Below are 57671 nucleotides of genomic sequence, written 5' to 3' on the forward strand. Positions count from 1 at the left end.
GTCGGAAGTCGGAAGTCGGAAGTCGGAAGTCGGAAGTCGGAAGTCGGAAGTCGGAAGTCGGAAGTCGGAAGTCGGAAAAAACACTCAAGCCTCAAATCAGGTGTCAAGGAAAAAAATCGTTTTGGGGCGCGCTTGGGTGGCAATAGGGGAGCGGTTTTCTACCGTGACAATAATAAGGCATCCCGCAATACCCACCGGCTTAACGGCTAAACAGCTTAGCAGCCCAAATAACGGAGGGAACCATGACGGCTAATAATGACCCGCAAATCCTGGCCTTCTGCTGTAAATACTGCTCTTATGCGGCCGCCGACCTGGCCGGCTCCATGCGGCTGAACTACCCGGCCAGTGTCAAGGTGGTCCAGGTCCCATGCACGGGCCGGGTGGATGTGATCCACCTGCTCAAGGGCCTCGAGGCCGGGGCCGACGGCATCTACGTGGCCGGGTGAATGGACGGAGAATGCCATTTCCTGGAAGGAAATCGAAGAACGCGCAAAAAAGTTGATTTTGTGAGAAAAACCCTGGAAGATATCGGTATCGACGGTTCACGGGTACAGATGTTCAACCTCTCATCGGCCATGGCCCCTGAATTCGCACGCATCGCCTGCGAGATGACCGAGACGGTGAAATCACTGGGGCCGATGAACGCCGAACGTTAAACCGTCTTTCCTCGACTGACCCGTAAAAAGTCGAAATGTCCTCTTTATTGTCATCCCCGCATGGGCGGGGATCCAGATATACTTACAGATAGCGCTGAAGCTTCGCTACGTACCCCGCCTGCGCGGGAATGACATGATTGAGGACTTTTTAGGGATCCATCTTCCTCAACCGTTTACCCTTATAGGAAGTCCAAGAGAACTTAAATGGATGTCAATCAAGCCCACGGACTGACCGCTGTTCTGGATGCCATGGCCGACGGCATCTACATCGTCAACGACAACTATGTGGTCGAATTCATGAACAAGGCCATGATCCGGGTGTTCGGCGACGGCGTCGGCAAAAAATGCCACGAGGTGATCAACCACACCGCCGCGCCCTGCCCCTGGTGCCGGGCCGAGGAAGTCTTCGACAACCAGCGGAACACCCACGAAGAGGTCTACGTGCCCATGGTGGACAAGACCTACGACCTGCTGGAAATCCCCCTGCACAATACCGACGGCAGCATATCCAAGCTGAGCCTCTACCGGGACATCACCCACCGCAAGGATCAGGAATACCGGCTCAAGACCTCCCGCGAGAGCTTTCGCAGCCTTTTCGAGCACATGGCTGCCGGCGTCTACATCAGCAGCAAGGAGGGCAAGTTTCTGGATGCCAACCCGGCCCTGCTGGATATGATGGGGTATGAAGACAAAAACGAGTTCCTTGACCAGGACCTGGCGCGTGACATCTACCTCAGGGCCGACGATCGCGCCCGATTCCAGCAGATGATCGAGAAGAACGGCCGGGTCATCGATTACGAGGTGGATTTTCGCAAAAAAGACGGCACCCCCATTACCGTCCTGCTCACCGCCCACGTTCGCTACGACCCCAAAGGCAAGGTGCTGGGCTACGAGGGCATCTGCGTGGACCAGTCCCAGCGCAAAAAAATGGAACAGGAGCTGAAAAAGGCGCACGATTTCCTGAACAACATCATCCAGAGTTCTCCCAACGCGATCATGGGAACGGACATGAAGGGCAACATCATCATCTGGAACCAGGGTGCCGAAGAGACGTTGGGGTATGAAGCCTCGGAGACGATCGGGGGAATGAACGTGCGCGACCTGTATCCCGGGGATATGGCGCGCCAGGTGATGCGCATGATGCGCAGCGATGACTATGGCGGCAAGGGCAAACTGCGCTCCTACCCCATGACGTTCAAGGGCAAAGACGGGCGTCCCGTAGAGGGCAACCTGTCGGCCAACATCATCTATGATGACTCAGGCCGGGAAATTGCTTCGGTGGGCATATTCGTAGATCTGGAAGAGCAGTTGAAGATGGAACGCAAGCTCCACAATACTCAGGAACAGCTCCTGCAATCGGAAAAACTGGCCGCCATGGGCCGGCTCACCTCCCAGATCGCCCATGAGCTCAACAACCCGCTCTACGGAATCATGAACACCCTGGAATTGATGAAGACCGAAATCCCGGTGGGCAACAAACGCCGCAAACTGCTGGAGATGTCCCTGTCCGAAACCGTACGCGTGACGGACATGCTGAGAAAAATGCTGTCCTTTTCCAAGCCGGACCAGGAGGAGCGGGCGCCGGTGGACATCAACACGATACTTGACGAAATCCTCCTCTTATATGAAAAGCAGCTCTGGGAGCACTCCATCAAGGTGGTGCACAGTTTCGCAAGCCATCTCGGCAAGGTCCTTGCCTCCAAGAACCAGCTTCGCCAGGTTTTCATCAACCTGATTTCCAACGCCCGTGATGCCATGCCCGAAGGCGGCCGCCTCACGGTGGCGACCGAAGGGGACGACTATTTCGTGCACATCACCATTTCGGACAATGGCATCGGCATCAAGGATGAACACCTGGACCTGATTTTCGAGACCTTCTTCACCACCAAGACCGACAGCGTCAAGGGTGTCGGGTTGGGCCTGTCGGTCTGCTACGGCTTCATCAAGGACCATGGCGGGGACATCAAGGTGGAGAGCCAGATAGGAGAGGGCACCGCCTTCACCATCTCTCTGCCGGTCTGTCGAGACGAGACGTAAAGCGAATTAATACGTGTGCGTTGCGCTTGATCGTTTCTGGAAGCGCACCCGTTAGATTGACCACCCAACGGTTCCAGAAGGTAAAATGGGCTTGATTATGTCAAGGCCGTGGCGATGCAATTCCGTCAGCCACATGCTTGATATTTTGCACGCCAAATGCGTGGGTAGTACCGACAAGCCTCGGTTCTACCAGGCGTCCGCCGCGTTGCTTCAATTCATTACGGTGCGCCCTTGCAGGCCCGGGCCAGGATTTCCAGCGGGTGAAAAACCGCATAGGACGTCAGATGCTGCAACTGGAGCCGACAGCTCAGGCAGTCGGTGATTACTGCCTGCGGGTCGCAGGCAGTGATCTTGGCTACGAGACGGGTGCCAAGAGCTACGGAAGATGCATGAAAGGCCTTTTTAAAGCCCAAACTGCCGCCCATACCGCAACAGTCCATGGTGCCGCCCACCTGCTCGACGATCAGCCCGGGGATCAAGGCGAGCAATCGCGCATAAGGATTGCCAACCTTCTGCTCTCGCTGATGGCAGGGAGTAAAATAGGCCATTCGGCTTTCAAGCGGATCGAAGCGAACATTCAGGCGTTGCTTGTCGAGCAGGTTCAGAAGATATTCACCGACGTCGAGAAGTCCACCAGACAGACTGATGCGATCAAGCGGATCGAGGTCATGAAACAATCCATCGTCCTGGAGCATCTTCCCGTAAAGTGCTTTATTGAGGTGCAGGAACTGTCCCTCAGCGCCACCTTCCGGAATCTTGATCTCATTCGCCCCGGCACCCACTGATTGCTGATAGGCGTCCGAATGATAGGCGCCCTCCTTGAGCAGCACCTTCATCAAAAATCCGCAGGTAGGACAGGAGCAAACCAGGTCATGCCCCATGCGCCGGACCGCCAGCAGGTCGTCGAGGTTGGCCTGCACTCGCCGGCGGGTGGCCGGCCAATCGCCTTCCACCAGGGTGGGCATGCCGCAGCACTGCTGGTTCGGAACATAAACGGGAGTGCGGTTGCACTGCAGAACCGTCACCGCCGCCCGGGCCACTTCAGGAAAAAGATATCCCGCCGTGCAGCCGGCAAAGTAGGCCACACCGTGGTGCTGGCCGGGGATGCGGCACAGGCCTTTCCTACGGGCCCAGGCGAAAAAGCTCACTTTTGGTACCCGCGGGAATCGGCGCTCGGGGTGAATGCCGGCCAGACGTTTGACAATCCGCCCCAGCGGGCCTGTCAACATGGCCTCATTGAAAAGCATTGGGGCCACGGCACCCATCTGCCCGAAGCGCTGAACATCCGCCAGCAGGCGATGACCAAAGGGCATGCCGCGCTGGTGGACATAGGCGGATTTGGCCCGAATCACCTCGTTACGGATCTTGGGGCAAGGGCACAGCCCGCAAAGGGTGCACCATTGCGTCAATTGCCTGAGTTCACGATCATTGGCAGCCCGGCCGGTAGCGGCCTCCCGATCAACCAGCCGGTAAAGCGCCGGGAAGAACAAACAGTCTTCGTTCATCAGGAACCGGCAGGTATCGCAATCGGCACAGGCATCGATCACCCTGTGGACAATGGTTTCGGGGCGTGCCGGCACTGTCGCGGTTGGTAAAGATGGTTTCAATGCGATGGAACCCTATTGTTACCCACAACGCCCTCATCCGTAAATTTACCAATTGCATAGCGAATATGCGCCTTCGCAGTTGCCAACTCCCCTGTCCGATGCAGAAAACACCCGGACCACGGATAGCCGGCAGTCTTTCCGGCCAGCGCCGCGCAACGAAGCGTTAGCCCATGGTGGATAGAGGACGCCAGACGCTCGGGTGACTGTAATATATTGATCAGACGCCTTTGTTTCCCGGCACAAACCAGGATTGAGTGTTGAGGCAGACCTTGACCAGCATGAGCATTACCGGCACTTCGATGAGCACCCCCACCACCGTGGCCAGGGCCGCACCCGAGGAGAGTCCGAAGAGCATGGTCGACGTGGCGATGGCCACCTCGAAATGGTTTGACGCCCCGATCATGGCCGCCGGCGCGGCATCCGCATAGCGCAGTTTCAGCAGTCGCGCCAGCCCGTACCCCAGGCAGAAGATCAGCACCGTCTGGATAAACAGGGGAACGGCGATCCAGACGATGGTCAGGGGGTTGCCCAGGATCACCTCCCCCTTGAAAGAGAAGAGCAGCACCAGGGTCAGCAGCAGGGCGATGATGGTGATGGGCGTGAGCACATGCAGGAATTTATCCTTGAACCACGCCACGCCCCTGGCGGCGATGATCCAGCGTCGGGAATAATAGCCGGCCACCAGGGGCAGGGCCACGTAGATGCCGATGGAAAGCAATAGGGCCTGCCAGGGCACGGGCAACCGCCCCACACCGAGCAAAAAGCCCCCCAGCACACCGTAGAGCAGCAGCATGGTCAGCGAGTTGATGGCCACCATCACCAGGGTCAGGCCGTCGTTGCCCCGGGAAAGGAACCCCCAGACCAGCACCATGGCCGTGCACGGCGCGATGCCAAGCAGGATGCAGCCGGCCAGGTAACTGCGCCACAGGGGCACTTCCAGCATCTTGATGCCGTCGGCCATGATCACGGTGCCGGCGCCATGCTCGGCGCCTACGGGCAGGTCCAGGCCGAAGGGCATCTTCACCAGGTCCGTCGCATCGGGCCCGATGAAGCCGTAGAAGAGCGTACCGAGAAAAAACAGGGCGATGGCATACATGGTGAACGGTTTGACGGCCCAGTTGATGAAAAGGGTCAGAAAAACCGGTTTGCCGCTCTTTCCGGCTTTGATCACTTCGCCGAAGTCGATCTTGACCATGATGGGGTACATCATGAAAAACAGGCAGATGGCGATGGGGATGGAGACCACCGGCGCCCCGTTCACCGTAATGGCCATACCGTCCAGGGTCCGGGCCACGTCGGGAGCGATTTTTCCCAGCAGGATGCCGGCAATGATGCACAAGAGCACCCACAGGGAGAGGTAGCGTTCGAAAATACTGGTCATTTTACGTTCGTTGGTATTGACAGTATCTGTGCTCATTGTTCGATTCTCTCCATTTCTGTCTATTTTTACAGCGATTCAGGCATGGATTCGACGAATTCACGGATTTCGTCCCGAACCCGGCGGTAATGAGCCATGGCTCCCTCTTCAGTGGATTCTCCCTTGGCAAGAGCCGGGGGATCATCATACCCACCATGAACGACTTTGGCTTTTGTTGGAAATATCGGACAGGTTTCATGGGCATGGCCGCCAACGGTGATAACAAAATCCCATGCCTCGTCCAGATAATCATCGACGAGTTGCGATTGGTGATGGGAGATATCCACACCAACTTCGGCCCTTGCTTTAACGGCCATCGGATTGAGCCCATGGGTTTCAATGCCTGCCGACCGACAATTGATAACGTCACCTTTCAAAGAATTCGTCCACCCTTCGGCCATCTGGTTGCGGCATGAGTTGCCGGTGTATAAAAACAAAATGTTCAATCTCTTGTTCATAGTTTACTGATGTTTATTTTGGGTGTTCGAAAGTATGATCAGCTACCGGTTTCACAAGAACCCGATCGATTTTGCTGACTGCACAAGATTTCCGGATCGATTTTGAGGATTTCTTCGATGCGCTGGCTGTCCTGTAAAAATCTGTCGGTTTCGCTGACCGATCGAAGGAGCCAGGCAGTCACCTCGGCATTGGCTCTGGAAACACGCTGACCAGCCAGTCGATAGTACATCCAACGGCCCTGTTTGCGGCTGTCGATCAGGCGTGCATTTTTTAGTATCGATAAATGCTTGGATACGGTTGAAGGCGCAAGACATAAGAGTGCAATCAGCTGGCATACGCAGAGTTCACGCCCGCTGAGGACACCTAATATCCGAATTCGGTTCTCGTCAGCCAGCGCCTTAGTCGTTCGGACAATCTGCCTCATTCTAAAACCTATATTTCGCTAATTAACGAATTAATTAACGCTCTTTTTACAGCATTGTCAACGACGAATTCTGAACACCCGGCATTTTTACTTGCTAAATAAGCTCATTAACGTATACATACCACTATGTGGCATTGAAAGCCATCGAACGATCCGGCCTTTCTTTGGGGCGCAGTGGTTATTGCAGCGGTTTACTAAAAAGAGAATTAATACCATGAAGGATTCTCATTTATCATCCATTCTTAGGTCTGCGGCCTGTTGTTTTAGGATCGCGCTGCCTTGTTTTCTATTGATATCCTGTAGCGGCGATACCGAATACAAACCGATCAATTTTTCTGAAAAGATGAATGTAACCCAACCCATCGTGCAAAAAAACGATCGGCCCGTCCTTCGAGTCGCCGTTGCCGCAATGATATCACCAAAGGAAACCACCATCTATTACCAGGAACTCATCGAATATCTGGCCTCGAAAATTGGACACGACGCCGAACTGACCCAGCGCAAGACCTATGGCGAAGTCAACGAACTGCTGGCTAAACGGCAGATTGATCTGGCTTTTATCTGTACCGGTCCATTCGCCACTGGGGCCGACCGCTACAGGATCGAAGCCATCGCCACCCCCATCGTACGCGGCCAACCGTTTTATCATTCCTATTTGATCGTAAATAAGGACAGCGATCTGCAATCACTTACCGATCTTGAAGGAAAAGACTTCGCTTTTACCGACCCGGAATCCAATACTGGATCCTTGGTCCCGCGCTACTGGCTCAGGCAGCTCGGTGCCACACCGGAAACCTTTTTTCGCAGCTTCACCTATACGTACAGCCATGACAATGCGATCATGGCGGTTGCTAAAAACCTGGTTGACGGCGCTGCCGTCGACGGTCACATGTGGGAATACTATCAGCAGCGAAACCCGTTTTATTCCTCCAAAACGCGCGTAATCAAAAAATCAGAACCCTTTGGGAGCCCACCGCTCGTTGTTTCCAAGACATTGGATCCAGAAATGAAAGTAGCCCTCAAAAAGATGATTTTATCCATGCATGAGGATCAGCAGGGAAAGCGCATTCTCGATGAATTGATGATCGATTATTTCGCACCTCCCCAATCAGAGTGGTATACCCCGGTCAAAGCGATGCTCGAACAGGTAACGATTGAAGGAAATAAGGACAATGCTGCCCAAGAGTCTTAAAAACTTATTACTCTTGTCCGTGGCGATTCTTGTCATCGCCACCGGGGTCGTCATATCGCAGCTGGTTGCCCACAGGTATAGTGTCAGCCTCCTTGACGGCGCGGCGGCCCATGCCGAAAATATCGCCCATCAACTCTCCCTCGAAGCCGCCGATAAGATACTGATCAACGATCTTGTCGCTCTCCAAAAAATGCTGGATGACCAAATAGCCAGCGACCCGATGGTGGCCTATCTTTTTGTGCTACGTGGGGACCAATTGCTGACGCATACTTTCAATGATGGCATCCCGGCCCACCTGATTCACGCCAATAAGGTCGAAAGCGCAGAAAACGCCAGGCTTGAAAAGATTATTTCCGAAAACGGTAGCCGATATATTGATGTAGCTTATCCGATCTTCGGAGGAAAGGCCGGAACACTGCGAATCGGGCTTTCCGAAGCCCCATATCGGAGACAGGTCCGGCAACTGTGGATGCAGATGAGTGTGATCACGTTGGGCATCCTGGTGTTCGCTCTGTTGATAAGTCACTGGATGATCAGTCGCCTGACCCGTCCGTTGCGGCAGTTGGCAAACTATGCCGAACAAATCGATGAAGGTAATCTGGACACTAAGTTCACCATAAGGGGAAGGCAGGAGATCACCAAGCTGACGGCCGCCTTCAACTCAATGCTCATCAGGTTGCAGGATTATACCCAGCGCCTCCGGGAATCGAATCGCCAGTTGGAAATGAAAAACCAGGAATTGGATCGGGCTCATAAACAGCTCGAGACTTCCTTTTCGATCTCACAGGAGATTGCCGCCTTTCCAAAACTCGATCAGATTTGTAGATTCCTGATCAAAACCCTCAGACAAGTGGTGGTATGCCGTAACCTGAATATGATGATTTTCAACAATGCCATGCGATCCGTCACCCTCGCCAGCCAGCAGCAGACGCTGCAACTGGGGCAGGATGTTTACGACAGAATGGTTGACAGTTTCAGTAGCAAAGAACAGTTGACATTTTTTCGGCAACCGGACATCGACCAGTTGAACTTACCGGATTTTCTGAATTCGGCCGAGCAACTTGCCCTTTTTCCCATACGGCATCACGACCTGCTAATCGGAGCCATGGTGGTTGCCTGCACCGGAGAATGTAATTGTATACGGCATGAGTTGGATGTCGTCACCATGATCCTGCATCAGACAGCCGGCGCCATCCATCGGGCAAATTTTTACGAAGAAGAATTAAGGGAGTTGAGGCAGCGTATCGATGTCGAATCTGGATTCAGCGGCCTGATCGGCCGAGACCCCAAAATGCAGGTGGTTTTTAAATTGATCGAGGACGTCGCCCCAACAGATACGACGGTGCTGATCCTGGGAGAGAGCGGCACTGGCAAGGAATTGGTTGCCCGGGCCATCCATGAAAGAAGCCATCGCGCCGGCAAGCCGTTTGTCGTCATCAACTGCACGGCCTACCCCAGTACCCTGCTGGAAAGCGAGCTCTTCGGCTACGAAAAAGGGGCGTTTACCGGAGCGCTCCGTCGAAAAATCGGTCGATTTGAACAGGCTGACGGCGGCACGGTATTTTTGGATGAAATCGGCGAGATCGATGCCGTGGCCCAGACTAAATTGTTGCGTGTTCTGCAGCAGCAGACCATCGACCGATTGGGCGGTAACCAGTCCATACGTGTGGACGTACGTATTATTGCCGCGACCAATAGGAACCTGTCGGAGGAGGTCAAACGAGGTCGATTCAGGGAAGATCTGTTTTACCGCCTGAACGTTATTCCTATCCAACTGCCGCCGCTCCGGGAGCGCCCCAAAGACATCCATATCCTGGCACAGCATTTCTTGGAGCGGTTCTCCAAAGAGCAGGACAAACCGGTTGTGGGCTTCAGAAGCGAGGCCATGCGCAAACTGATCGACAATACCTGGGCGGGTAACGTCCGTGAACTGGAAAATAGTATCGAGCATGCCGTGGTGCTGGCCAAGGATTCCCTCATTGAATTGAAGGACCTTCCCGCCGCTATCGTTGAAACAATCGATTCCGGGTCTTCCATTACCCCGCCCAGCCTTGTCAAATCCGAAGAACGGCTGATCCGGGAAGTGCTCGATGCCTGCGACTGGAACAAAGCCGAGGCCGCCCGGCAGTTGGGCATTAGCCGCAGCACCCTTTATGAAAAGCTCAAACGCCTCCAGATCGTGAATCCCACCCTTCACTAAAACCCCATCCATGCCTATCCCCCGACCTATCTTCCCTGATGTGAGTCGTGTTTTGTATCTTCAGTCACTTCTGGGCAATCGTGACCTCCACGCACTAAAGAAATAAAGGTATCTCCACAAATAAGCGCTGAGGCAAGGATTTGCTGACTTGTCCGGACGACTGTCGTTTTGATGAAAAGGCGTCCGAAAACAGGACGGTATAATAAATTGTTTTTATATGTAATCCAATTTTTAACTCTTAATGCGTCCGATTTTCGGACGATTGATTGTTGGCGGTAACGCTTTTCAAAAAAAGGGTCGATTCCTGCAGGGCGCCCCCTTGTAATAAGGGCCAACCTTTTCTTTCTATAGAAATATCATCCGTTTCAAGGTGTTGGAACTTATCCAGCATTAGTTATCAAGCTGCGACAGAATATTTTTATTAAATTACCACATTGTGGCATTTGGTTTGCGATACCAAAGGTCGCAATAATTGAACAAGCAGACCGGATATCGACGATATACCAAGAGACCCGATGAAAACGAGCCCCGAACCGAAAAATCTGGTGGCCGTCATGGGAGACGATTCAAAAGATGTTGCTGCGATCCGCCGCATCATCGAAGAGGGAGATTATCGAACCGCCACCTGCAGGGATCTGGAAGAGTTGAAAACGTTGTTGGCCGATCCTTGCATGGCGGCGATATTAGATCTCGACAGCGTGCCGTTGGACAATCGAACGATCCGCTTCCTCACGCATTCCTATCCTTCCACCTGCTTTCTGTGCACCTCCAGAGAACGCTACCATCCGGATTTAAAAGATGCCATCCGCCATCATCTGTTCGCCTGCCTGCATAAACCCGTCGATCCGGATGAACTGCATTATTTCTTGAAATGTATCCTAAACGAATTAACCGGATCCAGAGGGCCCCCAAATTTAACGGGTTAAAATTGGAGTGCCCATCAGGTTGGTTGCTGGTAACTCGGTAACAATCGATTAACGACGAAGGAGTGAACATGGACAGAGAAAAAAAGGAACGCAAATCGTTGATGAAGGATTTTCTCGGCAATATCAATTTGTCGCGTCGATCGTTCATCAAAGCGTCGGCAGCCACCGGAGCGGCAGTCGCAGCGGGTTCAGGGCTTTCGTTCGAACTGAAAGCCCTGGCCGCATCGATCGGAGCCCAGGGCCAGGGAATGGGCCAGTGGCTGCCGGCGACCTGCCAGGGGTGCACCTCATGGTGTTCCAAGCAGGTGTATGTCATCGACGGCAGGGCAGTTAAGGTCAGGGGCAACCCCCATTCAAAGGTCAATGTTGGCGCCAGTTGCCCACGGCCTCATTTGGCGATTCAGCAGGTCTATGATCCGGATCGCATTCGAACCCCCCTGAAGCGGACTAATCCTAAAAAAGGGCGCAATGAAGATCCGCAGTTCGTTCCCATTACATGGGATGAAGCGCTCAACACCATCGCCGACAAGATTATGGAACTGCGCAACAACAATGAAACCCACAAGTACATGCTTATGCGCGGCCGCTACACCTACATGCGCGACGTCATTTATGACCGGATGACCAAAATCATCGGTTCTCCAAACAATATCTCCCATAGTGCCATCTGTGCCGAGGCCGAAAAGTTCGGACCCTACTTTACCGAAGGGTTGTGGGACTACCGCCAGTACGACGTTGAAAACGCCCGCTACATCCTGATTTGGGGAGCCGATCCCCTGGCCGCCAATCGCCAGGTTTCCTATTATTCCAGCGCATGGGGCACCGTCATCGACCGTGCCCATATAGCCGTCGTCGAACCCCGGTTGTCAGCCACAGGCGCAAAGGCCGATGTTTGGCTGCCTGTCAAACCGGGCCATGACGGCGCCCTGGCCGCGGCCATTGCCCATGTGATCCTCACCGAAGGGCTCTGGTACCGTGAATTCGTTGGTGATTTCAAAGATGGTGAAAATCGCTTCAAGACCGGTCAGGAGGTGTTGGAAGAGGATTTCGAGCAGAAGTACACCCACGGTCTGGTAAAATGGTGGAACCTTGAGCTCAAGGACAAAACCCCCGAGTGGGCCGCTACCCGGACCGGCCTTCCCGCCGAGCAGATCCGCCAGGTGGCCTTCGATTACGGGCGCGCAGCACCCCATGCCATTTCCTGGGTCGGCGGCGGCCCGGTGATGCAAGTGCGCGGCGGCTATGCCAGCATGATCTGTCATGCCCTGAACGGCTTGGTTGGATCCGTAGACAACGTCGGCGGCACCATGAAAGCCAACAAGGAATATACCTCCTCGTTCCCCAAACCGGACGACTTCTTGGACGACATCGCCAAGGCCGGCAAGAAACACGGCAAGATCGATCATCGCGGCCGTCTCGAATTTCCTGCGCTCAACAAAGGTAAATCCGGCGGCGGAGTCGTCACCAACAATGCCGCCGACGGCATTCTCAATGAAGACCCCAATGACATCAAGGTGGCCGTCGGCTATATGAACAACTTCTCCTTTTCGTGTGGTCAACCGGAACGCTGGGAGCGTGCGCTTTCAAAGATTCCCTTCGTTGTCCACATTACCACCAACGCCTCGGAGTTTTCGTGGTTCTCAGACATCCTGCTCCCCAACACCCATCATCTCTTCGAGAAATGGGGCTACGTAAAGGTGCATGGAAACGGCCACCGCCATGTCACCCTGATGCAACCGATCATCAAGAGGGTCGGTGATTACAAGACCGACGAAACCGAAATTCCCTGGCTGATCGCCGAAAAATTGGCGGAGCGTGGTTTCGACAACCTTCTCCGGCACTACAAGACCTACAAGGATCCCGAAACCGGAAAGGAGCCTACCAATGCCGGCGAGTTCTCCCTCTACGCCTTGAAATACGCCACCCACAAGCTTTGGGATCCGGCAGTTCATGAAGGGGGTGACAAGTTCAGCGGCTGGGAGGAGTTCAGAAAGGTCGGCGTCTGGAATTCCGATCCTTATCCCTTCCGCAAACGCTGGGGCAAGATGGACACCAAAACCGGCATGTTCGAATTCTACAGCGAGACCTTGAAGGAAGCACTCGAAAAGCATGCCGAAAAACACAATACCACCGTCGATCATGTGATGGAGGTGTGCGATTACCAGGCACGGGGAGAGCAGGCGTTTATTCCCCACTACGAAGAACCCTGGACATCCGGCGATCCCAAGGAATACCCGCTGCTGTTCGTGGATCACAAATCCCGTCTCAACCGTGAAGGCCGTTCGGCCAACTGCCCCTGGTACTATGATTTCAAGGACCTGGATCCTGGCGACGAAGCCTGGGAGGATGTGGCGAAGATCAACCCGGTGGATGGGAAGAAGTTTGGCATCGGCAATGGTGACCGTATTCGTCTTATATCTCCCACCGGCAGGATCGAATGTACGGCTAAGTTGTGGGAAGGGGTGCAGCCGGGAACCTTGGCCAAGTGCTACGGCCAAGGTCACTGGGCCTATGGTCGGTTGGCCGCCAAAGTATTCGGCAAAGTCCCTCGGGGTGGCAACAACAACGACCTGATCCCCGCGGTCTATGATCGGCTGAGCGGCAGCACCGTCCGCCACGCCGGAACCCGCGTGAAAATCGAAAAGATCTAGGAGGAAATCAAATGCCCAGATATGCCATGGTCATCGACCTGCAACGTTGCGTCGGATGCGGCGCCTGCAGCCTCGCCTGCCGCAGCGAAAACAACGTCCCGGATGGGATCTATTGGTCCAACAAAATTACCGAAACCTCGGGAACGTTCCCCAATGTCCGCTACCATTATATCCCCACGTTGTGCAACCACTGCGAAAATGCACCCTGTGTTCGAGGCTGTCCGACCCAGGCGATGCATAAGCTGGACAACGGCATCACCATGCACAACTCGAAGAAATGCATCGGCTGCAAGTATTGCGAATTCAACTGCCCTTACGGCGTGATTTATTTCAACTGGCGCCAACCGCATCCTTTCTGGCGGCAGGAAAACGCGTTGATCAAAGGGGGAACCTATTCACCAGCCGAAATGACCCGCGAGGCCGGCGGCAAGGTGATTCCCAATTACAACCCGGAGCGCGATGAAACCCTTGCTGGTATCCGACACAAGGGCGTGGTGGAAAAATGCACCTTCTGCGATCATCGCGTCAAGAGGGGGTTGCTGCCCGCCTGCGTGGAGGCTTGCCCGGCTGATGCGCGGGTCTTTGGCGACGTATCGGATCCCAGCAGTGAAGTCAGTAGACTGCTCGGAAAATTCCGGCCGTTCAGGTTGCGCGAGCAGCTGGGAACCAACCCGCATGTCTTTTATATTCGGGATTTCAACCCGGCCCACTACCAGCCGACCAAAGGAGGTGTGTGATGAAACAAAACACAGGAGCCTATACTGCCTGGTTGGGTTTGATCGGCGTGGCCATCGTTGCCGGGCTATACGCCGCTTTCCGGTTATTTACTGAAGGTCATTACCTGTTCAACGCCAACGACGTGCTGATGTGGTCGCTTCCGCTTGGTGTTTACATCTACCTGGCCCTGACCAGCACGGGATTGACGCTGCTGGCTTCACTGCCGCTGGTTTTCGGCGTCAAGAAGTTCGAACCGTTGGCCAAGCGGTTGGTATTTCTGGCGATTGCGACGCTGGTCGGCGGATTTGTTTCCATCGGCCTGGAACTGGGGGACGTGTTCAACATGTATTACATCATGCTTTCCCCCAATCTGAGTTCTCCCATCTGGTGGATGGGTTTTATCTACAGCGTCGAATTAGTGGTGCTGATCCTCAAGTTTTGGAGACTCCATGCAGGCGACTGGCACAGTCCGTTCAGCAAGGCGTTAGGCCATATCTCTTTTGTCGCCGCCATCGTGGCACCCCTGATGATCGGTTCGGTGTTCGGCCTGACCGAATCACGGGTCACCTATTTCGGTCCGGTGATGTCCATCTATTGCCTCATGATGGCAATTTTAAGCGGCTCTGCCCTGTGCCTGTTCTACAACTTGGCACTTTCGAAAATCGGCAGTAACGAACTTTCTGTAACAAAGGCTTCGATCTGCGACGACATTACCCGCATCTTTACTTACACGCTGGGCACCGTCATCGTGTTCACCTTCGTTAAAGTGGCCATCGAATCGGCAACCGTGATTCCGGATTTCCTGAACTACCGGCAGTACGCCCAGGCGTTCGGCGGAATCGGCAAGCTCAACACCGAGGTGCTCATCGGCCTGCTGCTACCCTTTGTCCTGATGGCAATTCCCTCGATCCGTGCCGCCCATGCCAGCCGTATTCTGGCATCCGGTCTGGTTCTGTTGGGAACCCTGGCCATGCACATGGAGATCCTGCTGGCCGGCCAGAGCCGCCCCATTGGCCCCAAGGCCGAGCAATATCCGGAGTATATCAGCTATTTCCCCAGCGTCTACGAATGGCTGGTGATGCTACTGGCTGTTGCCGTGGCCCTGCTCCTTTACACGTTGGGTGAACGTTACCTCAAACTCGAGGCAGCCCCTGAAAATTTTGAGGCGGCTCACGAACACTGATCTGCTGACTGCCCGATCGCCGGATGCTTGCCTGATGGCGATCGGGAACCCATTCAGCAAGCCAGTTTGAACAGGACTATCAAGGAGATGTGTTTACCATGCAAACCAAAGAAAAGCTGATCAACCAAGAACGTGCCCGGTCCTCTGCCTATGCGCGCCTGGCTGATGCCTTCCGGCAGCCGGGCCCGGATCTGCCCAAGGTACTCGATGAACTTGAGGCGGCCCTTGGCCGCATAGGCTCCGATGCGGTCGAAACTGCCAACAGCCTCAAAGGGAGTTATTTCGACCATTCGGCTCCGTGCTCGCTGGAAGTCGATTATGCCGGACTGTTCGTGGGACCGTTTATCGTCGCCGCCCCGCCATACGGATCCGTTTACCTGGAAGACAAACGCCAGCTGATGGGCGATTCCACCATCGATGTGCGACGGCATTACCTCGGCCTCGGTCTGGATTTGTCGCCGGACTTCAAGGAGGCACCGGATCACATCTGTGCCGAACTGGAATTCATGCATGTGCTCATCAGCCAAGGAGTGGAAGCCATCGATGCCGACGATTACGACCAGCTGGCGGAAATTGTTGGGCATCAGCAGGTATTTCTGGAAAAACACCTCGCGGCGTGGATACCGGCCTTCACGGCTAAACTCATCGACCATGCGCGCACCGACTATTACCGGTGCCTGGGGGAGCTAACCCGCCAGTTCATTGCTGAGGAAATGGATGCCATTAGCGATCTGGATGTGCCTCAACTGGAAGTGGCCGCAACCCGGTAAAGAATCCCTCACCCGCTCGGCCAAAGATCGACGAGCCGTCGTCTCATCGAATGGAGGAACATCAGGTGCAATCCTTTGAAACATTGTTGACTGAATCGGTCCACGCCCACGGCCACCTCTGCCCGGGTCAGGTGGTCGGTGTACGCATGGCCATGCTCGGCTGCCGCCTGATCGGACTGGACGAACCCACCCGCAGAGACCAGATCAAGAAGCTGATCGTCTACGTGGAAATGGACCGCTGCACGGCCGATGCAGTGGCCCATGTCACCGGCGTCAAGCTGGGGAGACGCAGTCTGAAATTTGTCGACTACGGCATCATGGCAGCAACATTTTTTAATTTGGAAACCGGCAAGGCGTTTCGGATTATTTCGACCGAAGAGGCCCGCGATCTGGCCGCCGTATACGCACCCGAGATTGCCGAAAAAGGACCGCGGCAGTTGGCTGCCTACAAGCGTATGCCTGACAGTGTCCTCTTCAGAGTCCAGAAGGTGCGCGTGACTATCGACGAATGCGACCTTCCTGGACCAACGCGCCGCAAGATCGTTTGCAGCATCTGCGGACAGGTGATCAGGGATAAGCGGGAATCCATGATTAAGGACCGCCCGTTGTGTCGTCCCTGTTCCGGTGCCTGCTATTTCACCCATGCCAGGGAGGTATCCTGGCCCGATATGAACTGGTCTCCCGGTGAGCCCGCCCAGGCGAAAAGAATAAATAGCGATGGCGATGCCGGAAACCGAAGTCTCACCATCCACTGAAAGCCTTACCGTTTTTCTTGGGAACCCTTTAGAGAGGTCGTTATGTTAAAAAAAATCAAGGTCGAAGACGCCGTCGGCACCAGGCTGGCTCACGACATCACCGAGATCAGACCTGGCGAATTCAAGGGGGCGGCCTTCCGCCAAGGACACGAGGTGTGCAACGAGGACATCTGCCACTTGCAAAAGCTGGGCAAAAACCACCTCTACCTGATCGATCTGGCGGACGATGAAATCCACGAAAATCAGGCCGCAGCGATTCTTGCCCAGGGGCTGGCCGGCGAAGGTATTCGTTGGGAGGACAACCCCAAGGAAGGCAAAATCGGGCTGCACGCCGCCATGGACGGTCTGCTGAGCATTGATGCGGCTGCCCTGGCGGCCTTCAACATGGTGGACGAGGTCATGTGTGCCACCCTGCACAGCCACACTCTGGTCAAAAAAGGGCAACTGGTAGCTGCCACCCGGGCGATTCCTTTAGTCATGAAGCGGGCGCCGGTAGAACGCGCCGCTGCCATTGCCGCCCAACACGGTGGCGTAGTCAGCGTCAAGGCGCTCAAAAAAGCGAAAGTCGGATTGGTCGTGACTGGAAGTGAAGTATTCCATGGGCTGATCGAGGATAAATTCGCACCGATTCTCAGCGGCAAAGTCACCGATCTGGGCTCGGAAGTGGCGGGGGTTTCTTTTGCTCCGGACGATGAAACCCTGATCACCGCGGCGATCCGAAACCATATTGACAGTGGATGCGACCTGCTGCTTCTCAGCGGCGGTATGAGCGTGGACCCGGACGATGTAACCCGCAAGGCCATCCGCATGGCCGGCGCCCAGGAGGTGTACTACGGCGCGGCAGCGCTGCCGGGGGCCATGTTCCTGGTCGCGACCATCGACGGCATATCCCTGCTGGGGGTACCGGCCTGCGGGCTTCACCATCGGGTGACGGTGCTCGACCTGGTGCTGCCCCGAATTCTGGCCGGAGAAAAGATTACCAAAAAAGAACTGGCATTCATCGGTCACGGGGGCCTTTGCATGGATTGTCCCGAATGCATCTACCCCCACTGCCCCTTCGGGAAGGGAATGTAGATAGGGGGATCTATGAATTTACCGTCAAATGCAGCCGGTCGGGTCCTGGCCGTATCGATCAGCGACCGCAAAGGCATCAAGAAACGCAACGTGAACGCAGCCGAATTGCTGGTTGAACACGGTCTGGCCGATGACGCCCACGCCGGCCAATGGCATCGTCAGGTCAGTCTGCTGGGTGCCGAAAGCATCGCCAAGATCCAGGCCAAAGGGCTGAAGGTCAGTGCCGGTGATTTTGCCGAGAACATCACCACCGAAGGCATCTGTCTGTGGCAGCTGCCAGTGGGCACACGCTTTAAAATCGGTCCATGCGCCGTGGTGGAGGTGACCCAGATCGGAAAAACCTGCCACCACCGCTGTGAAATTTTCCATCAGGTGGGCGACTGCGTCATGCCGCGTGAGGGTATTTTCGCGCGTGTCTTAGAAGCCGGCACCATCCGCCCAGGGGATCTCATCTCTGCTGCCTGAACAACCAATGCATGGAGCGACACCGATGGCACTGATTGACAGTTTCCGCAGGCGCATCGACTACCTGAGAATTTCCATTACCGACCATTGCAACCTGAATTGCGGCTACTGCATGCCGGTCTTTTCAGACCGGCCGCATCTGGATCACAGCGAAATCCTCAGTTACGAAGAGCTGCTCCGATTGGCCGAGGCTGCTGTAGGCACCGGCATCTCCAAAATCCGCATCACCGGGGGTGAACCGTTGGTGAGAAAAGGGATGGTCGAATTCTGCCACATGCTCGGAAGCCTGCCGGGGCTGGAAAACCTGGCCCTGACCACCAACGGCGTCCATTTGGCGAAAATGGCCCATTCCCTTAAAACTGCCGGGGTCAAGCGCGTCAATGTCAGCCTCGACACCCTGAAACGCGATCGCTTCGAAGCGATTGCCGGCCGCGACAAGCTGGATGATGTGCTGCATGGCATCCGGGAGGCGGACGCGGTGGGATTCCATCCCGTCAAAATCAACGTCGTCGTAATGCGAGACGTCAACGACGATGAAATCGCCCAACTCGCCGCATTGACCTACCAGCATGCCTGGCATGTGCGATTCATCGAACTGATGCCTTTTCAACACGCACGTTTCGGCGACTATCGGGATCTGTATATGCCGATCGGGACCATTATCAAACGAATCCCCCATATCAACAAGGCCCATGTGGGACCGGCACTGGCGACCAACGGTCCGGCACGCATGTGCACCCTGCCCGGAGCCAAAGGGAAAATCGGCTTCATCGCCCCCATGAGCTGGCACTTTTGCGGCAGCTGCAACCGTCTGCGGCTAACGGCGGACGGCAAGATCAGGACCTGCCTCTTTTCGGAAACGGAGATCGATGTCAAAAGGCCGCTGCGGACCGGCGCGACCAAACACGAATTGGTGGAACTGTTGAGAGATGCGGTCAAGGCCAAGCCGCGCCGTCATCATCTCAGCCGCGGTCTGAGACCGGATCTTGTGCAGCGAGCCATGCATGCCATAGGAGGGTGAGCAGTAATGTGGACCGACCTGCTTCAAATCACCTTTCCCGTCGCCGGCATCGAAACCTGGATTTTCGTCGCGCCAGCCGTGGCTTTCGGCATCTCGTTTTTTACCTCCATAGCCGGCATTTCGGGTGCATTTCTTCTGATGCCCTTTGAGGTCAGCGTCCTGGGGTTCGTGTCCCCGTCGGTGACGGCCACCAATCTGCTCTACAATGTGGTCGGCACTCCCGGTAGGGTGATTCAATACGCCCGGCAAAAGCGGGTCTTCTGGGAACTGGCGGTTAACATCGTCGGCGGCGGGGTCCCGGGGGTCCTGGTTGGTTACTGGCTGCGGGTGACATGGCTGCCGGACCCGCGGATTTTCAAACTGTTCGTGGGAATCGTTTTGTTGGCCGTCGCCTGGCGGTTGGCCAAGGATATCGTTTCCCGTCCTGCCGCCATCACGACGCGATCCAAGGATTCCTCCTTTCGGCATGGCCAACGATACGACCGCCTGCTGCCGATCATTCGCGACCGGCAGGTCCGATTCAGCATCCCGGCCTTACTCCTGCCGGCCTTCGCTGTGGGCGTCATTGGCGGGGCTTACGGCATTGGCGGTGGCGCCATTATGGCGCCGTTTCTCGTCACTGTCCTGCATCTGCCCGTGCACGCCGTGGCCGGGGCTGTGCTGCTGGCCAACTTTGCCACATCACTTGCCGGCATGGGCTTTTACAGCCTGCTTCCGATGGGCGAGGGAACAACTGCACCGCCGGATTGGCTTTTAGGGCTTTTGTTCGGTGTCGGCGGCATGATCGGCATGGCCTGCGGCGCCCGGTTGCAAGGCCGTCTCCATGAGCGATTCATCAAGCTGATTTTGGCCATGGTCGTCTGCAGCGCAGCGGTTAAATATATCCTCCATTATTTTTGAGTGCCCGCAACGGGCCTCTCACGATTAGAATCCTGGAAAGACAAGCGCCAGGATAGCAAACACATCCCAACTTCCACAGGAGGACGCAACCATGCGAAAAATATTGATTCTCGGCGCGGGTGCCGGTGGCACCATCGTGGCCAACATGCTCAGGCAGCAACTTACCGAAGCGGAGTGGCAGATCGTCATCATCGACCGCGACGATCGCCACCATTATCAGGCCGGCTACCTGTTCATCCCCTTCGGCATTTACGGGGAAGCCGACGTGTTGAAGCCGAAGAAGGAATTCATTCCCTCGGGGGTCAATTTCGTGGTCGATCATGTCGTCAATATCGACAAGGACGAACGCCGTGTGGAAACCGCGACCGGCCAACGATTCGACTATGACTGGCTGGTGATCGCCACCGGCTGCGATATCCATCCCGAGGAGATCGACGGCATGCTGGATGGATGGCGCAAGGAGATCTTCGACTACTACACTCTGGAGGGATCCCTGGCCCTGGCCAAGCAACTCAGGTATTTCAATTCCGGCAGGATCGTTCTCAACATCGCCGAGTTCCCCTACAAATGCCCCATCGCTCCGCTGGAGTTCGTCTTCATGGCCGACTGGTTCTTTACGGTCAACGGCTGCCGGGACAAGGTGGAAATCGAGTTCGTCACCCCGCTGGACAACGTCTTTACCAAACCGGTGGCCGCCAAGACCCTGGCCGAAGTGGCCGCCAAAAAGAACATCAAGGTGACCCCCTACTTCGACCTGGCGCAGGTCAATGCCTCGGAAAAGACGATCGAATCGCACAAAGGACAGAAGGTCGGCTACGATCTGCTGATCTCCATCCCACCCAACATGGGTGACAAGGCGCTGATCGACTCGGCGGTCAGCGATCCGGTGGGCTTCGTTCCCACCGACAACCGTACCCTCAAGATGGAGAACGACGATCGGATCTACGTCATCGGCGACACCACCAACGTGCCGACGTCGAAGGCCGGTTCCGTCGCCCATTACATGGCCTACACACTGGTTGAGAACCTGATCCGGGAGATCGACGGATACGCCCCGCTTCCCAAATTCGACGGCCACGCAACCTGTTTTCTGGCATCCGGCTTCGAAAAAGCCATCTTGCTGGATTTCAATTACAAGGTCGAACCGCTGCCCGGCAAGTTTCCCTTCCCCGGCATGGGCCCTTTCACGCTGCTCAAGGAGAGCCTGAGCAATCACTGGGGCAAAATGATGTTCCGCTGGGTCTACTGGAATTTGATGATGAAGGGACTGGACCTGCCGCTGGAGCCGCAAATGAACCTGGCCGGCAAGATCCGACAGGCTGCTTGATGGAGGTGGTTCATGACACACGGAGAAGAAATTCTGGCACGTCTCGAGCGCCTCGAAAACCGAATCGCGCCCATGACCGAAACGGCCCGCGCCGTCAGCGAACTGCGCGACGAGCTGGCACCGCGGGTCAACGAGGCGGTTCACGCACTCATCCGCGAACTGGCCGATGTGGAAGCAGACTTTCAGCTGGAAGACCTGCTGCATCTGGTCAAGAAAGCCCTGCGCAATACGAAAAATCTCAGCTTCACCCTCGACCAACTCAAGAATCTCATTGATTTTGCAGTTACAGTGGAACCGCTGCTCAAATCGAGCGTTCCCCAGATGATTCTATACCTGGACGGGTTGGAACGCAGTGGCGTTTTTCGCTTGTTGCAGACGGGAATCGAAACCCTGAAAGCGGTCGGCGAGTCATTCACTGAAGACGATCTGGGCCAGATGCGCACAGGGCTTGTACGGCTGGCCGGAACGCTAAAAACGTTATGCCGTCCCGAAGCCATAGAACTCATCGAGCGAGCCGCTCAGCTTCCCAGTCAAGTGGATCTTACTGCCGCCAAAACGGTCGGCCCGTGGGGCTTGCTCTGGGCTTTGCGTGATGACGAAATTAAACAAGGATTCGGAGTTGTGCTGGAATTGACCCGCGGCCTGGCCACATTGAAACTGCCGCAACAGGCATGACCGCCGGTAACCCGCAACCAACCAAACACGCCGGCATCCGCGTTTTGATCACCGGCGGAAATCGAGGTGACCCCATGAACGACGATGCCCAATTTTCATGCACCGCATGTCATATCGAGGCAGACGAAGCGGCCAAGGAAACCATGACCGCCTGCCGGCTGTGCGGGCGCATTCACTGCCACAGCTGTGTGGACGAACACGGCCGCTGCGTCGAGTGCCGTGAAGCAGTGCCTAAGGAGACCACCTAATAAAGCATTCGAATTTGATCTACACGGCGGTTCGCGAAGCTGTTATCGCGATGACGCATATCTCGGCGATCCGATCGGAACCCAAAAGATGAAACGTGGCGAAGGCAAAGCGGCATGATGCAATCAAGCAGCATGCGGAATCATACGGGAACGGATAGCCCAAGACAAAACCAATGGATTGTTGAAGGTGGGTCTTCGACAACCAACCGAATTATGGAAACCCGATGATTGGATTTCAACAAGCGTTTGAACGAACCCAGTCTCCGTTGCTCCCCCTCGGTGCAGAGGCCGTCAACATCGAGCAGTGCATCGATCGAATATTGGATAGGGACGCTTTCGCACGGGTTAATGCCCCCTCGGTAGACGCATCGATGAAAGATGGCTACGCGCTGCGTGCTTTGGATGCCGCCGAAGCCAGTGCGACGAACCCGGTTTTCCTAAAAATGAAAGGCACGCTGGGCGCTGGAGCTTTGCTCGATGGCGCTATTGAGCCCGGTGAAACCATGCGCATCCTCACTGGCGCGTGCCTGCCCAAAGGCGCCGATGCCGTCGTGGCCGAGGAATATGCGCGCACAGCAGGAAACGCAATCGGCATCGATACGCCGGTTGATAAAGGGTTCAACGTGCTGAAGCAGGGTTCGGATGTGGCTCTCGGAAAACTGGTGCTGGAAAAAAATACCCGATTGACACCCGCATTGATCGGACTTGCTGCCGCCGCCGGCTTCAGCCGCATCGACGTGTTCCGACGTCCAAAGGTATGGCTGGCCGCGACCGGTGACGAAGTGGTGTTGCCCGGGATGCCCATCCGTTCGGGCCAGCTATTCGCCAGCAACATCGCTACCATTGATGCCTGGTGTCGTCGATATGCCATGAGGACCACAGTGGTATTGGTTCGGGACGACCGCCGCGCGTTACGTGAAGCGGTGGCTAACGCGTTGCCGGAGCATGATGCCATCATCACCAGTGGCGGTGCCTGGAAAGGTGATCGTGACTTCATGTCCCGCGTGCTCGATGAGCTCGGTTGGGAAAAGGTATTTCACCGCATCCGGTTGGGACCCGGCAAGGCTGTGGGGTTCGGAATCTTAAAGGGAAAACCGGTATTCATTTTGCCTGGCGGACCGGCGTCCAACCTGGCGGCCTTCCTGACCCTTGTACTGCCGGCGCTGTTGAGGCTGGCGGGATGGTCGGATCCGGCGCTGCCATCGGCACAGGCGGTCCTGACCCGTTCCGTGAATGGTCAGGCAAACTGGACCCAAGCGATTTTCGGCAACCTGGCGGTAACCGATGGAGGCGTGCATTTCGATCCCTTCACCAACGGCAACCGCCTGTATGCCTTGTATCGGGCGACAGCCCTGATGCTGATCCCCGAGGGCGTCTCGCATTTACCTAAAGGCGCGGTGGTTGCCGTTTCGCGGCTGGATTGAAGGCCATCAAGGCCACGCTGACGGGCGACAACCCAACGGAGCATAGCGCAATGGCAGTCAGGTGTGCGGGAATCATACTTGCCGGCGGCCGTAACACCCGCATGGAGGGACTCCCCAAGGGGCCACTAGGGATCGCCGGAAAATCCTTTCTGGACCGCATCGCCGCTGCTGTCGGGACCTGTGCTGGTGAACTGATCCTGGTGCCCCGGGAACCAGCCGTTTATCATGACTGGCCTTACCGGATCGTCGAAGATGTCTTCCAGGTTCACTCCCCCCTGTCAGGTATCAACGCAGGGCTGTTACATATGGATGCCGAGATCGCTTTCGTCAGCAGTTGTGACACCCCGTTTCTGCATCCTGCGGTTGTCCGCATGCTGATGGATCAGGCAGATGACACGTCGGAAATCGTCGTGCCGACATCCGGCACCTATTTCCAACCTCTGTGCGCCGTCTATACCAAAGCTTGCATGCGTTTGATCGAGCGCCAGCTTTCCCGCGGTGATCCGAAGGTGGATCATCTGTTTGACGCGGCACGTGTGAAATCGATTGCTTACGAACAGCTGCAATCGGTCGATCCCCAATTGAATTCGTTTTTTAACGTTAATACGCCGTCGGACATGGCTACCGTGATGGAGATGATAGGCGATCTCGTAACCGGTTGAAACGACTCAATCTACAAATAGGCAACGGCAGTCGTATGCGAAAAAGGGGGGATTTTATGCAACGAAAAACGATCTGTGGCGTCGATGTGGCGTCCTATGTGATCCGCATGGAGGAGTTCCATGGCTACCGTTCTCCCGGTATGCTGATCGGCGGCGTGATGATCGAAAACGGGACAACACGATTGGGACCAACGCCCTATCTGAACGTGGTTTGTGAAACCGTGGTTTGCCTGCCGGATGCGGTTCAGTTGCTTACCCCGTGCACCTTCGGCAACGGTTTTATGCAAGTTCTGGACTGGGGAAAATTCGCCCTCACCGTCTATGACCGCGATCGTCTGGATGGTGTGCGGGTCTGGCTGAATCCGGATGGGTTGAACGGCTATCCATTGATCAGCGACTGGTTTCGACGCACCGGGGCCATCCGCGAGAAGCCGCCTTTCGAGGACCTGGCGGCGGAGGTACTGGCGGCCGGGTCAAATCTGATCAGCAGCCGCCGGGTGCGATTGCCGCGATCGCTGAAGGATAAAAACCCCGTCCCCACCGGTTTCTGCCCGGAGTGCAGCGAGTCCTATCCGTTGCGCCAGGGGCCTTCCTGCCTGGCCTGTCAGGGACATGTCTACTACGAAATGCAGGAGGGATCATTGTGAGTGAAGTACCTATATTGAATCAAGTACACATGCTGCCGGAGGCTCGGCTCTCAAAAAGAACGTTCATGGGCCCCATCGAACCCAATTGGGATGCATGGCGGGCCATCGCAGATGCTGCCGGTGCGGACATCGACCGCTGCTGGACCTGCGGTACCTGCGACAATGGGTGCCCCGTCAGTCTGGCCACCGGACGGCTGCGCCCGCAGCGCAACGTGCGCATGGCCGTTTACGGCATGCTGGACAAACTGTTGACCCTGCCGGACATCTGGTATTGCCTCTCCTGCCGGCGCTGTCTGCAGGGGTGTCCCAATCAGGTCAAACCCTACGAGCTGCATCGCTATCTTCAACACGAAGCACTGCAAAAAAAAATCTACGACTATGATTTTCTATCACGCTATCGAAGATTGTTCGCCGAATTCCAGCGCGTTCGCTGGCGCGCTGCGGCGCACTGCTTCAAAGCGGAACTGACCGCTCTGCCTGATGCAACCTGGTACCAATGGCTGAAACGACCGCTACCTCAGGCGCTCTTTCGACCCGTCGATTTGAAACATACCCACATCCATAAAACTGGTAAGCCGGCGGAGTTGTTGGCCGGCCAGGCCTGTTTCACCTGCAGTGAGTGCAGCAGCTGCTGCCCGATCGTCTGCGACGGGGACGTCTTCGATCCCCAGCGCATCATTCGCATGGCCAACCTCGGGCTCGCTGACGAACTGCTCCGGTCGCCCGCCATCTGGCTGTGTTTAGGGTGCCAGCGCTGCGCGGACGCTTGCTCCCAGACCGTCAGCGGCTACGCCATCATCCGGCGGCTTCAGTTACAGGCGGTCGAAAAGGGGTTGGTGGACCCCCTGCTTCCGGTCCGGCTGCTGGACGCGGACCGCATCATTTACCCCAAATTCCTGGACGAGATCGACACCCTGATCGGTCTTTATCGAATGAAGTGACAATGAAAAAGCGCCACAAATTGCTACATGAGGATAACATGAACCTCGAAATACGCACCACGCTGGGCCAACCTATCCCGGTCCTTCACTTTTCGGAACTGCTCGCGCTGGCGATCGGGGGTTTCCCTAAAAATGGGTGGTTCGAACGCCACCTGATCGACCCGCGGCCGATGCTATCGACAAAACAGCTGATGTAGCATTATCCCCGCACTACTGCATGATGACCGCTACCCCCCAAAATTTATTTGGCTATGGTCATGAGGCCTCTTCCAGCAAGTTTGCAAGCAGCTGCTTCAACTCGGTAACCGAGAAAGAAATCCCCTGAAAGCGTTTGACGTCCACGATGTCCGAACTGATGATCAGGGGAAGCCGGTAATCCTCTGGATGGTCGCTCCCATGAATCTTTCCATGCCCGGCATGATCGCTGGTGACAATTAGCAGATAGTTTCTTTTGCCGATCACTGTATCAACCAGCGTGGAGAGATAGTCATCGATAAAGAACAGCTCTTCCAGGTATTCCGGCGACAGCCATCCATATTCAGGCCCCACCTGATCCAAGCCGCTGACATGCAGGAAAGTGAAATGTCGGCCAGGCGTTATTAGGAAGGATCGGGCTGAATCAATGGCACCATCCCGCGACCACTCATGGACATCGACCGCAGGATTAACAAGATACCCCAGTTTTTCTTTGGAGTAGAAATAACTGGTCTTGAAGCCATGGCGCGACGCAGTGTCGAAAATGGTCTCCTTTTTAACGGTGGTTTTACCCGGCGCCCAATGGTTACCCACCTTACCGTTTTCCCCCGGTGACAGACCCGTGAACATCGCCGTATGGGCAATCAATGTTTTGGGCGGTTCGGTGCTATGGCCATTGAGGGTGTAGGACCCGGATTTCATTAACTTGCCAAGGGTCGGTATCTTGGATTTTTTCAGCGCGTCGGGATGAAGCGCATCGATGGAAATGATTAGCACATTGTTGAACTGCTTTGCGCAAACATCGTTGTTCGATCCAATCAATGCGCAAAGCATCACTGCAATGAGGAACGCTCTAACTATCATATAATCTCTGTTTGACCCTTCATCGACTATTAATTTTCAAGGTTGCTTGCCGGAAAAAAAAGACACGCACGGTCAGATAGGCAGATGTAAGAAGAAAAAAGACATCCCTAATAAGGGTTGAAAGGCCAAAGGAGCCTTCGGTGAGTTCGGTGGAAAAACATCCGCAGTGGATGTCTAATCCTCTGATTTTGTTATAAGCCATTGCTAAGATGAACACAGTCAACAGGCCTGTACTGATGACCGTCGCCCCCGGCAGCCAACACCCGGACACAAGGAAGACCGCCAAATACAGTTCCAGCCATGGCAGTACCAGGGCGACCAGGTTAATCGTTGAGTCCGGCAGGATCTGATAATTGTACACCGTCCGGGCGAATGCCGCCGGATTGAGGATCTTATCGAAACTGGCATACAGGAACACAATGCCCAGAAACAGACGCAATACAACGGTTACCCAATAAATCGTTGCTTTTTGATTTTGGTGAATCATCTTTCCCTATTCCACAGGCAAGCCGGCTTGCTGCCAGACAGTCCACCCGTTGACCAGTACGCGGACGTTAGCGTATCCCATTTCTTTCAAGAAGAGAGCCAGTTCGTGGCTGAGATCACAACTCTCGCCATCGCAGTAGGTGATGATCGTTTCTGAACCATCGATGCGATCAGCCATTTCCATGAAATATTGATCCACTGATTGCCAGGGAAGGTTGAGCGCACCTTGAATGTGCCCTTCAAGATACTGGCTTTCGGATCGTGCATCCAAAAATAATGCGGAACCCGATTCGAATTGCTCCGTTGCCAGTTCCAGGGAAATGACCACCGTATCGCCGGCAGTGTCGGAGAATCGCGCTTTAACCGACCAGTCGCCGATAAGGGGGATGCCATCGGATCGCCAGGCATTTGTCAGCATGGCGGTGATGGCTGCGAGGACAATCAGAGCCGGGATCTGCCAAATGGCTTTTCTGATTTGCAAAACCTTGTCGTTCACCATGGGATGCCATCCACATCCAGTGCATACGGTTTCATGTAAGCATCCAATTCCGCTTTGGCCGAAAGCGGCAATGATGGGCAATCGCCGCTGCCCTTGGCCCCCTCGGCCACGCGGGTGGCGAAAACCATGCAGGTGGGCTCGCCGCAATCGCGGCAATTGGTCTTGGGCAAGTGTTTAAGTATCTGGATTACCTGGGGCTGAGGTATGCCTCTATAGCGGGGAGTGATTGTATCACGCTTCTTCCAGACGTCATTGATCTCGCGTTTTATCCATTCGACGATCTTACGGGCCTCAGTTTCATCCTTGAGCGCGTTGACTGCGATCTTGTTGCCATGCACGGTAAGCAGTTTACCGTGCAGCCGGAAGGTCACCGATGGCGGATGTTCGATGTAGGTAAAACCGCCCAGTTCGGCATTCAAGAAGGGCAGTGCCTCGGAGACATCCTGGTCCAGGTGCGCAAAACACTGAACGGTCATGGCACCTGGCATGCACTCGTTATTAAAGATTTCAAGCCGGTAGGATTCGAGAAGCATCTTTTCCTCCAAGATCGAATTGCCATCACGCAATGCTGGCATCAATGAACGGACGGGCCATGAAATACAAACCCATTAAAGCGATGACCACACCGGCACCTTTGCGGAACCAGTTTCCTGCTTCCTGCCAGGCGTGGTTTTCGGTCAATTTTCTCACCAAGGCGGTAGAACTGCCGGCGATAACGATGGGGAGACAGTGCCCCAAGGCGAACAGTACCATCATCAACGACCCGGTTGCCCATTCCTGCTGGACGGTAACGACTGCCAGAATGGGGGCGATAAAACCGAAAGTACACGACCCGGACAAGATGCCGTATGCCAGACCCAAACCAAATGCACCGTGAACGCCACGCAGATTCAATCGATAAAGCATTGACCCGGACATGGTGCAAGCCTGAACCCCCAGCATGCCCAATGCCACCCATATCAAAATTATGCCCACCGGCAATTGCCACCACAGCCCCACGTCTCCGAGCATGCGTCCCAACCCGGCACAGATGATTCCAACCAGAGCGATGGTGACAAACAGCCCCGAAGTGAATGCACCCGCATAAAGCCCTGCTCGTTTCGGATCCACAGCGGTTTCCTGGCCGGCAACATAGGCAACGATCAATGGGATGGACGCCAAATGGCACGGACTGAACATCACGCTGACCATGCCCCAGGCAAAACAGCCCAACAGGGCCATGTCCGACCCGCTGGTCATCCATGCATTGACGGTGAGAAAAAATGCGTCTAGCGTCGGACTCATCGGATACCGTTCTTTTCAGGTTACGGTTCGACACCCAACCGGGTCAGCATGTTCACGATCTCTTCCTCGGACATGAATCCGATATGACGGGAGGCCTCCTTGCCTTCGGCATCGTAAAATATCTGTGTGGGAATCGCCCGGATGCCGAAGCGCCCGGCCTGTTCCCGGTTCTCCCAGACGTCGATGAAGACGATAGCCGCCCGGCCCTGGTATCGCTTCTCCATCTTTTCAAGAATGGGTGCCATCATCTTGCAGGGGATGCATTTTTTGGCTCCCAAGTCGATCATGGTCACCGTATCCTTGACCGGAAGCGTATTGAAGTCGATTCCGGGATCGCTGAAAGCTGTAGCGGCCATCCCGAAAAGCAGTATAGTCGATGCAATAGCCGGCAAGACCATCGATCTGAATTCCGGTCCATTCATAACATCCACCCTTTTAATTGGTTAGTCATGGCAAGCTTCGGTCCGCATTAAATCAGGATGTTAAACAGATACCCAACGATCAGGATTCCGCCGGTCACGACGCCGACAAAAACAGCAATCAGTTGCGGTTTGAGTACTTTTCTGAGGATTATCATTTCGGGCAGACTCAGCGCAATCACCGACATCATAAAGGAAAGTACGGTGCCCAAAGCGGCGCCTTTGCCCAGCAGCGCCTCTACCACCGGTATGATTCCGGCGGCGTTGGAATACATAGGCACCCCCATGCCCACGGCAACCGGAACAGCCCACCAAGCGCCTTTACCCATGATGGAGGCCATGAATCCCTCCGGCACATAGCCGTGGATCCCTGCGCCGACAGCGATACCGATGACCATGTAGATCCAGACCTTGCCGACGATTTCCTTGACCGCCTCCCAGCCGGCAGTGACCCGGTCCCGCCACGTCATCTTCAGCTGAGAAGCTTCAGCGGGATCGACATTGAGGTTGGTCACCCAGTCCTCAATATATTTTTCCAGATGCATGCGGCCGATCACCCAACCCGCCATGATGGCAATAGTCAATCCTGTGGCCATGTATATGCCGGCCACCTTCCACCCCAACAAGCCATAAAGCAGTCCCACGGCGATCTCGTTGACCAGGGGCGCGGCGATCAAAAAAGAGAAAGTCACTCCCAGCGGCACACCGGCGGTCACAAATCCGATAAACAGCGGCACGGCCGAGCACGAACAAAATGGGGTGACGATACCCAGCGAGGCCGCCATGACATTACCGGCAAATTGGCTTTTGCCGGACAATATGTCCCTTGTGCGTTCCGGGGTAAAGAACGTTCGGATGATACCCACGCCAAATACCACCAGCACCAGCAGCATCATTACCTTGGGGGTGTCGTAAAAAAAGAATTCCAATGCTGCACCCAGGTGAGTACCCTTGCCGATATTGAACAGTGAGTAGGTCAAAAACTTCGACAGCTGCGGCAATAGGCCATATACCAACCACCAGAGGTACACACCGCTGAGCCCTAACATGACCTGGAGCCACATGGCGTCTTGCAGGTACGATCTTTTATTGCCGTGCGCCACCATATAACCACCCGATCTTTCTTCATTCAGTTGCATGGGTATCTCCATCGTCACTGCCGGAGTGAGGCGACCTCCAACCTCCGGGCTGCTTATTTTGTCAACCAGCCGAGGACTTCATCTTTCTTTGGAATCTTTCCCATGATTTTAACCTCGCCGTCCACCACCACCGCCGGCGTACCGAACACACCATAGCCGGCGATCGCCATGACGTCGGTGATCTTTTCCACCCTGGCCTCGACGCCGGCAGCGGCCACGGCCTCCGTGACGATTTGTTCAGTCTGCTTGCACTTGGCGCAACCGGGCCCCAACACTTTGATCTCCATTTGCTTTCTCCTTCCTATGACGGTGGTTCAATTCCTGCCGCAGCGAGCCACGGTTCCATTAAACTTCTCTCAATCGCTGGATCTGTTTCTATATATCGCTATTTATGCATATTATAGGAACAACAAAAATCAGTTCTTGTTCAGGATCTCAAACCGGTCGATGTGTGCCGTCTTCTCGACGAGATCCGATATTTCCGGCTCGTCGTTGAGCCAATGCCGCAGGTTGCCGAGCAGAGTTGCCGCGAAGGGACTCTGGCGGCCGTCGGCCAGCGCATAATTCACCCACAGCCCATCCTTGTGGTGTGCCACCAACCCCGCGTCTTCCAATATTTTTAAATGTTTGCTGGTCGTGGACTGGGCAGCGCCCAGGGAGGCCTGCAATTCACAGACGCACATCGTTCTTTTTTCAAGGATCTTCAGGATCTTGACCCGGGTGGGATCGGAAACGGCCTTCATAACCCGGATGAATGCTTTCATACGCCCTCCATATCGTTATTTTGGAATATACAAACGTGACTTGGAGATGTCAACCCACAAGGGGGCGTCATCATGAAAAAAAAGGGGCGGCAGACCATCGACCGCCGATGGCTGACCGCCCCTTTTTCTCAGGGACGCCGCTGAACGATTGGAGTCACGCGCAGTACAAGGTGTCCAGCTCACCAAAAAGCCCGGTTCGGGCATCGTTGAAAGCGGTCATGCGTTGGCTGGCTTTGCCGCGTTCCCCCTGGCTGACGAGTTCGACAATCTCACGCGCCAGGCGGTGAACATCCTCGTGAAACCGGCCGGCTTCTGCAAATCCCGGCAGATCGGCCATGGCTTGTCCGGCCTCGCTGTGATACCAGCACCCTAAATCGCAGCTTTTATGATCGGGAACATCTTTGGGGGAAATCTTTTTTTCACCTTTGATTGCCGCGTTGAGCCGATCGAACCAGGCCATGTGGGCCTTTTTGACCGCGGCGATGTCGAATTTGGGGGGGCTGACGTGAAAATGGTCCACCACATCGTGAAGCTTCTCCGCCAGTTGGGAAAGCTCCTTGACGTTGAAGGACACCTGGATGCTGGTCTGGGTCAGTTCGTCCGCCGATGATTTCACGTCGGCGATGTCCGCCGAAATCTGGCCGGTGACCTGGGAGCACTGGGCCACGTTCTCGTTGATCTCTCCGAACCCCAGGGAAGCCTCCCGCACGTTGCCGGCCACCTCTTGAGTGGTTGCCAGCTGACTGTCCAGGGATGTGGCGATGGTGGCAACGATCTCGTTCACCTGGTTGATCACTGCGGAAATCTGCTTCATTTCATCGACCGTTTCACCGGTCGAGTGCTGGATGCCGCCGATCTTGGCCTTGATTTCGTGGGTGGCTTGGGCGGTCTGGCGTGCCAACTCCTTGATTTCGTTGGCCACCACTGCAAAACCCTTGCCTGCCTCGCCGGCGCGGGCCGCCTCGATGGTGGCGTTGAGCGCCAGCAGGTTGGTCTGCTCGGAAATCTCCGTGATCACTTCGGTCACCTTGCTGATGGCACCGGCGGCAACGCCCAATTCATTCATCTTGGCCGATGCAAGGTCGGCCTGGGCCACCGCGCTGTCCGCGATGCTTCTGGCTTTTTCCGAATGCCTGGCGATCGTTTTGATGGTTTCCGTGGTGCCGGCCACGGCATCCGCCACCATGCTCACGTTGGTGGTGGCCTCTTCGCTGGCCGCGGAGACGCTGCTCATGTTGGCGCTCATCTCTTCGGCCGCCGTTGCCACCGTATTGGACCGGCCGGCGGTAAGGTCGGCACCCTTGGCCATTTGATCGGCTATCCGGGTCATTTCCCCCGATGAGAAGCGCAGGGTGTCCACGCTGTTCACCACCCGCCTGAGCATGCGCTCCATTCTCCTTACCAGGCGGTTCAGGGCTCCCACCAGCTGCCCGATTTCATCCTGTTGGTCGATCTGCAGATCGTGCGTGAAATCGCCTTCGGACATCTGCTGCGCCAGCTTGACCACCTGTTTGATGGGGCGGGTGATATTGCGGGTGCTCACGAACCCCAGCAGCAACGCCAGCAGCACCCCCGCAGCGATGCCCGCCAGCATGGATGTGTTGGCCCGGGTCATGGCCTGACGGGCCTGTTGGTTGACCGATTCGATGGATCCCTTGACACCCGTTTCCACATCCTTGAGCCGCGCAATGATCGTTTCCCCGATCTCGTCGGCCTCCGCGCCCAACTGGTCCAACAGCGCGTAATCGTATGGCTCGGCCGAAATTTTCTTGGTGATCAGATCCGCCAGGGTTTTGAATTTTGCATGAAAGGACGCATCGTAATAGTCCAGTGTCTCGGTCACCACTTGCCGCAGTTGTTCGTCCTTGGTCGCCTCGACCGTCCCGGCTTGCGTCTCACCGCCGTTTAAAATGGCCTTGCCCAGCGCCGTGAAGGTCCCGGCGATCTTTTCGTGCTCGCTCCAGGTGGCCTCGACCTCGTCCGGCCATTGGGCAGCCTCCAGGCTCTTGAACAATTGCAGGTCATGGGCCACCGCCAGCTTCATCTCCATGGCGGCATAGATCAGCGGACCTGACTCGGTAGTGGCCTGCAATTTGGCGCCCACGTTGCGCACACCAAATAGCCCCACTAGGCCAACCACTATCAGAATCAGCGTAATGCATGAAAAATAAATCATCTGTTTGACGAGCAATGGCAGATTTTTAAACATCTTCAAACACCCCGCAATCGTTGAATAAACGTTTCAAGAGATGCACCCGCAGGGGCACAGGAAGGCCAGATGCAACACAGCTGTCCAATTGGGTTATCGACTGGGCTGAAAAATTCTTTAATGGAAATGAAAGGGAATACTTAACCGTTGGTGCGGCGGCGGGTGGAATGGAGGGGCTTGATCCATCCAGGCAGCCGGCGAAACGGCCGGAACATGAAAAAGCGAATCAGCCGGCTGAAGCCTTCCATCACCCGGCCGATCTCTTTTTCCACGGAAGGCTCCACCCGGCAAAAGGAGATGATGCAGCGCTCCGGACGCAGGCCGTCGGGAAAAAGGCAGGGCCCGGTACCGCTTTTGAGGAAAATGCAGTCCGAAGGGAAAAAACTTTCTCCGGCGAGGCAGTCCGCCACAGCATCTTCAACTGCCGGCGCCATGGCCAGGATGTATACGAGGTCCCACTCGGTTATGATATCGGCAGGTTGGATGTTCCGGCAGCAAAGGCCCCGGCAGGCCATGCAATTGGCCAATAAGGGGGCGGCTTTTTTCGTCAGGGTATCCTGGGCATCATGAATGTTATTGCAGATAGCCGACAGGATCTTGCGCTCGTCAGCATCCAAACCCTCGATTTTCTTTCGGGCCGTTTTGAAGCTGTGCTTGAGTCCCATGGACGTTGAGTTTCCTAGTTTTGGTGAACGACAATGGTTTCACTGCGGCAGTGCTTATTCAGAGATGGTAGGTTGTGGTTCTGGCCAAGGCCGCAGCGCCTTTGCAACCACAGGCGCAGCAACGCTGCGTCGAGGATTGCAAAGGCGTGAGAACACCGGCCAGGGCCGCAAGATGCCATCTCTGAATAAGCGCTATATGAATCGCTTCATCATCTCATCCACCATCCCATCCACATTGTCCGGCGTGACACCGTGCTGGGCGCAGAATGCATCCACCTTGGCGAGCCTTTTGGGGCTGTTCATGTCGACCAGCCGCGAAAAAAGGCCCAGGCGCCGACCCACCTGAAAGCGGCACTGATCCTGGGGGGACATCTCAAGGAACCGGTCCAGCACCGCCAGGATATCCGGTTTGGCTTCGGGGAGGCGGCCCTGGACCTCCTCGAACAGGTTGAGGATGTGGTCGCTGACGATCATGCTGGTGATGCCGTCCAGGCTCTCGATAAACAACCGGATCTCCCGCCCCATATCGACATCGTTCAATTTGACGAATCGCCCCCTGCGGTGCTCCTCGGCCAGGGGGATCCCGCCGGGAATGGCCAGGGTGCGCAGGCGGATGAAATCCGGGTTGATCCGGTTCAGGGCGTCGGCGGTTTCCAGCGCATGGTCCCGGGACAGGTCCCTGCCCCCCAGCCCAGGCATCACGTACTCGGACAATTCGATGCCGGCCTTTTTCACCTTCCTGCCGGCCTTGATCTGGGTAGGCTTATCGACCCCTTTGCGCACCAGGCGCAGCACCGCCTCCGAACCGGACTCGAGGCCGATGTGGACCCGGTTCAGTCCCGCCTCCCGCATCTGCCTCAGGTGGTCGTCGCTGATGCGGGCGATGGTGTGCGAACGGGCATAGGAGGTGATCCGATCGACCCAGGGAAACCGGGTTCGGAGGTGGCGCAATATCCGGATCAGCTGGTCGGGCTTGACCACCAGGCTGTTGGCGTCCTGCAGGAAAATAGCGCGCATGCCACCGGCATACCAGTTCAGCGCAGCCCCGAAAGCCTGCTGTTCGTGAGCGGGGAGGCCCTGCATGCATGCATCGATATTCTTTCGGAGAATGCTCCCGGACCCGTCGGCAAGGCGCTTCAGCGTTTCTACATGCCGGTGGAGCGCGTCGATATCTTCGATGACGTGGGCTTCGGGACGAACGGAAAAACGGGCACCCTTGTATACCGGGCAGAAGGCGCAATGGTTCCAGGGGCAGTTGCGTGTCACCCGGACCAGCAAGCTGCCGGCTTCGCTGGGCGGCCGGATGGGGCCCTGTTCGAAGCCGTGATAACGATCCCTGTCATGCGGGCGCTGGGTCATGGTCGCCGGTCTCCTGTCGAGATTGGATTGATCATCGCTTATACCTTTCCTCGCGGAAAAAGTAAAACCGGGAACCCTGCCGGACCGCGACCGGTGGACAAAGCGGCCCGGATCCCGGAACCATATACCGGGAATCATTTGCCGGAGGCCCAGAACCCCTTTGACAAGCGTCGATGGCATGCTCTATGGTATGCTTCCGATTATTGCTGAACCGCGACAGCCAACGCATTACCCGCCGCCTGCGGCGGTGTTGGCGGGCGAACGGGAAATCGATTGTATCTTAACGGTGAACCCTCCCCACGGTACACCGCGGGAAGGGTTCAATACCGAAAGTACCGGAGAATGATTAAAAAACTGGGTTTTATCGCATTATCCCTGATCTTTGTGGGCATCTGTACAGCCGGGGTGCTGTACATGCATCTCATGTCCTGGGCGGATCGCCCGGTGGGAACGGCCGTTCAGGAGAAGCTGTTCACCGTTTCACCGGGCCAGGGGCTCAAGCAGACTGCTGCTGCGCTCCACCACGACGGCCTGGTTTCGGATGCCCTTCGCTTCACGATCCTGGCACGGCTCGACAAGAAGGACAAGCTGCTCAAGGCCGGGGAATACTTTTTCTCCACCGCCATGACGCCCAGGGAGATCCTGAACCAGATGGTGGAAGGCAGAGTGCATCTTTATCGACTCACCATCCCGGAAGGATACAACCTGGTCCAGATCGCAGAGGCGGTGGCCGCCGCCGGCCTGGAATCGGAAAAGGCCTTTCTCGATGCAGCCCGCAATCCTGAATCGGCCCGCAGTCTAGGCATCGAGGCCGATACCCTGGAAGGGTATCTGTTCCCGGACACCTACTATTTCCCGCGCGGGCTGGACAGCCACACCATCATCGCCACGATGGTCAAGCAGTTCAGGGCCGCTTATAAACCGGCCTGGGAGCAGCAGGCGAATGCAATGGGAATGACCCTCCACGAGGTCGTCACCCTGGCATCCATCATCGAAAAAGAGACCGGCGCCCCCGAAGAGCGCCCGCTGATATCTTCGGTCTTTCACAACCGGCTGAAAAAAGGCATGCGCCTGGAAACCGATCCCACCGTGATCTACGGCATCCCCGATTTTGACGGAAACATCAAACGCCGCCACCTGGAGACCCATACCCCTTACAACACTTACAAGATCAAGGGACTGCCCCCTGGACCCATTGCCAGCCCGGGGGCCCTTGCCATGGAAGCGGTCCTTTATCCCGCCCAAAGCGATTATCTCTACTTCGTCTCGAAAAAAGACGGCACGCACCAGTTTTCCACCACCATCAAAGAACACAACGCGGCGGTAAAAAAGTACCAGCTGAGGAAAAGGAAACGTTGAAAAGACCGCCGGACAGGCTCAGGTCCGGTTTCACGACCGGAGCGGCGGCGGCCGCGGCCGCCAAGGCAGCCCTTCAGCTGCTTTTTACCGGCCGGGTGCCGACGGTGGTGGACATCACCTTTTTGACCGGAGAGGCCGCGACCATTGCGGTTCATGACTGCCGGCTGGTGAACCCGAACAAGGCGCGCTGCACGGTGATCAAGGATGCCGGCGATGACCCGGACATCACCCACGGCGCCGAAATCGGCGCCGAAGTAACCCTGGAAAAACCATGGGGTGCGGGTCGTGTCCGCATCACCGGCGGTGCGGGGGTCGGCGTGGTGACCAAGCCCGGTCTCGAGATTCCACCGGGCCGCGCGGCAATTACGCAAGGGCCCGTCGCCATGATCACTGACAGCATCCATGCGCTGCTCGACAGTCACCCCACCGATGCCGGCATCCATGTCGAGGTATTCGTGCCCGAAGGGGAACGCCTGGCGAAAAAGACCCTCAACGCACGGTTGGGTATCATCGGCGGCCTGTCCATTTTAGGCACGACCGGCATCGTCCGGCCCATGTCCCACGAGGCGTATGTCGCCACCATCGAAAAATCCATGGATGTGGCCCGGGCCGCCGGGTTGACGCATCTGGTGCTGACCACCGGCAGGCGTAGCGAACGCTTTGCCCAGAACCGCTGGCCGTCGCTGGCCGAGGAGGCTTTCATTCAAATCGGTGATTTCTTCCAGGCGGCCATGACCGCCGCCGCGTCAAGGGGGTTTTCGTCGGCAACCCTGGCCGTCTTTTTCGGCAAGGCGGTAAAGATGGCCCAGAACATCCCCCACACCCACGCGGCTAAATCCGAACTGACCCTGGAATCCCTGGCCCGATGGACGCTGGAGCAGACCGGAAACCCTGAGTTGGCCCGCCGGATTGCCGCCTCCAACACCGCCCGACACGCCTTCGACCCGCTCATGGAGAGTGCCCTGCCGGTCGTCGCCCACGTGGCCGGAAAAGCCCGGCGTTGCGCGGCCGGGTTTTCCGGCAACAAGGTCCGTGTCCGCTGTGTCATTTTCGATTACGACGGCACCCCGGCAGTTGACACGCAACCGGATTGGGGCTAGGGTGGCGACGCAGACAATCTGGAAAAAACACCCCCTCACCCTGTCCCTCTCCCCAAAGGGGCGAGGGAACGTTAGTACAACCGTGGTTCATTTTGAGATATGACCTCTCACCCCGGCCCTCTCGCCTTGAGGGGAGAGGGCCGGGGTGAGAGGTCATAAGGAAAACATCAGTGGCACCACCATTAACCATCATCGGCATGGGCACCTCCCCTGACGACCTGACCTGGCGGCAGCGATCGATCATCGAGGCCGCCGACATCCTCGTTGGCGGAAAACGTCTCATCGCGCATTTCGACCATCTGGCCTGCCAACGGCGGGAGATAGGCAGGGACCTGAAGGGACTGGGCGATTTTCTCGAGCGACAGATGCCCGACCACACCATCGTGGTGCTCACCTCCGGCGATCCCTTGTTTTATGGCATCGGCGCGTTCCTGGTGCGCCGCCTGGGTGCCGACAGGGTGCACATCCTGCCCAACGTCTCCACCGTGGCGGCCGCTTTCGCCCGCCTGGGCGAACCCTGGCAGGACGTCCGGACAGTGAGCCTGCATGGCCGCGACCACACCGGCGAACTGATGCGGCACCTGGGCGGCGGCGATACGGTGGCCGTCTATACGGACCCGGCCCACGGCCCGTCTTGGCTGGCGGGTATCCTGGAGGAAAATGGTTTCTCGGATGTCAACATGTGCGTTCTGGAACGGCTGGGCATGCCGGACGAACGGATCTCCCGGATTACACCAGCCCAGGCGCAGGCCATGACCTTTTCCGATCTCAATCTGGTGGTCCTAAAGCCCGATCCCGTTCGGCAGACCGCCCCGGCCCTGTTCCCCGGCATGCCCGAGGACCGCTTCGCCCATGATAAGGGATTGATCACAAAGGCCGAAGTCCGTGCAGTGAGCCTGTCGCGGCTGCGCCTGTTCGATCGGGCGGTCTTCTGGGACCTGGGCGCCGGCAGCGGTTCAGTCTCTATCGAGGCCGGGCTTTTCATCACCCGCGGAGAAATTTACTCCGTAGAACAAAAGGAGTGGCGGATCCGGCATATCCGTGAAAACCGGTCCCGTTTCGGCATCGGCAACATGCAGGTGATCCAGGCCCGCCTGCCCGCAGGCACGACCGATCTGCCCGACCCGGACCGGGTGTTCATCGGCGGCGGCGGCAGCGCCCTCGGCGACATTATCCGCATGGCCGCCAACCGCCTGAAGCCCGCAGGCATCATCGTGATCAACACCGTCCTGACCGACAATCTCACGGCGGCCATGCATACCCTCGAAGGCCTGTCCTATGACGTCGACATGATCCAGATCCAGGTAAACCGGGCAACGGCCATGCCTTTCAGCCATCGCCTGGAAGCGGCCAATCCCGTCTGGATTGTCACCGGACGCCGTCCCTGACGCACACAAAGAAAGCATCCATCGTGATTCACGCATCCCCCGATTCTGATTCAGTTGCAACCGTCTCGACCCCCGTCATCTTCTGCGGCGCCGGCCCCGGCGATCCGGACCTGATCACGGTAAAGGGCCAGCAGGCCCTGGCAACTGCCGATCTGGTGGTCTACGCCGGTTCGTTAGTACCCGAGGCCCTGCTCAAATGGACCCGGCCGGATTGCCGCCGCCTGAGCAGCGCCGGCCTGCACCTGGACGAAATGGTCTCGACCATGGCCGACGCCTGGCAGTCAGGTCAGAAAGTCGTGCGCCTGCACACCGGCGATCCCTCTCTCTACGGGGCGATTTTCGAACAGATGGCCAAACTGTCCCAGCGCAAAATCCCCTATACGGTGATCCCGGGTGTCACCGCCGCCTTTGCCGCCGCTGCGGCCCTGGGCGTCGAATACACCCTGCCCGAGGTGTCTCAGACCCTGATTCTCACCCGTTTGGCCGGACGCACGCCGGTTCCGGAAGCCGAATCCCTGGCATCCCTGGCCGCCCACCGGGCAACCATGGCCATCTACCTGAGCATTTCCATGGTCGACGAGATGACGCGAATTCTCTCAGGGGCCTATGGTTCCAAAGGCGCCTGCGCGGTGGTTTACCGGGCCAGCCAGCCCGACCAGAAAATACTCTGGACCACTGCCGGCGAACTGGCCGAAACCGTGAAAAAAGAAAAAATCACCCGGACCGCCCTAGTGGTCGTCGGACGCGTGCTGGATGTAAGCCTGGAGACCCTGGTCCACCACTCCAAGCTCTATGACCGCCACTTTGCCCACGGTTACCGTGAGGCGGAGGACCTACGGTGAAATCGGCGGCCAATGAGCGCACCGCCGTCTGGGCGCTGACGCCGAACGGTGCCCAACTGGCCCGGATGATTGCCCAAGGGATGCCCGGCTGCACCCTGTTTCTGTCGCAGAAACTGGAGGCAACCATCCCCGGTGCGGTGCGCTTTGCCCGACTGAAAGATGAGGTCCAGCGGCAGTTCGCCGGGTTTCCCCGCCATATCTTCATCATGGCAACGGGCATCGTGGTGCGCAGCATCGCCCGCCATCTGGCACATAAGACCACGGACCCGGCCGTGGTGGTCTGCGACGAGGCTGGCCAGTTCGCCATCAGCCTGGTTTCCGGCCATATCGGCGGGGCCAACACCCTGGCCCGGGAAGTGGCCCGGGCCAGCGGCGGACTGCCGGTGATCACCACGGCCACCGATGTCAACCGGGTGCCGGCCATCGATGTCATCGCCGTGGAAAACCAACTGATCATCGAGAATCCCGATGCCATCAAAGCGGTCAACATGGCCCTGATCACTGGCAACCCGATCTTCATCCACGACCCTTTTGGGATCGTGGTCCACAAGTTGCCGCCAGACCAGGTGATCACCTCCGCCGCCGACGCATTCGGCCAAAACGATGCCGCGGTTTTCGTGGATCACATGTGCCTTGACCTGCCCCCCCATGTGCTGGTATTGCGACCCGGGTCATTGGTGGCCGGCATGGGATGCAACCGGGGTACCGATGTCGAAGAGATGCGCAATCTGCTGGTGGAAACGTTCGCGGCGAACCGTCTGGCCATCTCCAGTCTGCGCGCCCTGGCCACGGTGGATCTCAAGGCCGACGAGCCCGGGATGCTGGCCCTGGCCGAATCCTTGAACCTGCCGTTAACGGTATTCTCCCGTGACCGGCTCAAAGGTGTGGCGCAGGTGCCCACCCCGTCGACCATGGTGGAAAAACACATAGGAGTCAAAAGCGTATGCGAAGCCGCAGCCCTGCTGGCGACACACCGGGGGCGACTGATCGTTCCCAAACAGAAGACGGCCAACGTCACCGTGGCAGTGGCCGCCGACGGCTGTATATCGTCGGCATCGGACCCGGCGGCCCCCAGCACCTGAGCCGACGCGCCGCAGACGTGCTGGAAGCCGTAGACGCCGTTGCCGGGTACACCACTTACATCGATCTGGTCCGGCCGCTGATCGCCGGCAAGCAGATCGTCAGCACAGCCATGACAAAAGAGGTCGACCGGGTATCGGCGGCTCTCGACCTGGCCCTGTCCGGCACCGCCTGTGCCGTGATCTCCAGCGGAGACCCGGGGGTCTATGCCATGGCCGGGCTGGTGCTGGAAATGTGTCGGCAGCGGGACATCGCCATCGGCAGTTCCCCAAGCACGGAAGACCCGGACCGGCTGCTTGTCGAAGTGGTTCCCGGCATCCCCGCGCTTTGCTCCGGCGCGTCGCTTTTAGGGGCACCCTTGACCCATGATTTTGCCGCCATATCCCTGAGCGATCTGCTCACGCCCTGGAAAACCATCGAAGCCCGGCTGGACGCGGCAGCCCGGGCCGATTTCGTGATCGTGATCTACAACCCGAAGAGCCGGCGCCGGGCCGGGCACCTGGCCCGGGCCCAGCAGATCATCCTCGGGCACCGTGAGCCGGCCACCCCCGTGGGTATCGTCACCGGTGCCATGCGCGATAACCAGCGGGTCACGCTGACCACGCTGGAACAACTTCACCAGGCCGATGTGGATATGCAGACTACCGTGTTTGTGGGCAATTCGAGCACCTTTGCCTATGACGGATTTATGGTTACGCCGCGGGGTTATGCAGGCAAGTATGATATGGGTGGGAAGCAGTGTTAAGATGATGTATTCTATCGTTTTTATCCTTTACTTAACACCTTGAAACATCAAAACTTACAATAATTGCAAGTAAAACACCTTTAATGACCATGGCATTTAAAAAAGGTTATACGCAAATCTATACGGGGGACGGCAAAGGCAAGACCACGGCCGCCCTGGGATTGGCCCTGCGGGCCGCCGGTGCAGGACTGACCGTCTACATCGCCCAGTTCATCAAGTCCGGCGACTACAGTGAAATCAAGGCCCTCTCGCGCCTGGCGGACCGGATCACCGTGGAGCAGTTCGGGCTGGGCCGGTTCGTCAAGGGAAAACCGTCGCCGGAAGACCGGGCCGCCGCCCGGAAGGGGCTGGAGGCCATCCGCAGCGCCATGACCTCCGGCCGTTACCAGGTGGTGATCATGGAAGAAGGCAACGTGGCGGCCACGTGCGGGCTGTTCCCGATCGACGAGATTCTGGCGATCATGTCGCAAAAGCCCACCGATGTCGAACTGGTGGTCACCGGTCGAGGGGCGGATGCCCGCGTCATCGACAAGGCCGATCTGGTGACGGAAATGAAAGCCGTCAAGCACTACTACCAGGCCGGCGTGGCGGCCCGGACCGGGATTGAAAAATAATCGTGTTTTCCGTGTTAAGTTAATTTTTTCTGTTGGTTATCATACGTTTAAATCGACCTGATACTTGACTTAAGCGTTTAATACGTAAAACTATTTTCACACGACACCATTTGAAAGTGCAGAGTCGTTGGTAATTCCCGATCAATCAAGAAATCGACGTAACCCCTCCCCGGCCCCCTGTCTCGCCGTGCTGGGCACCGGCTCCGACGTCGGCAAGAGCGTCATCGCCGCCGCCCTGTGCCGCATTTTTGCCGACCGGGGGTTGCGGGTGGCGCCTTACAAAGCCCAGAACATGTCCAACAATTCCGGGGTTACCCCGGAGGGGTTGGAGATGGGCCGCGCCCAGATCGTCCAGGCCGAAGCCGCCGGGATCGCCCCCCACGTGGACATGAACCCCATTTTACTCAAACCCACCAGCGACGTGGGGTCACAAGTGGTGCTCCTGGGTGAGTCCATCGGCAACCAGACGGCCATGGATTACCATCAGAAGAAGGCACGCCTGGTTCAGACCGCCAACGACGCCCTGGACCGCCTGCGATCGGACTACGACCTGGTGGTGATGGAAGGCGCCGGCTCCTGCGCCGAAGTGAACCTCTTGGCCCACGATATCGTCAACCTTCCCATGGCCGAATATGCCGATGCCCCGGTAATCCTGGTGGGAGACATCCATCGCGGCGGCATCTTCGCCCAGTTGGTGGGCACCCTGGACTGCCTTCCCCGCCACTTCCGCAACCGGGTGGCCGGATTCATCATCAACCGGTTCCGGGGGGATCTGCGGCTTTTCGCCGACGGCGTGCGCTGGATCGAAGAAAAGACCGGGCTGCCCGTGTTCGGCGTGGTGCCCTGGTATGAGCACATCCGCATCGACCCCGAAGATTCGGTGGTCATTGAACGCCCCAAAACGGTTGCGGCGAACGCGGATGGAAAACCGGCGGTGGCCGTGATCCGCATCCCCCACATTTCCAACTTCAGCGATTTCGATCCGCTGCGGGGAGTGACGGGCCTGGCCGTTCACTTTGTGGAAACGCCCCAGGATCTAACCGCCTTTTCCGCCGTGATCCTGCCGGGATCCAAAAACACCCGCTTCGACCTGGAGTGGTTGAAAACCAGCGGGTGGGAACCCCGGATCGCCGACTTCGACGCCGGCGGCGGCCACATCACCGGCATCTGCGGCGGCTACCAGATGATGGGCAGCCGCGTCTGCGACCCCGACGGCCTGGAAGGCGAACCGGGAGCGACCACCGGCCTGGGCCTGCTGCCGGTTGAAACCGTGCTCCAGGCACCCAAGACCACGACCCTCAGCCGGTTTTCCTGGGACGGCATCGATGGGACCGGCTATGAGATCCATATGGGACAGACCCGTTCACACGGAGGGAAGCCGCTGCTGGCGGTCCATGAGAGAAACGGCAAGGCGGTAAATGACACCGACGGGTGTGCGGTTGACCATGGGCGCGCGATCGGCACCTACATGCACGGCCTGTTCGACACCCCCGCGTTGATCGCCCGCTGGCTGGATGCGATGGGGATCGCCGGCATCGACGTGCCGGCCGCCGGCGGCCTGGAGGCCAAAATGCAGCAGTACACCCTGTTGGCCGATCATGTCCGCAGCCATGTGGACATGCAGCGGATCAGTGCCCTGGTGAAGATCCAAGGTAAATCAAGCGAGATCGCCAAAAATCAAATGGCAAATCATTCAGTAAAGAAACCATCGTGACCGACACCGACAAGATTTTGGTTCTGGGCGGCTGCCGCAGCGGAAAGAGCAGCCATGCCCTTCAGTTGGCCGAAGGCATGGGCAACCACCGGGTGTTCGTGGCCACCTGCGTGCCCCGCGACGACGAGATGCAGGCCCGCGTAGACCGGCACCGGCGTGAACGCAGCGACACCTGGACCACCCTGGAGGTTTCCGTCAACCTGGCCGAGACCATCGGTGCCCGCAGCCCGGCAGCCGACGTGATCCTGGTGGACTGCCTGACCTTGTGGCTGAGTAACCTGCTCATGCAGACCCAGGACACCCGGCAGATCCGGCAGCATATCAACGATCTGGCCCAGGCCGTGAAAACGGCCCCCCACGCGGTGATCCTCGTCTCCAACGAGGTGGGTGCCGGCATCGTTCCGGAAAACCGTCTGGCCCGGCTGTATCGGGATTTGGCCGGCTGGACCAACCAGGCGGTCGCGGCCGCCTGTGGCCGAGTGGTCTGGACGGTGGCCGGCATCCCCGTGACCATCAAACCCCCTTTTCAGAATACGGCCCCATGAACGCTTTCATCGCCTCGCTGCAGTTTATCAGCGCCATACCGTTGGGACGGCCGCGTCCTTTCGATCCCAAAGGGATCATCGTCCATTTCCCCTTGGCCGGACTGGCCATCGGACTGGTTCTGGCCCTGTTCGACGGATTCGCTTCGGCAGCCTGGCCGCCGGTTGTGGCCGGGGCGCTGGATGTGGCGCTGCTGGCGGCCGTCACCGGTGCCTTCCATCTGGACGGCCTGGCGGACACCGCGGATGGCCTTTACGGCCAGCGTGAACCGGAAAAAGCCCTGGCCATCATGAAGGACAGCCGGGTAGGCGCCATGGGATTGGTTGCCGTGGCATGCGTGCTGCTCGTCAAGGCCGCAGCCGTGGGAAGTATCTCCCACGGACGGTTTCTGGCGCTGTTGATCGTTCCGGCCTATGCCCGCTCGGCCATGATGGCCGGGATACGCTTTCTTCCTTATGCCCGGGGAAAGGCGGGCACCGGCAGCGCCTTCTTCGAAACGCCCCTGTCCACGGTAGATTTTAAATTCGTTGCCGCACCGGTCATCCTCTCCTTGTTTCTGGGATGGCGGGGACTCCTGCTGAACCTGGTTTTCGCTGCCACTACCGCTGCCCTGATCTTTATCTACCGCAAAAAACTGGGCGGCGTCACCGGTGACCTGCTCGGCGCCATGACCGAAATTCTGGAAGCGGTTCTGTTTGCGGCGGTGTGCGTAGGAGGCGGTCCATGATCGGCGGACATGGGGGCAACATCTACCGGCTGGCCCAGCGGCTGAATTGCCGGCCATCGGAGATCAGCGACATGAGCGCCAACGTCAACCCCCTGGGCCCCATGCCGGCGCTGATCGACCACCTTAAAGCCAGTATATCGGCCATCGCCGCCCTTCCCGAAGTGGACGCCGGCGGCATCGTGGGCGCCTTTTCCCGGTTTTACGGCATCGATCCCCGGCAGGTGATGGCGGGCAACGGCACGACCGAGCTGATTTACCGGATCCCCCGGGCACTGGGTGCAAAAATGGCCCTGGTGGTGGGTCCGACCTACGCCGATTATCAAGATGCCTGCACCATGAACCAGGTGATCTGCGACCATCTGATCTGCCGGGAGGAAGACGATTTCGCACCGGACATGCGGGCGATCCGCAGGGTGGCCGCGGCGGCTGATCTGGTCTTTTTATGCAACCCGAACAATCCCACCGGTGCCTTGGCGGCCAGACCGGATATCGAGACCCTGTGCCGGTCCCTGCCCGGCACGGTCTTCGTGATCGACGAATCCTATCTGCCCTTCGCCCCGAAACCGGCAGATGACACCATGATCGGCTCGGACCTGCCCAATGTCATGGTGCTCAACTCCATGTCCAAAGCCTTTCGAATCCCGGGACTGCGCATCGGCTTCGTCAAGGCACCGGAACCGCTGATGCAGGCCCTCGTCCCCCTGGCCCTGCCGTGGTCGGTCAACAGCCTGGCTCAAACGGCCGTGCAATGGCTCATGGAACATCCCGAGCAGGTCGAACCCTTTCTCTCATCGACCAGAAATTCGATAGAAAAGGAGAAGGGGCGAATAGAAGAATGTATTCATCAGAAGACAGACGCCCGGTGTTTCCCCTCGGCCACCACTTTTGTCCTCATCCGGCTGCCCGATGGACTGAACGCGGAGACCGTGTGGCGGCACATGGCCGACAATCGCATCCTGATCCGCGACTGCACCAACTTTACCGGCCTGTCCGATAGGTTTATCCGCATCTCCTTGAAAAGTGAAGCCGAAAACCGTCGGGCGGCCGACCTGCTGGTCCAGCTGTGCCGCGACCACGCCGATCCGGGAAACCGCCATGCCCGCTGAAGGAACGGCCCTGGCCCTTGTCCTGGGAGTGACGCTGGACATGCTGCTTGGCGATCCGCGGTGGCTGCCCCATCCCGTCCGCTGGATGGGCACGGCCATCGAGCGTCTGGAACCCCGTTTTCGTGCACTGCCGATCAAACCGATAATTTCCGGTGCGCTCATGGCCTCGCTGCTGGTGGCATCCGTCTGGATCACCTGCCTGCTGCTGGTCAGGCTCGCCGCAGCCGCTCATCCCGTCCTCGGGATCGTGGTCCAGGCCGTGATGATATTCGTCTGCATCTCCGCCCGCAGTCTGGCCGACGCCGCCCTGGCCGTGGGTCAAGCGCTCGGCCAATCGGGCCTCGGCGCTGCAAGGCGTGCGGTTTCCATGATCGTGGGCCGCGAGGTGGACCGGCTGGATGAACGGGGGGTGACCCGCGCCGCCGTGGAGACCGTGGCCGAGAACCTGGTTGACGGGGTCGTCTCCCCGCTGTTCTTCGCCGTGCTGGGGGGCGCCCCCCTGGCCATGGCCTACAAGATGGTCAATACCCTGGACTCCATGGTCGGCTACAAGAACGACCGGTACCTGCTGTTCGGCCGATTCGCCGCCCGCATGGACGACGCGGCCAATTTCATCCCCGCCCGCCTGGCCGTACCGATCATCGCCCTGGCCGCGCAACTGCTGAACGGGCGAGGGCAAACAGCGATTGACACCGCCTGGAGAGACGGTCGTGCCCATGCCAGCCCCAATGCCGGATACCCCGAAGCCGCCTTCGCCGGCGCACTGGGATTGTGGATGGGAGGGCCCAACCACTACCACGGGCGGCTGGTAGAAAAGCCCGTTATCGGCATCGGATTCGCCGATGCCCGACCGATCCATATCCGGCAGGCCTGCCGGCTGATGATGACCACCGCACTGATGGCCTTCATGGCTGCGGCGGCAGCGATCCTGCTCCTGCAATAGAGCATAGAGAATGGCGATGACAGGCGAACCAGAACGCACAGCAACCTTTCCGCTGCCGGACAAAACAGGAAAAAAAGCCTTCCCCTTTGCGCTGGCCTGCCCCTCCTTCGTCTACCCGGCAGACTACGTGGACAACGTCCGATACCTGGCGCCGTTCGTGGATGAAATCGAACTGCTGTTTTTCGAAAGCCGCTTTGCCGACAGCCCGCCGTCCCCTGCCCTGGTCAACGAACTGGCGCAGCTGGCCCGGGCCGGCGGCATCACCTACAACGTCCATCTGCCTACGGACATTTTTCCGGGGCACCGGGACAGCGCCGTTCGCCGCAGGGCGGTGGACGTACTGGCGAATGTCATCGATCGATGCGCCTTGCTGGCCCCCACCACTTTTACCCTGCATCTGATGCGCGACCCGTCCGAACCGGACTTTCGTCGCTGGCAGGACAGGGCTGCCGAATCCCTCCATGCGGGTCTGGCAAACCGGGTTTCCAGCCGACGCATCTCCGTCGAAAACCTGGACGACGGCTTTGAGACAACCGCGCCGATCATCGAAAGCCTGGACCTGTCGGTATGCCTGGACATGGGTCATCTCATGGCCCGCGGGGCTGACGTAGCGGCATGTTACGACCGCTGGGAAAAACGCATCACCGCCGTACACCTGCATGGGGTGGATGGCGCGCAGGACCATTTGCCGCTGAACCGGCTCTCGCCAGCCCAGATGCAAACGGTGCTGGGTGTCTTGGATCGGTTCAGCGGCGTGGTTTCCCTGGAACTCTTTTCGTTCGAGGCCCTGAATGCCTCCCTGAAACACCTGCTGGATCAGTGGTCGATCATGAAACAGGATGCCGGGCCCCGGTTCCCTGCTTCTCTTAAAAGAAAATTGGTCTGATAACGATGAAGGTAAATCCCACCCGGATTGAGCTGCTGGCGCCGGCCGGCACTCCGGAAAAGCTGGAAATAGCCATTCACTACGGTGCCGACGCCGTCTATCTGGCCGGCAGGGCGTTCAGTCTGAGAAGCTTTTCCGCCAATTTCTCCCTGGCGGAGATGCAGGCCGCCCGCCGACTGACCCGTGAACATGGCGTGCGCATGTACGTGGCCGTGAACATCTACTCCAGGGACAGCGAAGCCAAGGCCGTTGCCGATTACCTGGCATCCCTGGAAGCCGCCGAACCCGACGCCCTGATCGTCGCCGATCCGGCCATTTTCGTGCAGGCCCGGCACCTGCTGCCCCACGTGCCCATCCACGTAAGTACCCAGGCCAACACCACCAACACCGGCACCGCCCGCTTCTGGCGGGATCTGGGTGCCGCCCGCGTCAATGCGGCCCGCGAACTGACTCTGGATGAAATCCGCGAGATGAGTGCAAAAAGCGGCCTCGAGGTGGAGGCCTTTGTCCACGGCGCCATGTGCATCGCCTACTCGGGACGCTGCCTGCTGTCCAGTTACATGAAAAAACGCGAGAGCAACCGCGGCATGTGCTGCCAGCCCTGCCGGTTCCACTACACGCTGATGGAACAGACCCGCCCCGGCCAGCACTTCCCCATCGCCGAAGACCCCCGCGGGGCCTACGTTTTCAATTCCCGGGACCTGTGCATGATCGAACATCTGCCAGCCCTGATCGACGCCGGCATCTGCTCGCTCAAAATCGAAGGCCGCATGAAAAGCATCCACTACCTGGCCGGCGTGGTTAAGGTATACCGGGAAGCCATCGATGCCTGGTATCGGGACCCTTTTGCCTACCGGGTCTGTCAACGTTGGCTGGCCGAACTGTCCGCCATCAGCCACCGGGGATACTGCACCGGGTTTTACTTCGGAGACCCGGACCAGACAGCGGCCAACCTGGATGACATCATTCATCCCGGCTATCGATTCGTGGCCAAGGTGCTCGACAGAACCCCTGACGGAGGGGCCCGGGTTCTGGTGAAAAACAAAATCGTTTCCGGCGATGCGGTGAACATTCTTGGCCCCGGCGGCCCCACCCGGGAAGATACGATTCTGCGCATCGCCGATGACCACGGAATCACCCAATCGCTGGCCCAGCCCGGTTCCACAGTGAGCCTTTACCTGAACCGTCCGCCCGAGCCGTTGGATCTGATCCGCCGATGCGAGGATCACCCCCATGCGGAGGAGCCGTGATCATCGTTGCCGACAACCTTCGCGTCACCTTGCCGGCCCTCGGCCGTGCCGTGGAGCGGCTGGACCCCGGCCCCATCCGGGAGATAGCCAGCGCCTGCATGGACGCCGGTGCCCAGGCGATCGACATCAACAGCGGCCCGCTGTCCCGCTGTCCCGAGGAGAAGATGTCTTTCCTGGTCCGCACTGTGCGGGAAACCGTCGACCTGCCCATCGTTCTGGACACCGCCAATCCGCGGGCTATGGCGGCCGGGCTGGCGGCAGGCGGCCCGAAGGCGACAATCAACGGTGTTTCCCTGGAACCCGAACGGCTGAAGCGTATCCTGCCCCTGGCCCGACAGTATGACTGCGACATCATCGGCTACCTGCTCGGCCCCGACGGCCACGTCCCCGCCCATGCCGTGGGTCGCATGGAAGCTGCCGTGGCCCTCTTCAAGGAAATACAAGCCGCGGGAATCCCGCCCGAACGACTCATCGTCGATCCCATCGTGGCTCCCCTGGCCTGGCAGGACGGCAACCGCCAGAACATGGCCGTGCTGGAAGTGATCCGGACCCTGCCCGACCTGCTCGGTTTTCCCGTGCGGACCATCGCCGGCCTGTCGAACCTCACCACCGGGGCACCAGGTCCCGACACACGGCGTCGCTACCAGTGCGCCTTCCTGCCGATGCTCGTCTCCGCCGGCATCAGCATGATCCTTTTAAATGTCCTGGACCCTGACATTATGCGGGTGGCAGGCTCGTCTCAACGCATCACCGACACGATGGTCTTCAGCTGGCAATAATTTGAAGACCACGATCGGCCAACCGACGCCGTCAGGATGTCAGGGCGCGATGATTGCGATGCCAGGCTCCGGTTTTGACAGAAACTGATATCTTGAGGTATTTTCAATAAAAGCAGCAGTCGATAGGATTCCTGCTGACGATATGGGCTGGCGCCATTTAATCATCGACAGGGGTAAACAATCATGAAACAGATCGTGATTACCAAACACGGCGATCCGGATGTATTGGAAATAAAAGAAAGAAAGGATCCACAGCCGTCTGCCGGAGAAGTTCTCATCAAGGTCAAAGCGATTGGCGTCAACTTCGCCGACATTCTGGCAAGAAAGGGCCTGTACCCGGATGCGCCAAAGCCTCCTTGTGTCGTTGGGTACGAAGTCTCCGGGACTGTGGAAACCGCCGGTCCGGGCGTCGATTCGTCCATCCTTGGCAGCGCCGTCATCGCCCTGACCCGATTCAATGGATACGCAGACCGGGTTTGCGTTTCGGAAAAGGCCGTTTTTCGCATTCCCGACCCTCTCGATTTTGAACGGGCCGCCGCCATTCCGGTCAATTATCTGACGGCCTATCAGCTGTTACATGTCATGGGAGGTCTGAAAAAGGGAGAATCGGTACTGATTCACAATGCAGGTGGTGGCGTGGGGTTGGCCGCATTGGATATTTCATTGCACCTTGAAGCCACGACATATGGGACGTCCAGTGTCGGCAAGCATCGCTTTTTAATGCAAAGGGGATTGAACTATCCCATCGATTATCGCAACCAGGATTTTCTTTCCAGCATCATGAGCCTAACCGGTGGAAAAGGTGTGGAGGTGGTGCTCGATCCGATCGGCGGGAGGCATTGGAAAAAGAGTTACCGCGCACTTCGATCGACTGGACGGCTGGGTATGTTTGGTGTGTCGACGGTTACCGATTCGACAATGGGACGCTTATTCCAGTTTATCAAGCTGATCGCACAAACGCCGCGGTACAGCCCGTTGGAATTGATGAATGCTAACAAAAGCGTATTTGGAGTCAATCTTGGCCACATGTGGAACGAAAGGGACAAGATAGGCGGATGGATGCAGGAAATTCTGAAAGGGGTGGAGGAAGGATGGGTCCGGCCGCATGTCGATCGGGCCTTCCCGTTGGAGCGCGCAGGCGAGGCACATGCATATATCGAAGCACGCAAAAACATCGGCAAGGTGGTTTTGGTTACCGGGGGTTGATGCGCTATCGCCATGGCCGGAATCGGCAAGGCGGCCCTCACCTGAACCGGTGTCTGCCAAGGTTCGGGTCTCGACAATTAATATGAAAATAGCGATTTTCGCTTCAGTTTTCCTGATTTTCTGCATAAGAGGGATAATTAACTTGCTTTTTTCCTTTTGCATGATATGAGATGCAAATTATAAAGGTCCGCTGGCGTTAGCGGCCCGGTTTCTTTCTAAGGGATCGATCCATTTGTCAAAGTGGCCCCTGAAGTTTGAAGCAATCATAAAATTTTTTACTCGCAGGAGGAAGTCAGCATGGCAAATGGCATCGTAAAGTGGTTCAATGACAGCAAAGGGTTTGGTTTTATCGAGCAAGAAGACGGTCCGGATGTTTTCGTTCATCATTCGGCAATCAATGCCACTGGATTTAAATCTCTCAACGAAGGCGACCGGGTTACCTTTGACATCGAACAGGGCCCCAAGGGTCCTGCCGCAGCCAATGTGACCGTGGTCTAACGCCTCGTTTTACAATTTTAAAGGGGACTCCTTCAGACGGTTGAAGGGGTCCCCTTTTTTGTTTGTCTCGATGGGTATCCGTGGCCAGGCCCCCCTTGTATCCGTGACATGGAGAATTAGCTTTACAACTGATAGAACCAGGCGACCCGCCCTCAACAGAAAATCGGAGGTGTTGAATGGAGCAGCGATGGTCCGATTGAACTGGCGGCTGTCGCCGGTATGTTGATGGCCGGGGGGTTCCTGTTCGCGCGGATGACCGTATCGTCGGATGCGGTCCCTTCGGAATATCGAAGCGCCTCGCCCGGCTTCGGCTGGAGTTGGGATGTCGACTACGAGAATGCCATGCGCGCAGCCGGCCGGCTGCGGGCGGTTCCACGGCCGTGGCCGGCAACGGAGACCGGCAACCGCCTCGTGCTTCCACTCGGCCAATCGCTGCTTTCCAGGGGCCTGGCGATCACCTGTCGGGGAATGGTGGATTCCGTTCGCTTCCCCGAGGGTATGGTCATCCAACGCCTGGATTGAACCCTCCCCGCAGCAAGCCGCGCGGAATGTTCCGCCTGTAAAGCCGGTGCCGCGCAGCACCGTAAAGATAAAACGGCGATTTTCAGTTCACTCGCCATTGTGGCCATGATGATCACAAATGTTAATTATTCAAATAAAAACTATGCTTTGGACAAATGCGCACAGCAGGATTAAGTTGCCCGTCAAGAGCGACTCACTGTTTACGGAAACGAAAATAAAGAACGCATGAACGCGGAGGAACCATGAAGATTCTGATCATCGGTGGAGCGGGTACGATTGGCAAAAAGGTCAGCGGTCATTTCGCCAAGAAGCATGAGGTCCTGACTGCCGGAAGACATTCCGGCGATGTAACGGTCGACATTACCGACAGCCGATCGATTAAAGCCATGTTTGAATCCGTCGGCCCTGTCGACGCCGCTGTCTGCATCGCCGGAGAAGCAAAATGGGCCGCCTTTGATGCGATGACCGAAGAAGACTACCATATCGGATTGAATAGCAAGCTGATGGGCCAGGTGAATCTGGTGAGGATTGGACAGAAGTATTTGAATGCCGGCGGCTCTTTTACGCTGACCACGGGAATATTGGCCGACCATCCGGTGCTCTTGACCACGAGTGCGGCGATGGTCAATGGTGGCATTCACAGTTTTGTCAAAGCGGTATCCCTGGAATTGAAAAATGAAATCCGGATTAACGTGGTGTCATCGGGTTTGGTTGAAGATGCGGTAGACAAATATGAAGCCTATTTTCCCGGCCACAACCCCATCCCCATGCGTAAAGTGGTCAACGGCTACGTAAAAAGCGTTGAGGGAAAATCAACCGGCGAGATTATACGCATGTATGACAATTGCTGATCCGCCAGGGGGCCTGAATCACGCCGGCACGCCACCAACCGGATCAGCAGCCGCTCACCCCGCGGATGCCCTTTCATCCGCATTGTCTGACGGTATAGCGGACCGCTCCGCAATCAAGCCGCCGCTGATTGCTGCCAGCCGGTCTTCAGACGAACTAGTCCGAATGCACCTTACCACCGGCCTCACGCAGCCGGTCGCTGATGGAGCCGGTCAGTTCGGCCGCTGAAACCAGCAGGTCAGCCACCTCGACCTGTCCGTTCTGCCTTGCATCCCGGGCCCATTTCCGGTAGTCCTCGGCGTGTTGGTCATTGTGCTGGACCCAGTGGTCCAGTAACTTGGCAAGTTTTTCTGAGAAGGTCATCTGCGTGTGCGGATGGGCATGGCCGTGGTGATGACCGTGCCCGTGCGGGTGGTCGTGGTCATGATCATGGTCGTGGTCATGGTGATGAGACATATGCGTTCTCCTGCAGGTGAGTGAGTGGCGGATCCTTGTCAACCGTTCGCGCCTGAACAATCTACGCCCCCTCCGGAATGAAGTCAACCACCTGAAACCGGACCTTTTTCCAATCAGCACTTGCCTATACCGTTAAGGGTCGTTAAAACCATCCAGGCAAACGACGCTCCGATTGAGACCCACGGATGAATGGAACAATGGGCAAGCACCGTTTTTGGGGAATCCGCTCCGTCATTTTGATTACCGGTTTAATCGGGCTGCTTTCGGGCGCCACGGCAGGTTTTTTTTTCGCTTTTACCCGGGACCTGCCCCAGATCCGGGAACTGGAGAATTTCGAACCGTCTGCCGCCACCCGCATCTACTCGGCAGACCAGGCGCTCTTGGCCGAGCTGTTCCTCGAAAAACGGACGCCGGTCGGCATCGACCAGATTCCCCCAGACCTGATATCGGCCCTGATCGTCACGGAAGACCGACAATTCTATACCCACAGCGGCATCGATCTGAAAGGTATCCTCAGGGCCGTGATCAAGGATATCATGGCCGGCCAATTCGTGGAGGGCGCCAGTACCATCACCCAGCAGCTGGCGAAAACGCTGTTCCTGTCCCAGGAGAAAACGATCATTCGCAAAATCAAAGAGGCCATCCTGGCCGTTCAGCTGGAACGGCGCTACACCAAGGATGAATTGCTGGCCCTTTATCTGAACCAGATCTATTTCGGCAGCGGGGCTTACGGCGTGGAATCGGCGGCCCAGCTGTTTTTCGGCAAACCCGCATCACAGATGGACCTTGCCCAGTGTGCCCTGATCGCCGGCCTGCCCAAGGCGCCGTCCAGATACTCGCCCCTGGTCAATCCGGATCTGGCGGAAAAGCGGCGGAACCTGATTTTGCGCCTCATGCTGAACCAGGGCCTCATTACCGATCGTCAGCACCAGCTGGCAGCCCGTCAACCGGTGTTGAACGCCTCACGCGCAACGCCCCCCGGATCCGCCCCCTATTTTGTTCAGTTTATCAAGCCGGCACTGGAGGCGGCCGTCGGCCCCAGCCTGCTATACAAAGGCGGCCTGACGGTGCACACCACATTGTCCCTCCGCCTTCAGCAGACTGCCGAAGCGGCGGTGGAAAGCGGGCTGACCCGCCTGCAGCAAAGAATGCATTCGAAAATGAAAGCAGAAGCCAGCCCCCAGGGAGCGCTGGTGGCCATCGACATCAGGACCGGCGGCATTCTGGCCATGGTTGGCGGCAGGCATTTTTCCGAAAGTGCCTTCAACCGGGCCGCCGATGCCCGGCGCCAACCGGGGTCGGCATTCAAGCCCATCGTTTACGCATTGGCTATCTCCCGCGGATTCACCCAGGCCAGCCTGGTGCTGGATGCACCGGTCGTCTTCAAGGGCGGGAAAAATGGCCAAGACTGGCAGCCGGAAAATTTCTCCAACCGCTACCGGGGAGAAATGACCCTGCGTCAAGCGCTGACCCACTCGAAAAACATACCGGCCGTCAGACTGGTGGAAAGCCTGGGACCATCGGCGGTGGTGCAGTTCGCCCACAAGCTGGGCATCGACTCGCCGCTATCACCCAACCTGTCCATCGCCCTGGGGGCCACCAATAGCACCCTGCTCGAAATCACCGCCGCCTATGCCGTCTTTCCCAACGGCGGCAACCACATCTCACCCCACGGAATCATCGAGATCCTCGACAGGGACCATGAGACACTATGGCGCGCCAGACCGGCCATTCGGCCCGTGATGACTGAAACCGAGGCCGCCGTCATGGTGGACATGCTCCGGGGCGTGGTCGAAGAGGGAACGGCAAAGCAGGCCCAGCGACTCAGCCTGCCCGTCGCCGGCAAAACCGGCACGACCAATGACTTCAAAGATGCCCTTTTCGTGGGATTCTCACCAGCGGTGGCCGCCGGGGTGTGGGTGGGTATGGATGATTCGTCACCGTTGGGCGACAAGGAAACCGGCGCACGGGCGGCCCTTCCCGTCTGGATCGATTTCATGGAGGCCACCCGCCCCGAGTCGACGGCGCTCTATTTCGACATCCCGGACAACATGAAAAAGGTGTGGATGGACCCGGTGACCGGCCGAGCGGCCGTGGAGGGTGGCGATGGTGCGGTGAACGCGCTGTTTGTCAGCGGGACGGAACCCAAACGAAGGTAGTACCCCGACAGCCGGCAATCAGCCGTCAGCTTGTTTGGGGAGGTTGATCCTTCTTTTTTCCGGATCGGCCTGCTGGCGGAAAAAGGTGGCGATATGGCCCACCAATCCCACCATCTCGCAGGGAACCGTTTTCTCTATCTGCTCGACCAGGACCAGCTTCTTCTCCTTCTCCTTGAAATCGACGAATTTGACCTTCACCAGTTCATGGTGATCCAAGGCGTCGTCCATGGCATCGACCAGCGACTGGGTAAACCCTTTCTGCCCAACGAACACCACCGGTTTGAGAGCGTGGGCCACCCCCCGGAGAAATCGCTTCTGGAATCCTTTCAACCTGTCCATAGGGCGCCTTCCTTATCGTCGCATGACGCGTTTATGAATAATGGCCACTTTGGCGGACATTCCTTCGACCTGCTTTTTTACCTCGGCCACATTGTTGTCCGTGCTGATGAAAATGCTCTCGATGGAATCCACGTCGGAACTCAGTTTGATGCTCGTCTGCTTGATCTCCCGAACCTCTCCGTTCAGATGATACAGGAAACCCGTCACCCCGATCATCCAGATGGCCATGACGTATACCTTCCACTCTGTTTTAATGTGGGCGACAAATTTCTGCATCGTTTTTCCTTTTCCATAAGCGGTTGAGT

Annotated in this window: 61 protein-coding genes; 42 read left to right on the forward strand and 19 right to left on the reverse strand. The window is 57.4% G+C overall.

Annotated elements, in window-relative coordinates; all coding sequences use genetic code 11:
- Window positions 1–242 precede the first annotated feature (242 nt).
- Both ACZCED_RS11760 and ACZCED_RS11765 read left to right on the forward strand, forming a co-directional pair.
- Window positions 243–656 (forward strand): hydrogenase iron-sulfur subunit, encoded by a 414-nt coding sequence (locus ACZCED_RS11760; protein ID WP_462968746.1) that lies wholly within the window; start codon window positions 243–245, stop codon window positions 654–656.
- 204 nt (window positions 657–860) lie between these two features.
- Window positions 861–2693 (forward strand): PAS domain-containing sensor histidine kinase, encoded by a 1833-nt coding sequence (locus ACZCED_RS11765; RefSeq protein WP_462968747.1) that lies wholly within the window; start codon window positions 861–863, stop codon window positions 2691–2693.
- A 218-nt stretch (window positions 2694–2911) separates the two neighbouring features.
- Here the strand turns inward: ACZCED_RS11765 and ACZCED_RS11770 are convergent, their stop codons facing one another.
- From ACZCED_RS11770 to ACZCED_RS11785, 4 genes are all read right to left on the reverse strand, one after another.
- Window positions 2912–4198: a heterodisulfide reductase-related iron-sulfur binding cluster gene (locus tag ACZCED_RS11770; protein WP_464860850.1), complete on the reverse strand. Its 1287-nt coding sequence runs from the start codon at window positions 4196–4198 to the stop codon at window positions 2912–2914.
- 319 nt (window positions 4199–4517) lie between these two features.
- The gene (gene arsB, locus ACZCED_RS11775; protein WP_462968749.1) at window positions 4518–5717 is read right to left on the reverse strand and encodes an ACR3 family arsenite efflux transporter; all 1200 of its coding nucleotides are present in this window, start codon (window positions 5715–5717) and stop codon (window positions 4518–4520) included.
- Between the two features lie 29 nt (window positions 5718–5746).
- Complete coding sequence (locus ACZCED_RS11780; protein WP_464860851.1) at window positions 5747–6163, reverse strand: arsenate reductase ArsC; 417 nt, start codon at window positions 6161–6163, stop codon at window positions 5747–5749.
- A 50-nt stretch (window positions 6164–6213) separates the two neighbouring features.
- Complete coding sequence (locus ACZCED_RS11785; protein ID WP_462968751.1) at window positions 6214–6600, reverse strand: ArsR/SmtB family transcription factor; 387 nt, start codon at window positions 6598–6600, stop codon at window positions 6214–6216.
- Window positions 6601–6814: 214 nt separating this feature from the next.
- Between ACZCED_RS11785 and ACZCED_RS11790 the strand changes: the two genes are divergently transcribed.
- The 20 genes from ACZCED_RS11790 (at window position 6815) to ACZCED_RS11885 (ending at window position 26575) form a co-directional block, all read left to right on the forward strand.
- Window positions 6815–7792 (forward strand): substrate-binding domain-containing protein, encoded by a 978-nt coding sequence (locus tag ACZCED_RS11790; RefSeq protein ID WP_462968752.1) that lies wholly within the window; start codon window positions 6815–6817, stop codon window positions 7790–7792.
- The gene (locus ACZCED_RS11795) at window positions 7773–9992 is read left to right on the forward strand and encodes a sigma 54-interacting transcriptional regulator (protein ID WP_462968753.1); all 2220 of its coding nucleotides are present in this window, start codon (window positions 7773–7775) and stop codon (window positions 9990–9992) included. Before ACZCED_RS11790 ends, ACZCED_RS11795 begins: the two co-directional genes overlap by 20 nt.
- Before the next feature lie 515 nt (window positions 9993–10507).
- Complete coding sequence (locus ACZCED_RS11800) at window positions 10508–10918, forward strand: hypothetical protein (RefSeq protein WP_462968754.1); 411 nt, start codon at window positions 10508–10510, stop codon at window positions 10916–10918.
- A gap of 68 nt (window positions 10919–10986) precedes the next feature.
- Window positions 10987–13569 carry a molybdopterin-dependent oxidoreductase gene (locus tag ACZCED_RS11805; protein ID WP_464860852.1) on the forward strand — a complete coding sequence of 861 codons (2583 nt, stop codon included), beginning with the start codon at window positions 10987–10989 and terminating at the stop codon, window positions 13567–13569.
- 11 nt (window positions 13570–13580) lie between these two features.
- Window positions 13581–14306: a 4Fe-4S dicluster domain-containing protein gene (locus ACZCED_RS11810; RefSeq protein ID WP_464860853.1), complete on the forward strand. Its 726-nt coding sequence runs from the start codon at window positions 13581–13583 to the stop codon at window positions 14304–14306.
- Window positions 14306–15469 (forward strand): NrfD/PsrC family molybdoenzyme membrane anchor subunit, encoded by a 1164-nt coding sequence (gene nrfD / locus ACZCED_RS11815; RefSeq protein WP_462971435.1) that lies wholly within the window; start codon window positions 14306–14308, stop codon window positions 15467–15469. Before ACZCED_RS11810 ends, nrfD begins: the two co-directional genes overlap by 1 nt.
- 98 nt (window positions 15470–15567) lie before the next feature.
- Complete coding sequence (locus ACZCED_RS11820) at window positions 15568–16239, forward strand: TorD/DmsD family molecular chaperone (RefSeq protein WP_464860854.1); 672 nt, start codon at window positions 15568–15570, stop codon at window positions 16237–16239.
- 65 nt (window positions 16240–16304) lie between these two features.
- Window positions 16305–16994, forward strand: coding sequence for an FmdE family protein (locus ACZCED_RS11825; protein WP_462971437.1), 690 nt, complete (start codon window positions 16305–16307; stop codon window positions 16992–16994).
- 42 nt (window positions 16995–17036) lie between these two features.
- Window positions 17037–18068 carry a molybdopterin-binding protein gene (locus tag ACZCED_RS11830; protein WP_464860855.1) on the forward strand — a complete coding sequence of 344 codons (1032 nt, stop codon included), beginning with the start codon at window positions 17037–17039 and terminating at the stop codon, window positions 18066–18068.
- 12 nt (window positions 18069–18080) lie between these two features.
- Window positions 18081–18533, forward strand: coding sequence for an MOSC domain-containing protein (locus tag ACZCED_RS11835; protein ID WP_464860856.1), 453 nt, complete (start codon window positions 18081–18083; stop codon window positions 18531–18533).
- Between the two features lie 25 nt (window positions 18534–18558).
- The gene (moaA, locus tag ACZCED_RS11840; protein WP_464860857.1) at window positions 18559–19554 is read left to right on the forward strand and encodes a GTP 3',8-cyclase MoaA; all 996 of its coding nucleotides are present in this window, start codon (window positions 18559–18561) and stop codon (window positions 19552–19554) included.
- A gap of 6 nt (window positions 19555–19560) precedes the next feature.
- On the forward strand, window positions 19561–20454 hold the full coding sequence (locus ACZCED_RS11845) for a sulfite exporter TauE/SafE family protein (protein WP_464860858.1): 894 nt from the start codon (window positions 19561–19563) through the stop codon (window positions 20452–20454).
- Between the two features lie 91 nt (window positions 20455–20545).
- Window positions 20546–21781, forward strand: coding sequence for a type III sulfide quinone reductase, selenoprotein subtype (gene sqr, locus ACZCED_RS11850; RefSeq protein ID WP_462971442.1), 1236 nt, complete (start codon window positions 20546–20548; stop codon window positions 21779–21781).
- Window positions 21782–21793: 12 nt separating this feature from the next.
- Window positions 21794–22456: a DUF1641 domain-containing protein gene (locus ACZCED_RS11855; protein WP_462971443.1), complete on the forward strand. Its 663-nt coding sequence runs from the start codon at window positions 21794–21796 to the stop codon at window positions 22454–22456.
- Between the two features lie 74 nt (window positions 22457–22530).
- Complete coding sequence (locus tag ACZCED_RS11860; RefSeq protein WP_462971444.1) at window positions 22531–22704, forward strand: hypothetical protein; 174 nt, start codon at window positions 22531–22533, stop codon at window positions 22702–22704.
- 224 nt (window positions 22705–22928) lie between these two features.
- On the forward strand, window positions 22929–24128 hold the full coding sequence (locus tag ACZCED_RS11865; protein ID WP_464860859.1) for a molybdopterin molybdotransferase MoeA: 1200 nt from the start codon (window positions 22929–22931) through the stop codon (window positions 24126–24128).
- Window positions 24125–24790, forward strand: coding sequence for a molybdenum cofactor guanylyltransferase (gene mobA / locus ACZCED_RS11870; RefSeq protein WP_464860860.1), 666 nt, complete (start codon window positions 24125–24127; stop codon window positions 24788–24790). The genes ACZCED_RS11865 and mobA overlap by 4 nt, the downstream gene beginning before the upstream one ends.
- 56 nt (window positions 24791–24846) lie before the next feature.
- Window positions 24847–25437, forward strand: a complete 591-nt coding sequence (locus tag ACZCED_RS11875) for an FmdE family protein (protein WP_462971447.1) — start codon at window positions 24847–24849, stop codon at window positions 25435–25437.
- Complete coding sequence (locus ACZCED_RS11880) at window positions 25434–26378, forward strand: 4Fe-4S dicluster domain-containing protein (protein ID WP_464860861.1); 945 nt, start codon at window positions 25434–25436, stop codon at window positions 26376–26378. Before ACZCED_RS11875 ends, ACZCED_RS11880 begins: the two co-directional genes overlap by 4 nt.
- A gap of 2 nt (window positions 26379–26380) precedes the next feature.
- Window positions 26381–26575, forward strand: coding sequence for a hypothetical protein (locus ACZCED_RS11885; RefSeq protein ID WP_462971449.1), 195 nt, complete (start codon window positions 26381–26383; stop codon window positions 26573–26575).
- Between the two features lie 58 nt (window positions 26576–26633).
- Here the strand turns inward: ACZCED_RS11885 and ACZCED_RS11890 are convergent, their stop codons facing one another.
- The 12 genes from ACZCED_RS11890 to ACZCED_RS11945 all read right to left on the reverse strand — a co-directional run bounded on the left by ACZCED_RS11890 (window position 26634) and on the right by ACZCED_RS11945 (window position 36261).
- On the reverse strand, window positions 26634–27437 hold the full coding sequence (locus ACZCED_RS11890; protein WP_462971450.1) for an alkaline phosphatase family protein: 804 nt from the start codon (window positions 27435–27437) through the stop codon (window positions 26634–26636).
- Window positions 27438–27456: 19 nt separating this feature from the next.
- Window positions 27457–27924 (reverse strand): MauE/DoxX family redox-associated membrane protein, encoded by a 468-nt coding sequence (locus ACZCED_RS11895; RefSeq protein WP_462971451.1) that lies wholly within the window; start codon window positions 27922–27924, stop codon window positions 27457–27459.
- Between the two features lie 6 nt (window positions 27925–27930).
- Window positions 27931–28422: a rhodanese-like domain-containing protein gene (locus ACZCED_RS11900; protein WP_462971452.1), complete on the reverse strand. Its 492-nt coding sequence runs from the start codon at window positions 28420–28422 to the stop codon at window positions 27931–27933.
- Window positions 28416–28955 carry a (Fe-S)-binding protein gene (locus ACZCED_RS11905; protein ID WP_462971453.1) on the reverse strand — a complete coding sequence of 180 codons (540 nt, stop codon included), beginning with the start codon at window positions 28953–28955 and terminating at the stop codon, window positions 28416–28418. The genes ACZCED_RS11900 and ACZCED_RS11905 overlap by 7 nt, the downstream gene beginning before the upstream one ends.
- A 25-nt stretch (window positions 28956–28980) precedes the next feature.
- Window positions 28981–29706 carry a cytochrome c biogenesis CcdA family protein gene (locus tag ACZCED_RS11910; RefSeq protein WP_464860862.1) on the reverse strand — a complete coding sequence of 242 codons (726 nt, stop codon included), beginning with the start codon at window positions 29704–29706 and terminating at the stop codon, window positions 28981–28983.
- Window positions 29707–29726: 20 nt separating this feature from the next.
- Window positions 29727–30128 carry a thioredoxin family protein gene (locus ACZCED_RS11915; RefSeq protein ID WP_464860863.1) on the reverse strand — a complete coding sequence of 134 codons (402 nt, stop codon included), beginning with the start codon at window positions 30126–30128 and terminating at the stop codon, window positions 29727–29729.
- 47 nt (window positions 30129–30175) lie between these two features.
- Window positions 30176–31264, reverse strand: a complete 1089-nt coding sequence (locus tag ACZCED_RS11920) for a permease (protein ID WP_462971456.1) — start codon at window positions 31262–31264, stop codon at window positions 30176–30178.
- Between the two features lie 53 nt (window positions 31265–31317).
- Window positions 31318–31551: a thioredoxin family protein gene (locus ACZCED_RS11925; RefSeq protein ID WP_462971457.1), complete on the reverse strand. Its 234-nt coding sequence runs from the start codon at window positions 31549–31551 to the stop codon at window positions 31318–31320.
- Between the two features lie 129 nt (window positions 31552–31680).
- Complete coding sequence (locus ACZCED_RS11930; RefSeq protein WP_462971458.1) at window positions 31681–32028, reverse strand: ArsR/SmtB family transcription factor; 348 nt, start codon at window positions 32026–32028, stop codon at window positions 31681–31683.
- Between the two features lie 154 nt (window positions 32029–32182).
- Window positions 32183–34237: a methyl-accepting chemotaxis protein gene (locus ACZCED_RS11935; RefSeq protein WP_464860864.1), complete on the reverse strand. Its 2055-nt coding sequence runs from the start codon at window positions 34235–34237 to the stop codon at window positions 32183–32185.
- 140 nt (window positions 34238–34377) lie between these two features.
- The gene (locus ACZCED_RS11940; protein WP_464860865.1) at window positions 34378–34902 is read right to left on the reverse strand and encodes a hypothetical protein; all 525 of its coding nucleotides are present in this window, start codon (window positions 34900–34902) and stop codon (window positions 34378–34380) included.
- Between the two features lie 192 nt (window positions 34903–35094).
- A complete protein-coding gene (locus tag ACZCED_RS11945) occupies window positions 35095–36261 on the reverse strand; it encodes a radical SAM protein (RefSeq protein ID WP_462971461.1) in 1167 nt (388 codons plus the stop codon).
- A 342-nt stretch (window positions 36262–36603) separates the two neighbouring features.
- On the opposite strand from ACZCED_RS11945, the gene mltG reads away from it, so the two are divergent.
- The 19 genes from mltG to ACZCED_RS12040 all read left to right on the forward strand — a co-directional run bounded on the left by mltG (window position 36604) and on the right by ACZCED_RS12040 (window position 54414).
- Window positions 36604–37620, forward strand: a complete 1017-nt coding sequence (mltG, locus tag ACZCED_RS11950; RefSeq protein ID WP_462971462.1) for an endolytic transglycosylase MltG — start codon at window positions 36604–36606, stop codon at window positions 37618–37620.
- Window positions 37617–38720, forward strand: a complete 1104-nt coding sequence (gene cbiD, locus ACZCED_RS11955) for a cobalt-precorrin-5B (C(1))-methyltransferase CbiD (protein ID WP_464860866.1) — start codon at window positions 37617–37619, stop codon at window positions 38718–38720. The genes mltG and cbiD overlap by 4 nt, the downstream gene beginning before the upstream one ends.
- A 170-nt stretch (window positions 38721–38890) precedes the next feature.
- Window positions 38891–40108 (forward strand): precorrin-6y C5,15-methyltransferase (decarboxylating) subunit CbiE, encoded by a 1218-nt coding sequence (gene cbiE / locus ACZCED_RS11960; protein ID WP_464860867.1) that lies wholly within the window; start codon window positions 38891–38893, stop codon window positions 40106–40108.
- 23 nt (window positions 40109–40131) lie between these two features.
- The gene (gene cobM / locus ACZCED_RS11965; RefSeq protein ID WP_464860868.1) at window positions 40132–40950 is read left to right on the forward strand and encodes a precorrin-4 C(11)-methyltransferase; all 819 of its coding nucleotides are present in this window, start codon (window positions 40132–40134) and stop codon (window positions 40948–40950) included.
- The gene (locus ACZCED_RS11970) at window positions 40947–42032 is read left to right on the forward strand and encodes a cobalt-precorrin 5A hydrolase (protein WP_464860869.1); all 1086 of its coding nucleotides are present in this window, start codon (window positions 40947–40949) and stop codon (window positions 42030–42032) included. Before cobM ends, ACZCED_RS11970 begins: the two co-directional genes overlap by 4 nt.
- A complete protein-coding gene (gene cobJ, locus ACZCED_RS11975; protein ID WP_464860885.1) occupies window positions 42029–42775 on the forward strand; it encodes a precorrin-3B C(17)-methyltransferase in 747 nt (248 codons plus the stop codon). Before ACZCED_RS11970 ends, cobJ begins: the two co-directional genes overlap by 4 nt.
- 83 nt (window positions 42776–42858) lie before the next feature.
- Window positions 42859–43389 (forward strand): cob(I)yrinic acid a,c-diamide adenosyltransferase, encoded by a 531-nt coding sequence (locus ACZCED_RS11980; protein WP_462971467.1) that lies wholly within the window; start codon window positions 42859–42861, stop codon window positions 43387–43389.
- Between the two features lie 127 nt (window positions 43390–43516).
- Window positions 43517–45103 (forward strand): cobyric acid synthase, encoded by a 1587-nt coding sequence (locus ACZCED_RS11985; protein ID WP_464860870.1) that lies wholly within the window; start codon window positions 43517–43519, stop codon window positions 45101–45103.
- Window positions 45100–45648 (forward strand): bifunctional adenosylcobinamide kinase/adenosylcobinamide-phosphate guanylyltransferase, encoded by a 549-nt coding sequence (gene cobU / locus ACZCED_RS11990; protein WP_462971469.1) that lies wholly within the window; start codon window positions 45100–45102, stop codon window positions 45646–45648. Before ACZCED_RS11985 ends, cobU begins: the two co-directional genes overlap by 4 nt.
- Window positions 45645–46373, forward strand: coding sequence for an adenosylcobinamide-GDP ribazoletransferase (cobS, locus tag ACZCED_RS11995; RefSeq protein WP_464860871.1), 729 nt, complete (start codon window positions 45645–45647; stop codon window positions 46371–46373). The genes cobU and cobS overlap by 4 nt, the downstream gene beginning before the upstream one ends.
- Window positions 46370–47479: a pyridoxal phosphate-dependent aminotransferase gene (locus tag ACZCED_RS12000; protein WP_462971471.1), complete on the forward strand. Its 1110-nt coding sequence runs from the start codon at window positions 46370–46372 to the stop codon at window positions 47477–47479. The genes cobS and ACZCED_RS12000 overlap by 4 nt, the downstream gene beginning before the upstream one ends.
- Window positions 47469–48422, forward strand: a complete 954-nt coding sequence (gene cbiB / locus ACZCED_RS12005; protein ID WP_462971472.1) for an adenosylcobinamide-phosphate synthase CbiB — start codon at window positions 47469–47471, stop codon at window positions 48420–48422. The genes ACZCED_RS12000 and cbiB overlap by 11 nt, the downstream gene beginning before the upstream one ends.
- A gap of 16 nt (window positions 48423–48438) precedes the next feature.
- Window positions 48439–49308 (forward strand): cobamide remodeling phosphodiesterase CbiR, encoded by an 870-nt coding sequence (cbiR, locus tag ACZCED_RS12010; protein WP_462971473.1) that lies wholly within the window; start codon window positions 48439–48441, stop codon window positions 49306–49308.
- A 5-nt stretch (window positions 49309–49313) separates the two neighbouring features.
- A complete protein-coding gene (locus ACZCED_RS12015; protein WP_464860872.1) occupies window positions 49314–50558 on the forward strand; it encodes a peptidase U32 family protein in 1245 nt (414 codons plus the stop codon).
- Window positions 50555–51337, forward strand: coding sequence for a dihydropteroate synthase (locus ACZCED_RS12020; RefSeq protein ID WP_462971475.1), 783 nt, complete (start codon window positions 50555–50557; stop codon window positions 51335–51337). The genes ACZCED_RS12015 and ACZCED_RS12020 overlap by 4 nt, the downstream gene beginning before the upstream one ends.
- 183 nt (window positions 51338–51520) lie before the next feature.
- The gene (locus ACZCED_RS12025; protein WP_462971476.1) at window positions 51521–52543 is read left to right on the forward strand and encodes a synaptic vesicle VAT-1 family membrane protein; all 1023 of its coding nucleotides are present in this window, start codon (window positions 51521–51523) and stop codon (window positions 52541–52543) included.
- Window positions 52544–52840: 297 nt separating this feature from the next.
- Window positions 52841–53041, forward strand: a complete 201-nt coding sequence (locus ACZCED_RS12030) for a cold-shock protein (protein WP_372679102.1) — start codon at window positions 52841–52843, stop codon at window positions 53039–53041.
- 252 nt (window positions 53042–53293) lie between these two features.
- Window positions 53294–53563 (forward strand): hypothetical protein, encoded by a 270-nt coding sequence (locus ACZCED_RS12035; protein WP_464860873.1) that lies wholly within the window; start codon window positions 53294–53296, stop codon window positions 53561–53563.
- Between the two features lie 242 nt (window positions 53564–53805).
- Window positions 53806–54414: a short chain dehydrogenase gene (locus tag ACZCED_RS12040; RefSeq protein ID WP_462971478.1), complete on the forward strand. Its 609-nt coding sequence runs from the start codon at window positions 53806–53808 to the stop codon at window positions 54412–54414.
- Between the two features lie 154 nt (window positions 54415–54568).
- On the opposite strand, the gene ACZCED_RS12045 is transcribed toward ACZCED_RS12040, so the two are convergent.
- On the reverse strand, window positions 54569–54868 hold the full coding sequence (locus ACZCED_RS12045) for a DUF8180 domain-containing protein (RefSeq protein WP_462971479.1): 300 nt from the start codon (window positions 54866–54868) through the stop codon (window positions 54569–54571).
- A gap of 185 nt (window positions 54869–55053) precedes the next feature.
- Between ACZCED_RS12045 and ACZCED_RS12050 the strand changes: the two genes are divergently transcribed.
- Window positions 55054–57027, forward strand: a complete 1974-nt coding sequence (locus ACZCED_RS12050) for a penicillin-binding protein 1A (protein WP_464860874.1) — start codon at window positions 55054–55056, stop codon at window positions 57025–57027.
- A gap of 18 nt (window positions 57028–57045) precedes the next feature.
- Here the strand turns inward: ACZCED_RS12050 and ACZCED_RS12055 are convergent, their stop codons facing one another.
- Together ACZCED_RS12055 and ACZCED_RS12060 are read right to left on the reverse strand one after the other, a co-directional pair.
- Window positions 57046–57366 (reverse strand): YhbY family RNA-binding protein, encoded by a 321-nt coding sequence (locus ACZCED_RS12055; RefSeq protein WP_462971481.1) that lies wholly within the window; start codon window positions 57364–57366, stop codon window positions 57046–57048.
- A 12-nt stretch (window positions 57367–57378) separates the two neighbouring features.
- Window positions 57379–57642: a hypothetical protein gene (locus ACZCED_RS12060; RefSeq protein ID WP_462971482.1), complete on the reverse strand. Its 264-nt coding sequence runs from the start codon at window positions 57640–57642 to the stop codon at window positions 57379–57381.
- Window positions 57643–57671: the final 29 nt, after the last annotated feature.

Source organism: Desulfosarcina sp. (assembly GCF_055467485.1).

Coding starts and splice junctions, on each gene's coding strand:
- cbiB (WP_462971472.1), top strand. CDS start 47,469: ATGCCCGCTGAAGGAACGGCCCTGGCCCTTGTCCTGGGAGTGACGCTG.
- nrfD (WP_462971435.1), top strand. CDS start 14,306: ATGAAACAAAACACAGGAGCCTATACTGCCTGGTTGGGTTTGATCGGC.
- ACZCED_RS12055 (WP_462971481.1), bottom strand. CDS start 57,366: ATGGACAGGTTGAAAGGATTCCAGAAGCGATTTCTCCGGGGGGTGGCC.
- ACZCED_RS11920 (WP_462971456.1), bottom strand. CDS start 31,264: ATGCAACTGAATGAAGAAAGATCGGGTGGTTATATGGTGGCGCACGGC.
- moaA (WP_464860857.1), top strand. CDS start 18,559: ATGGCACTGATTGACAGTTTCCGCAGGCGCATCGACTACCTGAGAATT.
- ACZCED_RS11835 (WP_464860856.1), top strand. CDS start 18,081: ATGAATTTACCGTCAAATGCAGCCGGTCGGGTCCTGGCCGTATCGATC.
- ACZCED_RS11860 (WP_462971444.1), top strand. CDS start 22,531: ATGAACGACGATGCCCAATTTTCATGCACCGCATGTCATATCGAGGCA.
- ACZCED_RS11930 (WP_462971458.1), bottom strand. CDS start 32,028: ATGAAAGCATTCATCCGGGTTATGAAGGCCGTTTCCGATCCCACCCGG.
- ACZCED_RS11855 (WP_462971443.1), top strand. CDS start 21,794: ATGACACACGGAGAAGAAATTCTGGCACGTCTCGAGCGCCTCGAAAAC.
- ACZCED_RS11865 (WP_464860859.1), top strand. CDS start 22,929: ATGATTGGATTTCAACAAGCGTTTGAACGAACCCAGTCTCCGTTGCTC.
- ACZCED_RS11895 (WP_462971451.1), bottom strand. CDS start 27,924: ATGATTCACCAAAATCAAAAAGCAACGATTTATTGGGTAACCGTTGTA.
- arsB (WP_462968749.1), bottom strand. CDS start 5,717: ATGAGCACAGATACTGTCAATACCAACGAACGTAAAATGACCAGTATT.
- ACZCED_RS11845 (WP_464860858.1), top strand. CDS start 19,561: ATGTGGACCGACCTGCTTCAAATCACCTTTCCCGTCGCCGGCATCGAA.
- ACZCED_RS11785 (WP_462968751.1), bottom strand. CDS start 6,600: ATGAGGCAGATTGTCCGAACGACTAAGGCGCTGGCTGACGAGAACCGA.
- ACZCED_RS12035 (WP_464860873.1), top strand. CDS start 53,294: ATGACCGTATCGTCGGATGCGGTCCCTTCGGAATATCGAAGCGCCTCG.
- ACZCED_RS12025 (WP_462971476.1), top strand. CDS start 51,521: ATGAAACAGATCGTGATTACCAAACACGGCGATCCGGATGTATTGGAA.
- ACZCED_RS12015 (WP_464860872.1), top strand. CDS start 49,314: ATGAAGGTAAATCCCACCCGGATTGAGCTGCTGGCGCCGGCCGGCACT.
- ACZCED_RS12050 (WP_464860874.1), top strand. CDS start 55,054: ATGAATGGAACAATGGGCAAGCACCGTTTTTGGGGAATCCGCTCCGTC.
- ACZCED_RS11925 (WP_462971457.1), bottom strand. CDS start 31,551: ATGGAGATCAAAGTGTTGGGGCCCGGTTGCGCCAAGTGCAAGCAGACT.
- ACZCED_RS11875 (WP_462971447.1), top strand. CDS start 24,847: ATGCAACGAAAAACGATCTGTGGCGTCGATGTGGCGTCCTATGTGATC.
- ACZCED_RS12040 (WP_462971478.1), top strand. CDS start 53,806: ATGAAGATTCTGATCATCGGTGGAGCGGGTACGATTGGCAAAAAGGTC.
- ACZCED_RS11935 (WP_464860864.1), bottom strand. CDS start 34,237: ATGTTTAAAAATCTGCCATTGCTCGTCAAACAGATGATTTATTTTTCA.
- ACZCED_RS11820 (WP_464860854.1), top strand. CDS start 15,568: ATGCAAACCAAAGAAAAGCTGATCAACCAAGAACGTGCCCGGTCCTCT.
- ACZCED_RS11900 (WP_462971452.1), bottom strand. CDS start 28,422: ATGGTGAACGACAAGGTTTTGCAAATCAGAAAAGCCATTTGGCAGATC.
- ACZCED_RS11800 (WP_462968754.1), top strand. CDS start 10,508: ATGAAAACGAGCCCCGAACCGAAAAATCTGGTGGCCGTCATGGGAGAC.
- ACZCED_RS11885 (WP_462971449.1), top strand. CDS start 26,381: ATGAAAAAGCGCCACAAATTGCTACATGAGGATAACATGAACCTCGAA.
- ACZCED_RS11890 (WP_462971450.1), bottom strand. CDS start 27,437: ATGATAGTTAGAGCGTTCCTCATTGCAGTGATGCTTTGCGCATTGATT.
- ACZCED_RS11915 (WP_464860863.1), bottom strand. CDS start 30,128: ATGAATGGACCGGAATTCAGATCGATGGTCTTGCCGGCTATTGCATCG.
- ACZCED_RS11945 (WP_462971461.1), bottom strand. CDS start 36,261: ATGACCCAGCGCCCGCATGACAGGGATCGTTATCACGGCTTCGAACAG.
- ACZCED_RS12045 (WP_462971479.1), bottom strand. CDS start 54,868: ATGTCTCATCACCATGACCACGACCATGATCATGACCACGACCACCCG.
- ACZCED_RS12060 (WP_462971482.1), bottom strand. CDS start 57,642: ATGCAGAAATTTGTCGCCCACATTAAAACAGAGTGGAAGGTATACGTC.
- cobS (WP_464860871.1), top strand. CDS start 45,645: ATGAACGCTTTCATCGCCTCGCTGCAGTTTATCAGCGCCATACCGTTG.
- ACZCED_RS11905 (WP_462971453.1), bottom strand. CDS start 28,955: ATGCTTCTCGAATCCTACCGGCTTGAAATCTTTAATAACGAGTGCATG.
- ACZCED_RS11940 (WP_464860865.1), bottom strand. CDS start 34,902: ATGGGACTCAAGCACAGCTTCAAAACGGCCCGAAAGAAAATCGAGGGT.
- ACZCED_RS12000 (WP_462971471.1), top strand. CDS start 46,370: ATGATCGGCGGACATGGGGGCAACATCTACCGGCTGGCCCAGCGGCTG.
- ACZCED_RS11830 (WP_464860855.1), top strand. CDS start 17,037: ATGTTAAAAAAAATCAAGGTCGAAGACGCCGTCGGCACCAGGCTGGCT.
- ACZCED_RS11810 (WP_464860853.1), top strand. CDS start 13,581: ATGCCCAGATATGCCATGGTCATCGACCTGCAACGTTGCGTCGGATGC.
- ACZCED_RS11805 (WP_464860852.1), top strand. CDS start 10,987: ATGGACAGAGAAAAAAAGGAACGCAAATCGTTGATGAAGGATTTTCTC.
- ACZCED_RS11790 (WP_462968752.1), top strand. CDS start 6,815: ATGAAGGATTCTCATTTATCATCCATTCTTAGGTCTGCGGCCTGTTGT.
- mltG (WP_462971462.1), top strand. CDS start 36,604: ATGATTAAAAAACTGGGTTTTATCGCATTATCCCTGATCTTTGTGGGC.
- ACZCED_RS11770 (WP_464860850.1), bottom strand. CDS start 4,198: ATGAACGAAGACTGTTTGTTCTTCCCGGCGCTTTACCGGCTGGTTGAT.
- ACZCED_RS11795 (WP_462968753.1), top strand. CDS start 7,773: ATGCTGCCCAAGAGTCTTAAAAACTTATTACTCTTGTCCGTGGCGATT.
- ACZCED_RS11980 (WP_462971467.1), top strand. CDS start 42,859: ATGACCATGGCATTTAAAAAAGGTTATACGCAAATCTATACGGGGGAC.
- ACZCED_RS11910 (WP_464860862.1), bottom strand. CDS start 29,706: ATGAGTCCGACGCTAGACGCATTTTTTCTCACCGTCAATGCATGGATG.
- sqr (WP_462971442.1), top strand. CDS start 20,546: ATGCGAAAAATATTGATTCTCGGCGCGGGTGCCGGTGGCACCATCGTG.
- ACZCED_RS11765 (WP_462968747.1), top strand. CDS start 861: ATGGATGTCAATCAAGCCCACGGACTGACCGCTGTTCTGGATGCCATG.
- ACZCED_RS12030 (WP_372679102.1), top strand. CDS start 52,841: ATGGCAAATGGCATCGTAAAGTGGTTCAATGACAGCAAAGGGTTTGGT.
- cbiR (WP_462971473.1), top strand. CDS start 48,439: ATGACAGGCGAACCAGAACGCACAGCAACCTTTCCGCTGCCGGACAAA.